This is a genomic window from Eubacterium pyruvativorans, assembly GCF_900102225.1.
Classification (GTDB): Bacteria; Bacillota; Clostridia; order Peptostreptococcales; family Anaerovoracaceae; genus Aminicella; species Aminicella pyruvativorans.
In genome coordinates, this window is sequence record NZ_FNBF01000018.1 from 1 (window position 1) to 42656 (window position 42656).

Sequence of the window (42656 nt, forward strand, 5' to 3'; positions counted from 1 at the left end):
CCCCGTCGAAACCTTTACACCCCCATGATGCCGGCTGTGAGGATCGTCCAGCCGGCGGCGAATCAAATTAATTGTGTATCCGGTCGAAATAACCGGAACCTGCTATTAATACTATTATACGCCGGTTTTGTGATTTCCAAACAGGCAATTATTGTATACATGGAATGAACGCACCCCGTCGGGCGGACGGTTGCCTCATTTATGCTGCCTCCCCAGGCGAACGGCTGTCTCATTTATGCTGCCTCCCCGGGCGAACGGCTGTCTCATTTATGCTGCCTCCCCGGGCGAACGGTTGTCTCATTTATGCTGCCTCCCCGGGCGAACGGGCCTCCTCTCATTTTTGTCTGCGCCGGAGCTAATAGCGCTTCATGGCCTGCTCCATTTTCCGCTTGGCGGAGCGCCGGGCCATGTCATCCCGCTTGTCGTAGTTCTTCTTGCCCCGGCAGGAACCCAGCTGAAGCTTGGCGTAACCCCGGTCGTTGATGTACATTTTCAGCGGCACCAGGGTGTGCCCCGCCTGGGCGGTTTCGCCGATGAGTTTGCGGATTTCTTTTTTGTGCAGCAGGAGTTTCCGGGGCCGGAGGGGATCCACGTTGAATCGGTTGCCCTGTTCGTAGGGACTGATGTTCACGCCGTAGAGGATGACCTCGCCCCGCTCTACCTTCGCATAACCTTCGGTGATGCTGACCTTCCCGGCCCGGACGGACTTGATCTCTGTTCCGGTAAGGGCGAGGCCGCATTCGTATACTTCATCCACGAAGTAGTCGTGCCGCGCTTTCTTGTTGTTGGCGACGACTTTCGATCCGGTATCTTTTTTCGCCATTTCTGATTGATCCTTTCTCTGATTTGCTGCGGCCCCGGGAAAGGGAGAGATTCCGGCGGCCGCCGGCTTCCAGACAGCCCCGGGGGATGCGGCTTCCCGGACGGTTTCCGGATGCGCTCAGTCTATCTGCGCTCCCCGGTATCCAGGGTTCTGCCGATCCGGTTCAAAGGCAGAATGCGGAACACCACCCGCCCCCGGATGCTTTCCCGGCGGACGAAGCCCACGTCTGAGAAACGGCTGTCCACGCTGTGAAGGCGGTTATCCCCCATAACGAAGTAGCTGTCCTTCGGCACCAGCACGGTGATGTCGCCGTTGGTGGTCAGATCCTTGGTGTAATCGCTTTTCTGTTCCTTGCCGTTGACCCGGACACGGCCGTTCCGGATGATCACGGTGTCCCCGGGAACGCCGATGATGCGCTTGATCAGCAGCTCCTTCTTTCCGTTCTGGTCCTTCAGAGCGGAGCGGAAGATTACCACCTGTCCCCGCTTCGGATCCCGGTTGTTGTAGGACTGGGTGCTGAGGAACAGGAGGTCATTCGGCTGGAAGTTCGGCTGCATGGACACGCCGGAAACCCGGGCCGTCTGTACGAACTGCAGTGTGAGGAGGACGGCGCAGACCGCCACCCCGATGTCTCTGATCCACTCTTTCATGATTCACCTCCGGCGGACAAAAAGCGGCCGCCTGCCCGCTCGCTTTTTGTCCTTACTTCCGGTACGGATTCCTGATCGGTCCGAAGTCGCTGAACCGGTACAGCCGGAACACCACCCGGCCCACGATGCGGCTCTCCGGCACGGCGCCCACGCTGGGATCCCGGCTGTCCAGGCTGATGAGCCGGTTGTCCCCCATGCAGAAGACGTGTCCCTTCGGAACGACGTAATCGATGATTTTCCCATTGGTCCTGCCGTCCTTCGTGTAGGACTGGTCATCTTTCTTTCCGTTGATCCAGACATCGCCGTTCTGAATCGTGATGTGATCTCCCGGCAGACCGATCACCCGCTTGATCAGCAGCTTGTCCTTCCCGTTGTCCAGCTTCAGGTCAGAATCAAAGACCACTACGTCCCCCTTCGCCGGCTGCCGGGAATGGTAGGCCTTCCGGTAGATAAACAGGTAGTCATTATTATGGAAATTCGGAAGCATGGATGTTTCCTTCACAATGGTCGGGCGGATGAACTGTACAACCAGCAGTGCAACGGCCACGGCGATGGCAATATCGATGATCCAGCGCAGGAGAATCTTCCCGGTTCCCGGCTGGTTTTTCGTCTGTTGTTCATTCATTTCGATTCGTTCCTTCCTATATCGTAAAAATATCGTCACGGATCTCCCGGAATCCCTTCGGCAGCTCTGCGGTCACTGTTTTCCCGTTCAGGTAGTCGAAAGGCGCCGGGCAATTTTCAAACTGCAGCTGATATGCATGGAGCAGCTGGGTTGTCAGGCGGTACCGGTTCTTCATGTCCCGGTTCACCCGGGGAGAACCGTATTTCCCGTCGCCGATGATCGGAAACCCGGCGTTGGCCAGCTGCACGCGGATCTGATGGGTTCTGCCGGTCTCGATTTCGATGCGGCAAAGGGTGAATCCACCGGCGGCCGCCACCGGCTCCGCAAAGGTCTTCATGAGTTTCCCGTCCGCCCGGTCCGTAACGCGGACCAGGTCCCTGGCCTCATCCTTCTCCATCCGGTCTTCCAGAGCCAGGGGCTCCTTCATTTCTCCGCTGACGATGGTCAGGTAGTACTTCCGGATGCATCCCCGTTCCCGGATCATTTTCGTGAACGCCTGAAGGGCGGGGTAGTTCTTCGCAAACAGCACCAGCCCGGTGGTGTTCCGGTCCAGCCGGTTCACCGGTGCCGGCACAAACGTTTTCTCCAGCCGGGGCACATAATCTCCCTTCTCAATCAGATAGTCGATGACCTGATTGGTGAGGTGGTTCCGCCGCTCGTTCCGGTCCCCGTGGGTGAGCAGATTCTTCGGCTTCACCGCTGCGAGAATATTCTCGTCCTCGTAGGCGATGCCGAAGGTGCGCTTCACCTTCCGGTGTTCCCGGACTTTCCGGAATTTCTCCAGATCCTGGTCGGTCAGATAGAGACTCACCTCATCTCCGGTCTCCAGCATATACTCCCGGGTTTTCCGTTTCCCGTTCACCTTCACGTCCTTCCGGATCGCCTTGTATATGAAACTCAGCGGTGCATTTCCCAGATACTTCCGCAGAAACTTGTCCAGCCGCTGATTTCCTTCGTTTTCGCTGATCTCCAGTTTAACCATGACTAACATTATACAACAGCCCGCACAGAAAAAGCAAAACCAATTGTCACTTTCACCGCTCTATGGTAGAATTAAAAGATGTTTCGAGGGGAACAGGAGGATTTTGGAATGAAAAAGCATAGAACTTTCCGCGATTTTTTGTATGACTGGAATGATGTGGTCATCGCCGTGCTGATCCTGCTGGCGGCCTGCCTGATCATTTTCTGGCGGGTGAATATCATCATGCAGTATCCGAAGCACCTGGTGAAGGATAATTCGAAGACCATCAGCCAGATGGACAAGGACGAGAGCAGCCACAGCAGTTCCTCCTCTGTCATCATCCGGCGATAGCATGCTGTGAAATAGAATGTCATTTCGACGGCCCCGGCCCGGACGAAGGAACAGTGGTTCCGCCGTCCGGGCCGGGGCTGCTTTTTTTGTGCCGGCGGGCGGCAGACGCGGCAAGTCGGTGCGGGATCAGTCGTCAGCGGGGGTGCAGTGCGGGGCCGACGGATGCGGTGGGTTGGCGGATGCGGCGGGTGCGGGGCCGGCGGATGCGGCGGGTTGGTGCGGGGCCGACGGATGCGGCGGGTGCGGATTTACAAAAAATGATATCCGCACATTTCTAAATCAAGATGCGAAATGCCGAAGGTGCGGAATCGAGAATAAGTGGATTATCGCACCAAAAACCGCGTCAGAAGGGTGCGAAATCAAAAGAAAAACCCGATTAATTTATGATCGCCACTCCGGCGGATGCGGAATCAAAGGAAATGTGCAATTCCGCACCCGATGGATTGGTCCCCATGCCGGCGGCCGATGTCCATCTGCTGATATTCCGGCAAAAAATATCCCAGCTACTCGCCCTGTATACAGAATGCAAAGCATCACGTCGTGCAGCCGGAATGTAATTCAGCAGATTGTATACGATCAACGACCGGTCGGAGAAATAACTACGATTAAGAAAGCTGAGTGGCGGATCACTCGGTGCGAAAACTGAAGTTTTTTGGATTCCGCACCCTCCTGTATCGTGTCGCCGGCGTTTTCGGCCGCAACCGGGGCCGCAAGGGTGCGAAATAGAGGATTTGGGCAGAATCGCACCTGCCAACAGCTGCATGCCACAGCACGCGGGCCTGTCGCACCTTCCAACGGCCGTATGCAGTAGTACCCGGGCCTGTCGCACCTGCCGCCGACGGACGGCGGGTGCGAGGCCAAACGGACGGCAGGTGCTGCGGCGGGTGCTGCACGCCGGCAGCCTGCGGCGAAAGGCAGCGAAAGGCGGCCCGCGCAGTCTCATGGACCGGGTCCGCCTTTCGAGAAGTTTCTTCTGATAGTTAGAGTTCGGATTCGTTCCGGTCGCGATGCTCCCGGATCATCTCCTGCTTCAGTTCATACAATTTCTGGGACAGATCGACGTAGTAGCTCTGGGGGTTCTCGAACCGGAGAGTCTCTTCCCACAGGGTTTCCACCTGCTCCCGGCAGTACTGCTTGATGGTTTCGATGTCCGGGGAATCGTAGACTTTTTTGCCGCGGTCGAAGAGGCGGACCTGCAGGTTGCGGGCCGTGAAGTTCTTCAGTTTCTTCTTCTTCCACACGGTCTGCGGATCGAAGAGGACGTACCCGTCGCCGGACGGCGCCGGTTCGTCGCTGACCGTCAGCAGGTCGGCGATGGCCTTTCCGTTTTCGTTGTCGTAGAGCCGGTAAACTTTCTTATAGCCCGGGTTGGTGATCTTTTCGATGTTTTCGGAGATCTTGATTTTCGGGATGAGCTCGCCGTCCTTTTCGATGGCCACCAGCTTGTAGACGCCGCCGAATACCGGCTCGGACTTGGATGTGATGAGACGCTCGCCGACGCCGAAGGAGTCGATCTTCGCACCTTCCATGATCACATCCCTGATCAGGTATTCGTCCAGGGAGTTGGAAACGGTGATGGTGCAGTCTTCGAAACCTGCCTCGTCCAGCATTTTCCGGGCCTGTTTCGTCAGATAGGCGATGTCGCCGCTGTCGATGCGGATGCCCTTGATTTTCGGGTTCAGCTCCCGGAATACCCGGATGGCATTCGGGATGCCGGATTTCAGCACATTATAAGTATCCACCAGCAGGACGCAGTTGTTCGGATAGAGTTCCGCATACTTGCGGAAGGCATCATACTCCGTCGGGAACATCTGAACCCAGCTGTGGGCCATGGTGCCCAGTGCCGGGATGCCGCACTCTCTGTCGGTGATGGTGCAGGCGGTGCCGCAGCACCCGCCGATGTAGGCCGCCCGGGCACCGTAGATGGCTGCGGAGGCGCCGTGGGCTCTGCGGGAGCCGAATTCCATGACCGGTCTGCCCTGGGCCGCCCGGACAATGCGGCTGGCTTTTGTCGCAATCAGACTCTCATGGTTCACGGTGAGCAGGATCATGGTCTCCAGAAGCTGGGCCTGGATGACAGGACCCCGCACTGTCACCAGCGGTTCATGCGGGAAGACCGGTGTGCCTTCCGGGATGGCCCAGACGTCACAGGCGAATTTGAAATTCTTCAGGTAGTCCAGGAAGGCCTCGCTGAAGATGCCCTTGCTCCGGAGATAGGCAATATCCTCATTGGTAAATTCCAGGTGTTCCAGGTAATCGACGACCTGGTCGATGCCGGACAGGATGGCGTAGCCCCCCCGATCCGGGATCTTCCGGAAAAACATATCGAAATAAGCGATCTGGTCCGCCATGCCGGATTCGAAATAGCCATTTCCCATGGTCAGTTCGTAGAAATCGGTCAGCATGGTCAGATTCTCTTTCACTAACATGTCAGAAGCTCCTCTCTGCTCCATTTCAGTGGGGTCCCCCCCGGGGCGAAACATCATATCGTTTCCATTATATCCTACGGGAGCATCTTCTTCAAGAATGCGCCGGTGTAGGATTCCGGGGATGCCGCCACATCCTCCGGGGTGCCCTGAGCCACGATGGTGCCGCCCCGGTCGCCCCCTTCCGGTCCCAGGTCGATGACCCAGTCCGCCTGTTTGATCACATCCAGATTGTGTTCGATGACCACCACGGTGTTTCCGCCGTCGGTGAGCTTCTGCAGCACCTGCAGCAGCTTATCCACGTCGGCGAAATGCAGGCCGGTGGTCGGCTCGTCCAGGATATACAGGGTTCTGCCGGTGGACCGTTTGGACAGTTCCGTGGCCAGCTTGATCCGCTGGGCCTCGCCTCCGGACAGCTCGGTGGACGGCTGTCCCAGTTTGATATAATCCAGACCCACCTGATGGAGGGTGTCCAGTTTCCGGTGGATGGACGGCATATTCTTGAAGAAGTCCAGAGCCTCTGCCACACTCATGTTCAGTACGTCGTAGATGTTTTTTCCATTGTACTTCACTTCCAGAGTTTCCCGGTTGTACCGCTTTCCGTGACAGACCTCGCAGGGAACATAGACATCCGAGAGGAAATGCATTTCAATCTTGATGATGCCGTCGCCCTTACAGGCTTCGCAGCGGCCCCCCTTTACATTGAAGCTGAAGCGTCCCTTTCCGAACCCCCGCATTTTCGCCTCCGGCATGGCGGCGAAAAGATCCCGGATCGCAGTGAACATCCCGGTATAGGTGGCCGGGTTGGACCGGGGGGTGCGGCCGATCGGGGACTGGTCAATGTTGATGACCTTGTCCAGGTTCTCCAGTCCCAGCAGTTCGTCGTACTGCCCCGGTTCTTCCTGGGAACCGTTCAGAACTCGGGAGGCGCCTTTGCAAAGAATCTGGTTGATCAGGGAGGACTTCCCGGAACCGGACACACCGGTCACCGCCACGAATTTCCCCAGCGGAATGTCCACATCGATGTGTTTCAGATTGTTTTCCGCCGCACCCCGGATCCGGATCTTCTGGCCGTTTCCTTCCCGGCGGACCGCCGGCACCGGAATCTTCCTCTTGCCGCTCAGGTACTGGCCGGTGATGGATTCCGGGCAGGCCATGATGTCTTCCACCGTTCCCTGGGCCACCAGATGACCCCCATAAATACCGGCTCCTGGACCGATATCCACCACATGGTCCGCTTCCCGCATGGTATCCTCGTCGTGTTCCACCACAATCAGGGTGTTGCCGATATCCGTCAGATGCCGAAGGGTCTTCAGCAATTTCTCGTTATCTTTCTGATGCAGACCGATGCTGGGCTCATCCAGGATGTACAGAACACCCTGCAGGCCGGAGCCGATCTGGGTGGCCAGACGAATCCGCTGGGCCTCCCCGCCGGACAGTGTGGCGGAGGAACGGGACAGGGTCAGGTAGTCCAGGCCCACATCCGCCAGGAACTGAAGCCGTGCCCGGATTTCCCGGATGATCTGGCTGCCGATGGCCTGTTCCTTTTCCGTCAGCTGTGCCGGCAGTTCCCGGACGAAATCCAGCGCTTTCCGAACCGACAGATCGGAGAGCTCTGCGATATTCAGACCGCCTACCGTGACGGCCAGCACCTCCGGCTTAAGCCTTCTTCCCTGACAGTCCGGACACCTGCGCACGATCATGTACTGGGCCATTCTGTCCCGGAAAGCGTCTCCGGCGTACTCCCGGTAGCGGCGCTCCACACTGTCCAGCAGTCCCTCGAAAGGATGGGAATGATGCTGTACTTTCCCGCTGCCGGTGGTGTAATCATATTTCAGTTCCCGGGTTCCGGTTCCGTGAAGCAGCTCCTGCAGGAAATCCTTCGGCAGATCCCGGTACGGGGTATTCAGGTCCACATGCTTTTCCTCCGCCAGCACTTCCACCATCTTCCGGTAGAAGGAGGAGTATTCCATGGAGCCGAATACCCGGGACAGAGCGCCCTCTGCGATGCTTTTGTCCGTATAGATGAACTTCTCCGGGTCGATCTTCTCCGTGAAGCCCAGACCGCTGCAGGTGGGACAGGCACCGAAAGGACTGTTGAAGGAAAACATTCTCGGCTCCAGCTCCTCGATGCTGACTCCGTGCTCCGGGCAGGCCAGCTTACTGGAGAAAGTCTGCTCCCTCTGGACGCCGTCCTCCCCCCGGAAGGCGACCACGGTGAGGCCGTTTCCTTCCTTCATGGCCAGTTCCACTGCCTCGGCGATCCGTCCCTCCTGACCCGGCTTCACAATAATCCGGTCCACCACGATTTCGATTGTATGTTTCCGGTTCTTCTCCGGCCGGATCTCGTCCTCATCCAGAAGCAGAATCTCGCCGTCCACCCGCACCCGGGTGTATCCGTCCCGGCGGATCCGGTCCAGGAGTTTCACGTGTTCCCCCTTCCGGCCCCGGACCACCGGCGCCAGAATCATGAGTTTTGTCCGCTCCGGAAATCCCATGATGGTATCCACGATCTGATCCACACTCTGGCTGGTGATGGGCCGGCCGCATACCGGGCAGTGAGGCCTGCCGATCCGCGCATAGAGAAGCCGCAGATAGTCGTGAATTTCGGTGACGGTTCCCACAGTGGAGCGGGGGTTCTTGCTGGTGGTTTTCTGATCGATGGAAATGGCCGGGGAAAGTCCCTCAATGGACTCCACATCCGGCTTGTCCATCTGTCCCAGGAACTGCCGGGCATAGGAGGAAAGGCTCTCGATGTACCGGCGCTGTCCCTCTGCGTAGATGGTTTCGAATGCCAGGGAGGACTTTCCGGAACCGGAGAGTCCGGTGAGCACCACCAGCTTATCCCGGGGAATCCGGACGCTGAAATGCTTCAGATTGTTGACATTCGCATTTTTGATAATGATTTCATTCGGCATATTTTCATTACTCCTGTATATTTCGTACCTCTGTCCGGGTCAGGCGGGGATCCGTCCGGGCGCAGCCCGGAGTGAAGTCCGGGGGACAAAGCCCATCCGCCGGCGGTCGGAACCCGGCCTACATCCGGGACCGGTACTCGAAAACCAGATCCCGGAGCTCCGCCGCCCGTTCGAACTGCAGATCCTCCGCCGCCTGGCGCATCTCCTTCTCCAGTTTCTTCACGTATTCTTTCCGTTCCTTGTGGGTCATTTCCTCCGGCTTCCGGATTTCTGTCTCCTTCTCCGCCGGTCTGGTGGCCTCGATCAGATCCCGCACATCCTTCTGAATGGTCTTCGGGGTGATGCCGTGCGCTTCATTGTATTTTTCCTGAATCCCCCGGCGCCGCTGGGTTTCGTCGATGGCGGCCTGCATGGCCGGGCTGACCTTGTCCCCGTACATGATGACCCGGCCGTTCACATTCCGGGCCGCCCGGCCGATGGTCTGAATCAGGGAGGTCTCCGTCCGGAGGAATCCTTCCTTGTCTGCATCCAGAATCGCCACCAGAGTGACCTCCGGAATATCCAGACCCTCCCGCAGAAGGTTGATTCCCACCAGTACGTCGAATTCACCCAATCGGAGGTCCCGGATAATCTGCATCCGCTCTAAGGTATCGATATCCGAATGCAGATACTTCGTACGGATCCCCGCCGCCTTCAGATAATCGGTGAGCTGCTCCGCCATCTTCTTCGTCAGGGTGGTGACAAAGGACCGGCCGCCGGTCTCGATGTTCCGGTTGATTTCGCTGATCAGGTCATCGATCTGCCCCTCTGTCGGCCGGACACTGATCGGCGGATCCAGAAGCCCGGTAGGCCGGATAATCTGTTCGGCAGTGACGCCGCCGGACTTCTCCTGTTCGTACTTCGCCGGGGTGGCGCTGATGAACAGAATCTGGTGAATCATCTTTTCGAATTCCTCGAATTTCAGCGGCCGGTTGTCCAGGGCGGAAGGCAGCCGGAAGCCGTAGTCCACCAGGGACTGCTTCCGGGACAGGTTGCCGTGGTACATGGCGTGAAGCTGGGGCAGCATGACATGGGATTCGTCGGTCATGATGATGAAATCATCCGGGAAATAGTCGATCAGAGTGTACGGCTTCTCCCCCGGCTGAAAGCCCGCAAGGTGACGCGTATAGTTCTCGATGCCCTTGCAGATACCCACTTCCCGGAGCATTTCCATATCATAACGGGTGCGCTGTTCGATGCGCTGGGCCTCCAGCAGTTTCCCCCGGGACTTGAACCACTCGATTCGCTCTTCCAGTTCCTCTTCAATGGTTCCCAGTGCCCGTTCCAGGTTCTCCTTCGAGGTGACGTAATGGGAGGCCGGCCAGACGGCGATGTGGTTCCGCAGCCCCAGAATCTCCCCGGTCAGCGGGTTCATTTCCTTGATGGTGTCGATCTCGTCTCCAAACAGTTCCACCCGCACCGCCGTATCGGACCCCGCCGGGTAGATGTCGATGGTGTCACCCCGAACCCGGAAGGTGCCCCGCTCGAAGGCCAGATCATTCCGGGTGTACTGAATGTCCACCAGTCGGCGCAGCAGCTCCTGGCGGGGAATCTCCATGCCCGGCCGGAGCGAAACCATCTCGTGCTCATAGTCCACCGGGCTGCCCAGTCCGTAGATACAGGAAACACTGGCCACAATGATGACGTCCCGGCGTTCGAACAGAGCCGCCGTGGCGCTGTGCCGCAGTTTCTCGATCTCGTCGTTGATCTGGGAATCCTTCTCAATGTAGGTATCCGTAGACGGAACATACGCCTCCGGCTGATAATAGTCGTAATAGGACACGAAATACTCCACGGCGTTCTCCGGAAAAAATTCCTTCATCTCCCCGTAGAGCTGCGCCGCCAGCGTCTTATTATGAGAAATAATCAGAGTCGGCCGCTGCAGCCGCTGGATGACATTCGCCATGGTGAACGTCTTGCCGGATCCGGTGACCCCCAGCAGCGTCTGATACTTGTGCCCCGCCTGAAAACTCGCTACCAGCTTCTCGATGGCCTGGGGCTGATCACCTGTGGGCTTGAACTTCGAATGCAGTTTGAATTCCATGTTGCACTCCCTCCTGGAACGCGGATGCGCACCGGTTATTTTTTTGTCCTTCCGGACGGACAAAAAGAAACGGACCCCGGCGCTCGGCACGCCCGGCAGGCCCGGAAAGTATTTCATCAGTCAATGTCACGCCGGTGGAAATTCCCCACCAGCTGCTCGGTTTTCCAAATATTAATGAAGGCATTGGGGTCGATCTCCTGGATCCGCGCCAAAAGCCGGCTCACCTCGTCACTGGACACAACGGACAGGATCATGCGCCGTTCCTTCTTCTGATACATGCCGATCCCCTTGAACAGGGTGCCGTCATGATGGGTCAGCAGCCGGATCACCTCGTAGATTTCTTCGCTCTTCTCGGAAATGATCATCAGTGTCTGGCTGTTGTACCGCCGGAAGAAGGTGTGAATGACCTGGGTGGTACAGAACTGATAGACAATCGAATACAGCGGCTTGTCCCAGCCGAACATCAGACCGGCCAGCGTCAGAACTACCACGTTGCCGGCAAAGATGTAGTTCCACGCGTCCACCCCCTTCTGGGCGGAGAAATACATAGAGATAAAATCCGTTCCGCCGGTGCATGCGTTGGCATACAGGCAGATGGAAATGACCGTTCCGTTGACGATGCCGCCGAAAAGGGCGATCAGGAACACATCGTAGGTCACCGTGATCTTCGGCATGAAGTCCGTGAGCAGACTGCTCAGAACGATGACGTAGAGTGAGAACAGAGTGAACCGCTTTCCGATGTATTTCCATCCGATCCAGACCGGAATCAGATTGATCGGGATATAGATGATGGAATAGGAGAGGTGTATCCCCGCATATTTCGCCAGGCCCCGGATGATCAGCAGTGCCACGCCTGCAAAACCGCCGGGGAACAATCCGCCGGTATTGACGAATGTGTTCAGATTGAAGGCGATGATGAAGGCTCCCAGCGTGCACATCAGGATGTGCCGGACGTCTGCCTGCAGCTGGGTTTCCGGTTTTTTTCGTTTCAGCATGGGTATACCGCTCCTTCCGGTCTTCGCGCCGATTCGTTTTCGCATAATCTACAATAATATACCACAAAAGACGGCCCTGTGAATCATCTTTCTCCCCAGCCGGTAAGAATGTACGGTCCGCACAATTCTCTTCCGTTTTAATTGACAACTCCCCACAATATACGTACAATTTATTTATCATAAAATTTTGCCACTTTCCAGTGGCAGAGCGATGAGTGATCGTTGTTTTCTTGCGAGAAGAGGAGTTGCAAACATGAACAATTCGGAGAAACGGGGCGGGTTCGCCAGCAGTTTCGGTTTTCTGATGGCTGCGGTGGGCTCTGCCGTGGGCCTGGGGAACATCTGGGGATTTCCTTACAAAGCCGGGGCCAACGGCGGGTTCGCCTTCATTATCATCTACATTATTCTGGCGGTCTTCCTGGGCTATCCGATGATGATCGGAGAAATTGCACTGGGCCGAAAGACCCGCACCTCTGCGGTCCAGGCCTTTCACAAGGCGGATCGCCGTCTGACCATCGGCGGTATCTTCGATACGCTCTCGCCGTTCTGCCTGATCTGTTTCTATGTAGTGCTGGGCGGCTTCGTCATGAAGTACATGGTGGCGAATTTCGGTGATATGATCCATGCCGGTTTCGGCGTGGGAGATACGAAGAGTGACGATTTCTTCGGCGCCCTGATTTCCACCCCGACTTCCAGCCTTCCGTGGATGCTGCTCTTCCTGGGACTGACCGGCCTGGTCATTGCGAAGGGCGTGGAAAGCGGTATCGAAAAATTCTCGAAAGTGGCGATGCCGGCACTCTACCTGCTGCTGATCATCATGGCCATCCGCTGCTGCACCCTGCCGGGTGCGAAAGGCGGCCTGGAATTCATGTTCAAGCCGAATTTCGAAGTATTCAAGGGGACGGGCTGGTTCAAGGTCTTCGCGGCAGCGGGCAGCCAGCTGTTCTTCTCCCTGTCCCTGGCATCCGGATGCCTGATCTCCTTCGGATCCTACCTGGACAAGGATGCCAACATCGAAAAGCAGGCCGTTCTGGTTCCGGTTCTGGACACCATTGCAGCCCTGCTGGCAGGCTGCTGCGTTCTGCCTGCGGTCTTCGCCATGGGCATCGAGCCGAGCGGCGGCCCGGGACTGCTGTTCGTATCCCTGCAGACCGTGTTCGACGGCATGGGATCCTTCGGTCCGCTCTTCGGATTCATCTTCTACCTGCTGGTCTTCCTGGCAGCTCTTTCCTCCTCTATCGGCATGATGGAAGGAGCCGTTTCGGCACTGATCGACCACAGACTGCAGCAGGGCAAGTCCGGCTCCCGGGCACGGATGACCGGCATCGCCGTACTGTTGGCTCTGCTGGGGGGCATCCTGGTGACGGTGGACCAGCTGGGCGGCAACACCGCCATGTGGAAACCGTTCGGCCAGCCGAGCTGGCTGGACGCCTTCGACCTGCTGGGAGAGGGCATCTTCATGCCGCTGGGCGGACTGACAATGACCATCCTGCTGGGCTGGACCCGCAGACACTACCTGGACGATGAAATCGAACACGGTTCCCCGTATCGGACCAAGGGCTTCGTCAATTTCTCCATGCGCTACATTGCGCCGATTCTGATGGCCTTCATCGTCTTCATCCAGATCAGTACGTTCTTCTTCTCGAAGACCGCCTGGTTCCAGGCTCTGATGGGCTAAATCATTTGAAACAAAGTACCGCCCGCAGCGCTTGCGCCTGCGGGCGGTACTTCGTTTTTCATCTCACTGGCGATGTCGGCCATGCGGCGCAGAAGATTGTATCCAATGACAGCCGTTCCCATTCTAAAGCGCAGTGCGGCCCTCCATGGCCTTCAGAAGCGTAACCTCGTCGGCGTACTCCAGATCACCGCCCACCGGCAGGCCGTGGGCAATCCGGGTGACTTTGATACCGGACGGCTTGAGCAGCCGGGCGATATACATGGCCGTCGCTTCTCCCTCGATGTTCGGATTCGTGGCCAGAATCACTTCCGTCACTTCCGGGTGCTGCTGCAGCCGGAGAATCAGCTGCCGGAGATTGATGTCCTCCGGACCGATTCCCTCCATGGGCGAGATGACACCGTTGAGGACGTGATACAGCCCCTTATATTCCCGCACCCGCTCCATGGCCATAACATCCTGGGGCGTCTCCACCACACAGATTGTCGTCCGGTCCCTGGTCTGATCGGAGCAGACGGCACAGGGATCCTGATCCGTCAGATTGCCGCAGACGGAGCAGTACCGCATGGTATGCTTCGCCTCCTGAATGGCGTCAGCCAGATTCTCCGCTTCCCGGTCGGTCAGAGAAAGAATATGAAAAGCCAGCCGCTGGGCTGTTTTCGTTCCAATTCCCGGCAGTTTCGACAATTCGCCGATCAGTCTGCCGAGAGGTCTCGGATACTGCATTCTATCACGCTCCGCTGCCTAAAGTCCCGGGATGCCCAGTCCGCCGGTGATTTTGCTGTACTCGCTGTTGGACAGCTCATCAATCTGGCGCATCCCCTCGTTGACCGCCGCAATCACCAGATCCTGCAGTGTCTCCACATCCTCCGGATCCACCACATCCCGATCGATGGTCAGGCTGACCAGTTCTTTCTTCCCGTTGACCTTGGCCGTAACCACACCGCCCCCCGCAGACGCCTCGATTTCCTTCTCTTCCAGCTCCGCCTGCATCTGCTCCATCTGAGCCTGCACCGCCTGAAGCTGCTGCATCTGCTGCATCTGGGCCTTCCGGCCGCCGCCTGCACCGCCTGTACGCGGCTTACGTCCTGCTCTCATTCCTCTTCCCATGATTCATTCCTCCTGTTCCGGCCCGTCCGCCGGCTGATTCTTCTCTATTTCGATTGACAAAAAAACACGATATCCCGGTCGTCAGCGCACATCCACATCCACACCCAGGATCTCGGACGCACCCTTCGCCAGATCCCGGAGCTTTTCGTCCCGGTTTCCGCCTTCCGGCTCCGCAGAATCCGCCGGATCCCGGAGCACCATGCTCCTTCTCCGGCCGGTCTCCTTCTCCATCAGATCCATGATGTACTCCCGGTTCTGCTTCAGCAGATGTCCCGCCATGCCGTTAGTCACCTGCAGGCGGAACTGATCATCGGAAATGCCGGTCAGAACGACGCCGTTCGTGGCGGCGCTGAGGGCCGGCCGATCGCCGCTGATCCGATCCGCCACGTTATTCCAGATATCCTCCAGATCCTGCATGGAGTATCCGCCTTCCCGGGCGCTGCTCTCCGGAGCGCCGGCAGATTCCTCCGCCTGACCCGTTGCAGCGCCTTCTTCATCGCCAAACTGCGATACACGATTCATCCTTTCTCCCGCCGCAGATTTCCGGGCGGAAGCCGATGTTCTCGCTACGGATTTCTGAACGGAAGCCGATGTTCCCGCCGCCGGTTTCCGGGCGGCAGCCGGTGCGGCAGCACCCACCCCTGCAGGAGGGACCGGAGCCGGTTCCGCCCCGTAGGCCATACCGGAAGCGATGGTGACGATGGCCACCTCCATCAGTGTCCTCGCCTGGGTGGAATAGCGAGCGTCATTATTTGCCTTCGCCAATGTGACAATGCCCCGGTTCAGAGTCTCAGCACTCAGGTTTCTGCTCTGTTCCTTCAGCCGTTGAATGCTGTCCTCCGCCATGTTCAGCATCTCTTCCGGATTCCCGACGTATTTCGCAATCATCAGGCTGCGGAAGTAGCCCATCCAGTCTTTCATGAGCTGTTTCACATCGCCGCCGTCCCGAAGGGCCCGGTCCAGCAGAAGGAATGCTGCGGAGATATCTCCCCGCATCACGTCCTCCGTCAGTTCTCCGAAGAACTCGTCTCCAGCGGTTCCCAGGTAATCCAGTATGATCTCCCGGTTCAGATGCGCTTCCCCGGAAGCCAGGCACTGTTCCAGGATACTCAGAGAATCCCGGACCGACCCCTCCGCATTCGTGGCCAGAAGCCGGAGCGCATCCGGTGTGATTTCGACGCCCCGCTTCTCACAGATCTCCCCCATGTGGGCGGCCAGAACTTCTGTGGACACCCGCCGGAAATCCAGCCGCATGCACCGGGAAAGGACCGTCTGAGGCACCTTCTCCGGGTTCGTGGTGGCCAGAATGAACACCACATCTTCCGGCGGCTCCTCCAGCGTCTTCAGCAGGGCATTGAACGCCCCTGTGGTCAGCATGTGAACCTCGTCGATGATGTAGACCTTCTTCCGGCCTACCGACGGCGGATATTTCACACTTTCCCGAAGCTCCCGGATGTTGTCCACCTTGTTATTGGATGCAGCATCGATTTCGATGACATCCATGAAACTGCCTTCCGCAATCGCACGGCAGTTCGGGCAGACCCCGCAGGGCACCGGCCCGTCCTCCGCCGTACAGTTCAGCGCCTTCGCCAGAATTCTGGCGGTGGTGGTTTTCCCTGTTCCCCGGGTTCCGCAGAACAGGTATGCGTGACTGACTGTGTTCGTGGCAATCTGATGCTGCAGAATGCGCACGATGTGGTCCTGCCCCAGCAGTTCCGAGAAAACTTCCGGTCTCGTTTCTCTGTATAACGCCTTATATCCCGCCATACGCATATTTCCTTCCCGTTCCTCCGGCCGTTTGAATAGAACGAAAGACCGTGTGTCCCACAGCCTTCCGGAACGTGTTCAAGATAAAAAATCTGCCCCCGGGCAGCTCCGCGTGACGTAGGAAAAGGCTGATCTGCGGCACATAGAAACTTCCGCTTATTGCTGCTTCCTTCCGGACCTGACAAGGTTCACGGCATCCTATTGCGCAGGACCCAGACCATGCCATACGGAGCTGCCCGAGGGCAAATTGCTCAATTATTATACATTTTTTCGGCGGCAACGTCAACTAATTCCGTCTCCGCACCGGTCTAATGCACCGCCTTGTACAGCTCATCCGCCCCCGGCGGATCAATGGTGAACGTCCGTCCGCCGGAAGTGCCGGTAACCGCCGTCCCCGGCGCCAGAACTTCACCGACATCCGTGATCAGGATGCCCGCCGCTGTAACCCGGCGGGTAATCTCCGCTGCCTTGTCCGCCGGCGCCGCCATCAGCATGCAGCCGCTGGAAATCAGCCGCATGCAGTCGATCCCGAAGGCATCGCAGATCTTCCGGGTCACCGGCAGCACCGGAATCCGGTCCACATCCAGCCGGGCGCCCAGCCGGGAAATGTGACACATCTCCCACACCGCCCCGAAGATTCCCCCTTCGGTCACGTCATGCATCCCGGCGGTGCCGATTTCGCCGGCGATCACGCCTTCCTTCACCACACTGACCTGATCCAGCAGGGCCCGGGCTTCTTCCCGTTCGGCTTCGGTCAGAACGCCCCCCAGCTGCCGTCCGAGATCCGCCGCAATAATCCCGGTGCCTTCCAGGCCGGCGTATTTCGTCATCAGAATCCGGTCCCCGGGCCGCATATCCCGGGCGGAGGCCGAAGTGCCGGATACCGCCCGGCCGAAGGCTGTGGAGACAATCACCGGCTGCCGGACGCTCCGGGTCACCTCTGTGTGACCGCCGACGATTTCCACCCCCGCCCGTTCGGCGGCCTCTCCCGCCTGGGTCATGATCTGTTCCACATCCTCCGTCGTCGTTCCCTCCGGAAGCATGACCGCCAGCGTGATGGCCAGCGGCTGAATCCCGTTACTGGCAATGTCATTACAGGAAATATGAATGGACAGCCGGCCGATATCCTTCACATCCGCCGTAATCGGGTCTGTGGAAATCACACAGTCATAATCTCCGAAGTTCACCACAGCGCAGTCCTCGCCGATACCGGCCCGGGTCCTGACCTCCGGCCGGCGGTAGCGGATGCGGTCGATGACAATTCTCTGCAGAACATCGCTGTCCAGTTTTCCGATACCCAGCACACCCATTTTCTACTCCTTCTCCGGTTCCCCGGACGCTTCTCCTGCGCCGGACCCTTCCGGTGCCGTTTCCTCCACGGCACCGGCCGCCAGCCATCTCCGGATCTCCTCTTCATCAATAATCGGAATGCCCAGTTCCCGGGCCTTCCGGTTCTTTCCGGAAGTGGAGGCCAGATCATTGTTGATCAGATACGATGTCTTCCGGCTGACCGAACCGGCCACCTTGCCGCCGGCACCCTCAATCTCCGCCTTCAGCGCCTCCCGGTTCTCATAATGATTCAGAGAACCGGTGATCACGAAAGTCATGCCGCTGAGGAATTCCTCCCGCTCTTCTTCCGTCTCGTCCAGATCCAGCACCGAAAGCAGATCCGCCAGTTTTTCCTGCACCGAAGGATCACGGAAATACTTCACATAGGCCTCCGCCATCACGTCGCCGACACCGTCGATGCGGGTCAGTTCCTCCTTCGTGGCATGCTGGATGTCGTTCCACTTCATGTGGAAAGCCCGGGCGATGACTCTTGCATTGGCTGCGCCGATGCCCGGAACCCCCAGCCCCAGAAGCAGACGGTCCGGTGTGGTATGGGATGCCCTCTCCAGCGACTTCTGCAGATTCTGGAAGGATTTCTCCCCGAATCCCTCCATCTCCGTAATCGCATCCCGGTACCGGTCAATCCGGAACAGATCGGCAAAATCCCGGATCAGCCCCCTGCCGATGAGTTTCTCGATGGTGGCCTCGCTGAGCCCCTCGATATTCAGCGCATTGCGGGAGACGAAGAGCCCGAAGCTCTTGATCTGCTTCGCCGGGCAGTCCGGGTTCGGGCAGTACAGGGTCCGGACGCCGTTATCCTCATGGATCTTCGTTCCGCTTTCGCACACCGGACACCGGTCCGGCGGAATGCAGGTGCCGCTTTCGGTGAGATTTTCCGCAATCTGAGGAATGATCATGTTGGACTTGTACACCGTGATCCGGTCGCCGATGCCCAGCTTCAGCTCTTCCATAATGCTGACATTGTGTACGGAAGCCCGGGAAACCGTCGTGCCTTCCAGCTCCACCGGATCGAATACGGCCACCGGATTGATCAGACCGGTGCGGGAAGCGCTCCACTCCACCTCCCGCAGCGTGGTTTCTTCCTTCTGGTCCGCCCACTTGAAGGCCATGGAGTCCCGGGGATACTTCGCCGTCGTCCCCAGAGAACGGCCGTACGCCATATCATCGTAGGTCAGCACCAGCCCGTCCGACGGAAAATCGTTATCCACAATCGCTTCGGAGAACCACTGGATCGTCTCCAGAATGGTGTCTTTGTCCACATAGCGGTAAGGCACCACGTCGAACCCCTGCTCCTTCAGCCAGTCCAGCTGATTATGCCGGCGCTCTCCGAAATCCACCCCTTCCGCCTCCACCAGCGTGAAGGCGATGAAGTTCACATGCCGCTCCTTCGTGATCCGGGGATCCAGCTGGCGGACGGAGCCGCTGCAGAGGTTCCGGGGATTCTTGTACTTCGCATCCGCATCCCCCAGGCTGTCGTTGATCCGGCGGAAATCGCTGTACTTGATCACCGCTTCCCCCCGCAGCACCAGATGCCCCCGGAATCCGACGGACACCGGCACATTGTCGAAGACCTTCGCATTATTTGTCACGACTTCGCCCACGTCCCCGTTTCCCCGGGTGACCGCCTTCGTCAGCTTTCCGCCGTCGTAGGTCAGCACGATTGTGAGGCCGTCCAGCTTCCAGCTCAGCAGACCTTTCTGCTCTCCCAGCCAGGACCGGAGCGCCTCCCGGTCCTTCGTCTTGTCCAGGGACAGCATGCGGCTCGGATGCCGCTCCTTCGGCAGGTCGGACATGATTTCATATCCCACGTTCTGCGTCGGGCTGTTGGACAAAACGATGCCGGTGCGGCGTTCCAATTCCAGAAGTTCGTCGTACATCGCATCATATTCGATGTTCGGCATGATTTCTTCCGCATCCATGTAATAGGCTTTCGAGGCCTGATTCAGTTTCTCCACCAGTTCTCTGATCCGCTGTTTCTCGTCCATATTCCCTTCTCCCGTATTCTGTGTCCGCCTGCCGGCGTCCTGATCCTACAGTTTCTTCAGCGGGGCAATGCCCTTCGCCAGCTTCTTGATCCCCGCCGTATCGAACGCCACTGTGACAATGCTGTCGGTAACGCTGATCACGAGTCCCTCACCGAACTTTCCGTGTTTCACCCGGTCACCCTGGTTCAGGTCCGTATCGCCGCCGGCAGCGGCCTTCCTGGTCTGCTGCTTCGCATATTTCAGCGCATCGAACGGCTTATACGCCGGTTCTTTTGCGAAACCGTCCCGGCTTCCGGAGGAAACCCCCAGACTGGAACGCTGTCCTCTGCGCTGGTAGACGGCCGATCCGGTCAGTAATTTTTTGTCCACTTCCCGGAGGAACTGGGACTCCCGGGTGTAATCCGTTCTGCCGTAACGGGTGCGCACCTCCGCAGAGGTCAGGAAGAGCAGCTCCTTCGCCCGGGTCATGCCCACATAACAGAGCCGGCGTTCCTCCTCCATCTGGTCATCGTCGTCGAAGGCCCGGCTCCCCGGAAACAGGCCGTCCTCCAGCCCCGGAATGAAAACCACCGGGAATTCCAGGCCCTTGGCGCTGTGCATGGTCATCATGGTCACCTGGGTCTGGGAATCATCCATGTTGTCCACCTCCGCCGCCAGGGTCAGCTGGGCCATGAACTCCTCCACAGTCGGGTCTTCGGCGGACTTCTCATACTCGGCGATGACGGTTTTGAATTCCATCAGGTTCTCGATGCGGCTTTCGGCCTCCACGGACTTTTCGTCCTCCAGAGACTTCAGATAACCGGTTCTCACCAGCAGGGCGTCATAAATGTCGGAGACACTCATATCACTGCGCTGCTCCCGGCATTCTTTCATGACAGTAACCATTTCCTTCACCTTGTCATAGGAACGGCCCGGCAGGGTATCCAGCATCTCCCCGTCCGGATCGATGAGCGCCTCGAAGATACTCTGACCTCGGACCCGGGCGAAGGCGGCCAGCTTGTCCAGGGATTTCGGTCCCACCCCCCGTTTCGGCTCATTGATCACCCGGGTCAGGGACAGATCGTCCGCCGGGTTCACAATCAGGCGCATGTACGCCATGATGTCCTTGATTTCTTTCCGGTCGTAGTAGCGCATGCCGGAGAGAACCTGGTACGGAATGCCATGGCGGCTCAGTGCCTCTTCAAACAGCCGGGACTGGGCATTGGTCCGGTACAGAATGGCGAAATCGTTCAGACTCCGGCCGCTGCGGTTCATGTACCCGATCTGACGAGCTACATAGTCCGCCTCTTCCCGGTCGTTGTCCGCCCGGTAGTAGTTGATTTTCTCTCCGTCCTCCCGGGTGGTCCACAATTCCTTCTGCTTCCGGGAGGTATTGTGCCGGATCACGGAGTGGGCCGCCGCCAGAATGTTTCCCACGGAGCGGTAATTCTGCTCCAGCTTGATGACCTTCGCATCCGGGAAATCTTTCTCAAAATCCAGGATATTGCTGATGTCCGCCCCCCGCCACTGGTAGATGCACTGGTCGTCGTCTCCCACCACACAGAGATTGTGGTGTTTCGCCGCCAGCAGGCTGATCAGCCGGTACTGGATGTGGTTCGTGTCCTGATACTCGTCCACCATGATGAAGCGGAACCGGTTCTGGTATTTCTCCAGTACATCCGTCTCGCTCTCCAGAAGACGCAGGCAGTTCAGCAGCAGGTCGTCGAAGTCCATGGCGTTGTTCTCCCGGAGCCGGCTCTCGTATTCCTTGTAGACTGCATAGACGGCCTTCTCCCGGGGGCCTTCCAGTGCCGACCGGCGGTATTCCTCCGGCCCCATTTCCTTCTCCTTGCACCGGCTGATGACGGACAGAATGTACTGGGGCTTGAACTCCCGGTCGCTGATGCCCTGCTCCTTCTCGATGTTCTTCACCAGCGTCTTCTGGTCCGAGGTGTCGTAGATGACAAAGTTAGAATCGTAGCCGATCCGATCCGCATAGATATGGAGCATCCGGAGGCACATGGCGTGGAATGTGAGGATCCACATGTCCTGTGTGTCCCCGATCAGGCTCTCCACCCGTTCCCGCATTTCCGCCGCAGCCTTGTTGGTGAATGTCACCGCCAAAATGTTCCATGCCGGGATCCCCTCTTCGATCATGTGGGCAATCCGGTGGGTCATGGTGCTGGTCTTGCCGGATCCGGCTCCCGCCAGAATCAGCAGCGGACCGTCCAGCTGACGCACCGCTTCCTGCTGCTTGTCATTCAGATTATCGAAACTCATTCCAATCCTTTCTCATCTCTCCATGTTCGTAACGATTCGGGGATGTGCCCCGTTCCCGGGCTATTTCCCCGGGCTCTCGGTGAGGGGAGTGTCCAGCAGATCCCGGACGGCCCGGTCCAGGTCTTCCCGGCACCGGATCTCCTCATGCACCGGAAGATTCTTCTCCCCATCCTGCCATACCAGGATGTGGGGCCGCCCCTCCTGCAGCCAGGTGAAGGAAGCAGACAAAAACTGCGCAACCCGGCGGCTCTTTTCTTCAGCGGACAGGCTCCGGTCCATGGTTCCCAGGGTGAGAACAGCGGAAGGACATCCCCTTCCTTCCGGGCCTGCTTCTCTCGTTCTTCCCCCCTCCGGATCCCTGCTTCCCGGATCATAATTTCCCGGGTCCGCCGTAAACCCATCGTCCATTTGCAATGCACGTTCAGACAGCAGTTCCAAGTGCGGAAGCAGATACAGGAAAGTCTCATAGGAGGTTCCGGAGTCCCGCTTCACCCGGTCCAGAAGATCGGTGAAGGAAACCGGATCCGCAGTGATCCGGATCCGTCCGCAGTGGGTATCAGAAATCGTGACCGGGCGGCAGCGGCCGGTTCCCGGCGGGAGGAGGAAGAAGGAAGGATTCACTTCCATGGTCTCCCCTGTGAGCTCGTTTTGGATGGTGATGTGTGAAGAAAGATTGGCCAGATACCAGGGCCGGGCACCCCGGACGGCAAGGGTCAGATCCACACTCCTGCCCTGCTCCGTTTCCCCGGGCACGTCCATGGTCACAGTAACCCCCTGCTCTCCCATGTACAGTGTGGAAAGCATGGAAAGGGCATAGAGCAGGAACATGATCACCAGAATCACTGCAGCAATGATGTTCGCCGAGATGGCTGTAAGCACCAGAAGGGCGATCATGATGACCGCATAGATATTTCTTCTTTTCTTTTCTCTCAATCCATCGAACATTGTTTCATCCCCGTCACACGACGGAGCCCGGCTGACCCGGGCTCCGCTTCCGAATAGTTGCATGAATAACTGCGCATTCAGTTCATCCGCTCCACCGGCCCCAGGCGGCGGAGCTCCTCCATATGCTGCCACACCCCCACGGGATTCGCCACGTAGAAATAGTCGAAGTTCATGGAGGAGGCTCTGGCCGTCAGGCTGTAGATGCAGCCGGGATCCGCCTCCGGGAACCCGGTGTCGAAAATCTGATCCCGCACGTTTCTCCGGTCTTCCTTAGTTCTGCCGCTCTGCACACAGAAACTGCCCTCTCTCCGGTCGAACCATGCCAGATATACGTCAGCACCACCGGCTTCCAGGGCGCCGGCCACAGCCAGGAACTGTTCCGCCAGCCGGGCCTTCCCCCGGGGCACGAAGGAAAGATGGTCTGCCGACACATTGTCCAGCACCACCAGCACTTTCTTTCCGGCCATGCCCTCAACGGACCGGGGCATCTCCCGGAGCACCGGATCCGGAGCCACGGTCATCTCCGCCGAAGCCGCCGCACTCACATCCCGTTCCGACCGGAACAGCAGACCTTTCAGAGTGCATCCGTCGATGCCGACCTGTACTTTCCCGCAGTTTTCTTCAGACAGTTTCAGCCTGTACTTCGTGGTCCCCGGCCCCTTCACCCGGAAGTTCACCGGTATCCGCATATTCTCATCTGTCAGGGTATTCCGGAGGGAAACCTCCGTGCGCAGATTCACCACCGCCGGCCGGCAGGTATAGCGGGCATTGATCGTCAGGGTGACTGTCTGATTTTTCTCTGCATGGGACGCCAGATCCAGGGACAGTTCCAGTCCGTATTTCGGACTCATAACCGCCCGGGCATTTAGCCACAGAAGGGCCAGGGGCACACAGACCAGAAGGCCGATCACCGGTGTGGCGAAGGTGGATACAATATAAAATACAAAAAGAAGAATCGCAAAGTTGCGCTTTCGTTTCTGATCACCCATAAAACTCCTTCTCCTGTATGCCGCAAGCGGCCGGAGGCAGAGCCGGCTGCGCCGCCTCCCCCGGCCGGAAATAACATTCTGTTTCGTTCCGGACCAAGCCGCACGGATTTCACAACGGCAGACTCCTTCCGGGAAGTGGTCCGGTCTGTGGTGCTATTATACCAACTCTCGCGGTATATCTCAAATCCGGGGACCCTTCCGGCCGAAAAAAAAGCCGCCGCAGATGCAGCGCATCTGCAGCGGCAGTTCATTCCTGATGTACGACTATACGAGCTCCAGGAAGACAACCTCAGCGTTGTCTCCTCTGCGAGGACCCAGCTTCAGGATACGCGTGTAACCGCCGTTGCGGTCAGCGTACTTCGGCGCGATCTCATCGAAGAGCTTCGTCACTACGTCTTCATCGAAAACATAGCTCAGAACCTGTCTTCTTGCGTGGAGATCGCCGCGCTTCGCCAGAGTGATCATCTTCTCAGCCTGTCTTCCGGCTTCTTTCGCTCTGTCGTCAGTGGTGGAGATTCTTCCCTCTCTGAGGAGATCTGTTACCAGATTTCTCAGCATGGACTTTCTATGGGAAGTTTCTCTGCCTAACTTCTTATATCCCGGCATGTCTATTCTCCTTCCTTAGATTGGTACGGTGTCCGGAGAGCGCCCGCGCTGTCCGGATCCGCATGCTGTATCGCTACTCGTCGCTCGGCTTCAGGCTGAGGCCGAGTTCTGCGAGCTTGTTCTTAACTTCTTCCAGAGACTTCTTTCCGAGGTTTCTGAACTTCATCATGTCCTCTTCTGTCTTCTCCGTGAGTTCCTCCACGGTGTTGATGGACGCACGCTTCAGACAGTTATAAGATCTGACGGAGAGTTCCAGTTCCTCAATCGTCATCTCCAGAGCCTTTTCCTTCTGATCTTCTTCCTTCTCGACCATGATTTCCATGTTATCTGTGTTGTCATCCAGTTCGATGAACAGATTCAGGTGTTCCTGCATGATCTTGGCTCCGATGGAAACGCCTTCCTCCGGCGTAACGGAACCGTCCGTCCAGATCTCAAGGACCAGTCTGTCGTAGTCAGTCACCTGACCGACTCTGGTATTCTCAACCGTGTAGTTGACTCTGCTGACCGGAGTGTAGATAGAATCCACAGGGATCACAGAGATCGGCGTGCTATCTGTCTTGTTCTGTTCAGCAGGGACATAACCGCGGCCTCTTGCCAGATTGATTTCCATCACAAGGGCAGCGTTCTCTTCCAGTGTGGCAATGTGGAGATCCGGATTAAAGATCTCGATATCGCTGTCTCCCACAATATCTGCAGCTGTGACCTCCTTCGGTCCCACTGCATTGATGATCGCTCTCTTGGTATCCACGTTGTGCAGCTTTACTGCCAGCTTCTTCAGGTTCAGGATGATCTCCGTCACGTCTTCCTTGACGCCAGGGATCGTGGAGAACTCATGCAGGATACCATCAATCTTCACGGAAGTTACCGCTGCACCCGGAAGGGAGCTGAGAAGAATTCTTCTCATCGCATTTCCGAGAGTGGTGCCGTAACCTCTTTCCAGCGGCTCAACAGTGAACTTTCCATATTTGCCGTCATCGCTGATTTCCTTGCTGATCGTCGGCTTTTCGATCTCTATCACTATAAACCCTCCCTTAAATCCAGGTGTAATGTCATAAACTTACGCAGCACTTGCATTACTTGGAGTACAGCTCGACGATGAGGTGCTCTGCGATCGGTGTATCGATCTCAGCTCTCGTAGGCAGGCTGACGATCTTTCCTTCCAGCTTGTCCACATCCACAGTCATCCATGCCGGAACTGTGATCTGCATTTCCTTGATTTCCTTGAACTTCGGAGAGCTCTGGCTCTTCTGCTTGACAGCAACAACGTCGCCGGACTTGATCTGGATTGCCGGGGAGTTCACCTTCTTGCCATTCAGTGTGAAATGGCCGTGAACAACCAGCTGTCTCGCTTCCTTACGGGAAGCGGCGAATCCCAGTCTGTAAACAACGTTGTCCAGTCTGCGCTCCAGTGCGATGAGCAGGTTTTCACCTGTGATGCCCTTCGCTCTGGCAGCTTCTTCGTACATATTTCTGAACTGTGTTTCCTGAATTCCGTAGAATCTCTTCGCCTTCTGCTTTTCTCTCAGCTGCAGACCGTACTCAGAGTTCTTCTTTCTCATCTGACCGTGCTGGCCCGGAGCGTAGTTCTTTCTCTCCAGAGCGCACTTCGCACTGTAGCATCTGTCACCCTTCAGGAAAAGTTTCTGACCTTCTCTTCTGCAGAGTCTGCAGTTAGCGCATGTGTATCTTGCCATATTAACTCCTCCTTTCGATTAGACTCTTCTTCTCTTCGGCGGCCGGCATCCGTTGTGCGGAATCGGCGTGATGTCCTTGATCATAGTGATCTCCAGACCCGCAGCCTGCAGCGCTCTGATCGCCGCTTCTCTTCCGGAACCCGGTCCCTTGACATAAACTTCAACTGTCTTCAGTCCGTGTACCAGAGCAGCCTTCGTTGCTGTCTCTGCTGCCATCTGCGCAGCAAACGGCGTGGACTTCTTGGATCCTCTGAAACCGAGGGAACCTGCACTGGACCAGGAAATGGCGTTGCCGTCCATATCGGTCAGTGTGACGAGTGTATTATTAAAGGTGGACTGAATATGTGCCTGACCCTTAGTAATGTTCTTACGCTGAATTTTCTTCTTTCTTACAGCTTTCTTCTGGTTCTTTGCCATACTATTGTCCTCCTTTCTACTTCTTCTTTCTTCCTACCGTCTTCTTCGGGCCCTTACGTGTTCTCGCATTGGTCTTCGTCTTCTGACCTCTGACCGGCAGACCACGTCTGTGGCGGATACCCCTGTAGCTTCCGATCTCCATGAGACGCTTGATGTTCATGGAAACCTCTCTTCTCAGGTCACCTTCAACCATGTAGTCGTTGTCGATGATCTTACGAATCTTACCAGCTTCATCCTCTGTCAGGTCCTTCACTCTCGTATCCGGATTGATACCTGCCTGCTCGAGGATCGCTCTGGCGGATGTTCTGCCGATACCGTAGATGTAGGTCAGACCGATTTCTACGCGCTTGTCATTCGGCAGGTCGACACCAGCAATACGTGCCATATGTTCCTCCTTTCCCATCTTCCGTCACCACTCCGGGGGTGATATAGACGGGGGTTACGTGATTTTCTATTAGTCAGCAGCCCCGGCGCTGCGACCAGACAAAAATATATTGGATCTGCGCCCGGCTGACCGGCAGTCTGAACGCCGGAACGCCAAAAAAGAGCGCAAATATCCCATGTGAAGCTGCTTGGCGCAACTACGCTATGATAGCATAAAAAAAAGAGGAACGCCAGTGTTTTTTAAAGATTTTTTTCAAACACATGGACGTTCCTTTATTTCGTTTCGTTTAACCCTGTCTCTGCTTGTGCTTCGGGTTCTCGCAGATTACCATGACTTTGCCATGTCTCTTGATGACCTTGCATTTTTCGCAGATCGGCTTAACGGAAGCTCTTACTTTCATTCTTATCCTCCTTTACAAAGGTTGAACTATTTCCCGGTCGTTCCGGTACTAACCTCTGTCTCTCCAGACGATTCTTCCCTTTGTGAGGTCATAAGGGGAAAGTTCGACTTTCACCTTATCACCAGGAAGGATCCTGATGTAATTCATTCTGATTTTGCCTGAAATATGAGCGAGTACTTCGAATCCGTTTTCCAGCTGCACTTTGAATACTGCGTTTGGCTGTGCATCTACAACGGTTCCCATCGCTTCTATGACATCTTTCTTAGCCATTTCGCACCTCTGATATAGAATTGGTTCTCACAGTTCACCGTCCATGATGACAACGGCCCGATCCTGCATTCCGATATTGCTTACAAAGCGGTATCATCCAGTGCTTTCGAAACACTGGCAAAGGATTCTTCCAGCGGCTTCGATCCGTCGATGTTCGCGATGATGCCTGCCTTCTCGTAGTAGTCGATCAGCGGTTTTGTCTGATCGTTGTAAACAGCGATTCTGTTCGCGGCAGTTTCTTCGTTATCGTCCGGTCTCTGAATCAGTTCACCGCCGCATACATCGCAGATGCCTTCCTGCTTCGGCGGCATATTGACTACATGGAAGCTCGCCCCGCACTTTTTGCAGACTCTGCGTCCGGTCAGACGCTTCATCAGGACATCTTCGCCAACCTCCAGGTTGATCACAACGCTCAGTTTCTCTCCCCGGGCAGTCAGGAACTTGTCCAGCTCCTCCGCCTGATGTACGGTTCTCGGGAAACCGTCCAGAATGAAACCCGCCTTGCAGTCATCTCTGGTCAGCCGGTCCGTTGCGATCTCGATGACCAGGTCATCCGGTACGAGTTCGCCCCGGTTAATGTATTCGGAAGCTTTCTTCCCCAGTTCGGTCCCCTGCTTGATATTCTCGCGGAAGATATCGCCGGTTGAAATATGAGGGATCTGATACTTCTCAACAATTTTCGCAGCCTGGGTTCCCTTTCCGGCTCCCGGAGGCCCGAGCAAAATTGTTCTGATCATGATTTCATCTCCTGTTATTTAAGAAATCCTTTGTAATTTCTCATTACCATCTGGTTTTCCATCTGCTTCACAGTGTCCATGGCCACACCTACTGCGATGAGCAGTGATGTACCGCCGAATGTGATCTGGAAACCGGAGTACTGAGAAAGAACTGTCGGGATCGTTGCGACGATTGCCAGGAAGATCGCACCGACAACCGAGATACGGTTCATGGTATTCGTCAGATAATCCACAGTGGCCTTGCCCGGTCTGATGCCCGGAATGAAGCCGCCCTGCTGCTTCATGTTCTTCGCAATTTCATCCGGCTTGAATGTGATGGCCGTGTAGAAATAGTTGAAGAACAGAATCAGTACGATATTCAGTACCGAGTAGATCCAGACACCTGGATTGCCGCTCGGCGAAAGGTACTTATTGCAGAAATCGTAGAAAGCCGAATCCGGGAAGAAGTACATCAGTGTCAGCGGGAACTGGAGGATGGACAGTGCGAAAATGATCGGGATCACTCCGCCTGCATTGACCTTCAGTGGAATATGCGTCGACTGACCGCCGTACGTCTTTCTTCCGACGACTCTCTTCGCGTACTGAACAGGAATTCTTCTCGTCGCCTGCTGAACCGCAATGATCGCCACGATAATCACGATAGCGAATGCGATGAACAGGAGCAGGGAAACGAAGGAAGTGGTTCCTGCCTGATAGGAAGTACGGATATTGTTGATCTCACTCGGGATTCTGGCGATGATGCCGCCGAAAATCAGAAGGGAGATACCATTTCCGATTCCATATTCATTGATCTGCTCACCCAGCCACATCAGGAATGTGGTACCTGCAACCAGGATCAGGGTGATCACAATGAAGTTAAAAGCGTTCTGGTTGGCCACGGCTCTGCGGAAGAGACCCAGTGTCAGACCCAGTGCCTGAATGACCGCCAGCACGACAGTCATATAACGAGTGATGGATGTAAGTTTCTTTCGGCCTTCCAGTCCCTCCTCGGTGAGCCTCTCGAAGTACGGGAATGCGACTCCGAGAAGTTCAACGATGATGGATGCCGTGATATACGGCGTTACACTCAGTGCGAAGACTGTAAACTGGCTGAAGGAACCTCCGGAGAACAGGTTGAACAACTCGAAGAGTCCCATGTTGTCTCCGGTAAAAAGCTGCGCCAGAGTCGCTCTGTTGATTCCCGGTACAGGAATGTTGGAACCGATTCTGTATACCACCAGCATCAGCAGCGTGAAGATCATCTTGCTTCTCAGCTCCTTGATCTTCCACGCGCGTGAAATGGTGTTCAGCCACTCCATTTACATCACCTCAGCCTTTCCTCCTGCTGCCTCGATTTTCTCTGCTGCGGACTTGCTGAATTTAGCTGCCTTGACGGTCAGAGCCTTTTCCAGCTCGCCGTTGCCCAGGACCTTAACGCCGTCCAGTGTCTTCTTGATCACACCTGCCTCAACCAGCAGTTCCGGTGTGACTTCCGTATTCGCATCGAACCGGTTCAGGTCCGCTACGTTTACGATTGCGTATTCCGTTGCGAAGATGTTCTTGAATCCTCTCTTCGGAAGACGTCTGTACAGAGGCATCTGGCCTCCTTCGAATCCAAGTCTGACGCCGCCGCCGCTTCTGGATTTCTGACCGTTCATACCTCTGCCGCCGGTCTTACCCTGACCGGTTGCAGTACCGCGGCCCTTTCTCTTGCGGGACCGGTTGGAACCTGCCGGTGCGTTCAGTTCATGAAGTTTCATTATGTGCACCCCCTGTTCTAAAGTTCTTCTACAGTGAGAAGATGCGAAACCTTATTGATTGCTCCGCGTGTTGCCGGAGAATCTTCCAGTTCTACAGAATGGTGCATCTTCTTCAGTCCAAGTGCTTCGACTACTTTTCTCTGCTTAGGGGAAGCACCGATCGGGCTCTTTGTTAAAGTAATTTTAAGCTTAGCCATTGTCTTCCTCCTGTTAACCCAAGATTTCTTCCGGAGTCTTGCCTCTCAGTCTCGCAACTTCCTCGACTGTCTTCAGACCCTTCAGACCTTCCAGTGTAGCATATGCGATGTTGCCCGCATTGCTGGATCCCACGGACTTCGCTCTTACATCTGCGATACCCGCGGACTCCAGTACGGTACGAGCGGAAGAACCGGCGATCACTCCGGTACCTTTCGCAGCCGGCATCAGGATAACACGTCCTGCACCGAACACACCGACATTTCTATGTGGGATCGTTGTTCCTACTGTTGGAACGTAGATCAGTTTCTTCTTTGCATCTTCCGTTGCTTTTCTGACGGCTTCTGGGATTTCAGCTGCTTTTCCGAGACCGACACCTACGTGACCCGCATGGTCGCCGACGACGATAGTAACACTGAATCTCATGTTCTTGCCGCCCTTGACTGTTTTCGCGACACGTCTGATGTTGACGATCGTTTCAGTCAGATCGAGCTTGGAAGCATCAATTGTATTACGCATTCTCTTTCCTCCCGTTAGAATTTCAATCCGCCTTCACGAGCACCTTCTGCGAGTTCCTTGACTCTTCCGTGATAAATGAAACCTCCTCTGTCGAAAGCGACGGTTTCAATACCCTTGGCGAGAGCCTTCTTCGCAATGGCCTCTCCGACTTTCTTCGCAGCTTCCTTGTTTCCGCCGTACGCAACTTCAGCCTTGATGTCGGCATCCAGCGTGGATGCGGCAGTCAGTGTCACGTGATTAACATCATCGATGATCTGGCAGGAGATGTTCGCATTGGATCTGAAGACAGAAAGTCTTGGCTTTTCAGGAGTTCCGAACAAGTTCTTTCTTACTCTTGCGTGTCTCTTAAGACGCTGTTCTTTTCTTGTTGCTTTAGCCATCCTAATTCACTCCTTCCTATTATGCCTTAGCTCCGGTCTTACCTTCTTTTCTGCGGATATGCTCACCATCATAACGGATACCCTTGCCCTTGTACGGCTCCGGCTTTCTCCACTTTCTGATGACTGCGGCGTAGTTGCCCACTTCCGCCTTGTCGATACCCTTCACTAAGACCGTGTTTGCGTCAGGAGTTTCTGTAGTGATGCCTTCCGGATCCTCCATCTCAACCGGATGGGAGAATCCCAGCTGCATAACCAGCTTGGATCCCTTCTTCTCCACACGATAGCCGACGCCTTCAACGATGAGCTTCTTCTCGTAGCCCTTCGTAACGCCTTCCACCATGTTTGCGATCAGAGATCTGTACAGACCGTGGTCTGCTCTGTCCTGTCTGTTATCTGTCGCTCTCGTTACGATCAGTTCGCTGCCTTCCTGGCTGACGGAGATGCCGGATGCAATGTCCTGCTTCAGCTCGCCCAGAGGACCCTTGACAGTAACGATGCTGTCTTCACACTTTACTTCTACGCCGGCAGGGATGACAACCGGCTTCTTGCCTATTCTTGACATGGTTGTTTACCTCCTGTATTACCAAACGTAGCAGATTACTTCGCCGCCGACGTTCTGCTTCCGGGCTTCCTTGTCGCTGATAATTCCCTTGGATGTGGAAATGATCGCGATGCCGAGACCGCCGATGACCTTAGGAACTTCGCCAGCCTTGACATAAACTCTCATGCCCGGCTTGGAGATTTTCTTGATTCCAGTAATAACCTTTTCTCTATTTGCACCATACTTCATCTGAACTCTGATGACATCCTGGTGCTCGCCTTCTACGACGTCGTAGCCTGCGATATATCCTTCATCCAGCAGAATCTGGGCGATCGCCTTCTTCACTCTGGTTGCAGGGATATCTACAGTCGCATGACTCATTGTGTTGGCATTTCTGATTCTTGTCAGCATATCCGCAATCGGATCTGTCATTGTCATTACGATTAACTCCCTTCTGTAATACTATTTAAGAAGTACCGGAGTCAGGTCGGTTCCGACCTGTCCGATCTTACCAGCTTGCCTTTTTAACGCCAGGAATCTCACCCTTGTAAGCGAGCTCTCTGAAACATACACGGCAGATGCCGTACTTCTTCAGTACAGAATGCGGGCGTCCGCAGATCCTGCATCTCGTGTATGCACGTGTAGCGTACTTAGGTTTTCTCTGCTGTTTAATCTTCATAGATTTCTTAGCCATTGTAAACCTCCTACTACTTCTCGAACGGCATACCGAGCAACTTCAGAAGCTCCATGGCTTCTTCATCCGTTTTCGCCGTTGTAGTGAATACGATATTCATGCCCTTGATCGAATCAACCTTATCATACTCGATTTCCGGGAAGATCAGCTGTTCCTTCAGACCCATGGAATAGTTTCCTCTTCCGTCGAAGGAGTTCTTGCTGACACCTCTGAAGTCTCTCACTCTCGGAAGAGAGATGTTGAAAAGCTTGTCAACGAAGACATACATGTTTTCGCCGCGCAGAGTAACCTTGGCGCCTACCGGCTGGCCTTCTCTGACCTTGAAGTTCGCGATGGACTTCTTCGCCTTCGTAACGACAGGCTTCTGTCCGGTGATCAGTCCGATTTCCTCAACTGCGGATTCCAGGACCTTGACGTTTTCCTTCGCTTCGCCCAGTCCCATGTTCAGAGTAACCTTCGTCAGTTTTGGAACTTCCATCGGGTTCTTGTACTGGAACTTTTCCTGAAGCTGCTGGAATACTTCGTTCTTATAAGTATCTCTTAATCTAGCTGTCAAAACCTTCTCCTCCTTTCTTAGTCAATTACGTTGCCGTTCTTCTTGTTGACTCTGACCTTCTTGCCATCCACAACCTTGTAGCCGATCTTCACCGGTTCCTTGGCCTTCTCGTCATAGAACATAACGTTGGATGCATCGATCGGTCCCTCAACATGCTTGATCGCGGCCGGTTCGGAAGCTGTCTGCTTCTGGTGCTTCGTCTGAACGTTCACACCTTCCACAACAACCTTGTTCTCTTTCGGGATTGCCTTCAGGACCTTGCCTGTGGTTCCCTTATCTTTACCGGTAATAACGATTACCATATCATCTTTTTTAATACGCATTCGTTATACCTCCTACAGTACTTCCGGTGCCAGGGAAACGATCTTCATGAAACCTGCGTCTCTGAGTTCTCTCGCCACAGGTCCGAAAATACGTGTACCGACCGGAGTCTTATCGTCCTTGCTCTTGATGATTACCGCTGCATTCTGATCGAATTTTACGTAGCTTCCGTCAGCACGTCTCGTGCCCTTCTTAGATCTCACTACGACAGCTCTGACTACGTCGCCCTTCTTCACGGCGCCGCCCGGTGTTGCGTCCTTAACTGCGCAAACGATGATATCGCCAATGTTCGCATACTGACGGGAAGTACCGCCCAGGATACGAATGCAAAGGAGTTCCTTCGCGCCTGAGTTATCGGCAACCCTCAATCTTGTTTCTGTCTGAATCATGATTCGGTGCCTCCTTACTTAGCCTTCTCAACGATCTCAACGAGTCTCCATCTCTTATCCTTGGACAGAGGTCTCGTCTCCATAATTCTGATCTTGTCGCCGACTCTGCATTCGTTGTTCTCGTCGTGAACCTTGATCTTCTTCGTTCTCTTTACCGCCTTACCGTAAAGAGAATGTCTGACGAAGTCCTCGATGGCAACAACTACCGTCTTGTCCATTTTGTCACTGATGACGGTGCCGACTTTTACTTTTCTGCTGTTTCTTTCGTCTGCCATTTTACATCCTCCTTCCGATTAAGCGTTCTCCAGCTCTTTCTCTCTGATGATTGTCTTCACTCTTGCGATGTTTCTCTTAACTTCTCTCATCTGAACAGGATTCTCGAGCTGGCCTGTTACATGCTGGAATCTGAGGTTGAACAGCTGCTGCTTCATCTTGTCGAGCTCAGCGTTAAGTTCTACATCTGTCATTTCTCTAAACTTATTCAAATCCATTACGCTTCACCGCCTTTAGTCTTCTCCTGACCTTTCTTGACGAATTCGCACTTGATCGGAAGCTTGTGAGAAGCAAGTCTGATGGCTTCTCTTGCAACAGCTTCGGAAACACCGCCGATTTCGAACATAACTCTGCCAGGCTTAACAACAGCTACCCAGTACTCCGGGGAACCTTTTCCGGAACCCATTCGTACTTCTGCAGGCTTCTTCGTGACTGACTTATGCGGGAAAATCTTGATGTAGACCTTTCCGCCTCTCTTTGTATATCTTGTCATTGCGATACGAGCAGCCTCGATCTGGTTGGAAGTGATCCATCCGCACTCGTCCGCTACGAGACCGTATTCTCCGTAAGTAACAGTGTTACCCTTGGTAGCCTTACCGGTCATTCTGCCTCTATGAACTCTTCTATGCTTAACGCGCTTTGGCATCAACATGGCTTAGTTCCTCCTTTCACTGATCGATTATTCGTTTGTCTCAGAAGTCTCAGCCGGTGCTTCTGCCGGTGCTTCCGCAGCCGGAGCAGCCTTCGGAGTCATTCTCTTTCTCGGGTTAACAGCCTTCGCAGTTCTTCTGTCGTTGTTGTTGAAACGATCATTTCTGCGGCGGCCTCTCCGCTCTCCGTCTCTTCTGTTTCTTCTGTTTCTTCTGCCGTTGGCATCGCGCTTCTCTTCGCGGATCACCGGCTGCAGTCCCTTATCCAGAACTTCGCCGTTGTTGATCCAGACCTTAACGCCGATACGGCCGTATGTCGTATCCGCTTCCGCGAATCCGTAATCGATGTCAGCTCTCAGTGTGTGCAGAGGAACATTTCCTTCACTGTACTGCTCGCTTCTGGCGATTTCAGCACCGCCCAGTCTGCCGGAGCACTTGATCTTGATTCCCTTGGCACCAGCCTTGGTTGTTCTGCCGATTGCCTGCTTCATCGCTCTGCGGAAGGAAATTCTGTGTTCCAGGGACTCCGCAACGCTCTCTGCTGTCAGCTGAGCGTCCAGCTCACTTCTTCTGACTTCTTCGATGGAAATCGCAACTTCCTTACCGGTCAGTTTCTCCAGGTTCTTCTTCAGCTCATCGATTCCTGCACCGGATCTTCCGATCACCATGCCCGGTCTGGCTGTAGCAACCACAATGCGCAGCTTGTTCTCTGCCGGTCTTTCCACAACAACCTTCGCCACACCGGCGCTGTAGAGGCTCTTCTTGATGTAGTTTCTAACAGTATGGTCCTCCGCCAGGTAATCAGCGAAGTTTCCCTTGCCGGCGTACCACTTGGAATTCCAGTCCTTGATAACGCCTACTCTTAATCCATGCGGATTTACTTTCTGACCCATCTAATGAACCTCCTGACTAATCTCTTTCCTTCAGAGTCACAGCAACGTGGCTGGATCTCTTCAGGATCATGGATGCTCTGCCCTGAGCGCCTGCTCTGAATCTCTTCATTGTAGGACCCTGATTGGCAGAGATTTCTGCAACGTACAAATTATCCGGGTTCATGTCGAAATTGTTCTCAGCGTTTGCTGCTGCTGACTGAACGACTTTTTCTACGATTTCTGAACCTTTTCCAGGTGTGAACTTCAGAATGTTCAGTGCCTCATTCAAGTCTTTTCCTCTCACCAGGTCGGCAATCGGCTTCAGCTTAATAGGAGACATTCTGACATATTTCGCAACTGCTTTTGCTTCCATTTCAAATCTCCCTTTCTGTTACTTAACTTTAGAGGCCTTGTCTGCTGCATGTCCTCTGAATGTTCTCGTAGGAGCGAACTCTCCGAGCTTATGTCCAACCATGTCCTCTGTGATGTAGACAGGAACATGCTTTCTGCCGTCATGAACAGCGATCGTGTGACCGACGAACTGCGGGAAAATTGTGGACGAACGCGACCAGGTCTTGATCACTTTCTTTTCGTTAGCATCATTCAGCGCTTCAACGCTCTTCAGGAGCTTGGCATCTACGAAAGGGCCCTTTTTAATTGATCTGCTCATTTATCTGTTGCTCCTTCCTTACTTATCGTTTCTTCTCTTTACGATATATTTATCGGAAGCCTTGTTTTTCTTCCGTGTCTTGTAACCCAGTGCCGGCTTACCCCAAGGAGTAACAGGGCTCTTACGGCCGACTGGCGCACGACCTTCACCACCACCATGCGGATGGTCGTTCGGGTTCATGACGGAACCTCTGACGGTCGGTCTCCAGCCCATATGTCTCTTGCGGCCTGCCTTACCGATGGAGATGTTGGAATGCTCACCATTACCAACCTCACCGATGGTCGCTCTGCATACCGCCAGAACATTTCTCTGCTCACCGGAAGGGAGTCTCAGAAGAGCGTACTTGCCTTCCTTCGCCATCAGCTGCGCACCGTTGCCGGCAGATCTGACCAGCTGTGCACCCTTGCCCGGTTTCAGCTCGATGTTATGAACGATTGTACCAACCGGGATATTCGCCAGCGGCAGTGTGTTGCCGACCTGAATATCGCAGTCTGTGCCGGAGTAGATCACAGCGCCGACCTTCAGGCCTTCCGGAGCCAGGATGTAGCTCTTCTTGCCGTCTGCGTAGCAGATCAGTGCGATGTTCGCTGTTCTGTTCGGGTCATACTCGATGGCCTTGACTGTAGCAGGAACGTTATCCTTCGTTCTCTTGAAATCGATGATTCTGTACTTCGGTCTGATGCCGCCGCCTCTGTGTCTGACGGTGATCTTACCTCTGGCATTTCTGCCGGCGTGCTTCTTCAGAGTTACTGTCAGAGATTTTTCCGGCTTAGTCTTAGTGATTTCGTCGAAAGTCGAAACACTCATTCCTCTGAGGCCCGGAGTGGTCGGATTATATTTTTTGATTCCCATTATTCAAGCCTCCTATATTTACAGACTCTCGAAGAACTCGATCGTCTTGCTGTTTTCCGTCAGTGTGACGATTGCCTTCTTGTAAGCAGCCGTTCTGCCGGCAGTTCTTCCCAGTCTCTTAGCTTTACCGTTTACGTTGACGATGTTGACCTTGGCAACCTCAACTTCGAATGCCTGCTCAACAGCGTTCTTCACCTGTGTTCTGGTCGCATCCTTCGCAACCTTGAACGTGTACTTCTTCGCCTGGGCCAGATCCATGGTGTTTTCCGTGATGATCGGCTTCAGGACAATATCGTATGCAGATGCCATTATAAGTACACCTCCTCGATCTTCTTCACAGCTTCCTTCGTAACGATGAAGCTTGTGTGGTTAACGATTTCATAAACATTCATCGTTCCGACGATTGCTGTTCTGACGCCCGGGATGTTCGCCGCAGTTCTGACGACATTCTCATCCTTCTCTGCAGTGACGATCAGCGCCTTCTTCGCTGCATTCAGATTCTTCAGCGCCGCAGCCATTTCCTTCGTCTTCGGTTCAGCGAAATCGAAGGAATCAACCACGATGATCTCGTTGTCCTGAACCTTAGCGGAAAGTGCGGACTTCAGAGCGAGTCTCTTCACTTTCTTAGGAACCTTGTAGCTGTAATCTCTCGGCTTCGGTGCGAAGACGACTCCGCCGCCGATCTGTGACGGGTCTGTGCTGCTGCCCTGTCTGTGACGGCCTGTACCCTTCTGTCTGAACGGCTTGCGTCCGCCCCCTCTGACTTCGCCTCTGGTCTTGGCAGACTGAGTACCCTGTCTCTGATTCGCCAGGTAGTTGACAACCACCTCGTGAACAGCGTTCTGGTTCGGCTCGATGCCGAAGATAGCATCGTTCAGTTCTATTGTTCCGGTTTCATTACCGGCAATGTTCAGTACCTTAACTGTTGCCATTTGCGTTTCCTCCTTTCCTCAGTCTACTGGCCCTTGACCGCATATCTGATCTTCAGCAGGCTGCCTCTTCCTCCCGGAACAGCACCCTTGACCAGCATGAGGTTTCTGTCAGCATCAATCTTCACGAGCTGTACGTTCTGAACCGTGACAGTGTCACGACCCATACGTCCCGGACCCTCGTTTCCAGGGAATACTCTGGAAGGATAGGTCGCAGCCGCCAGACCGCCGGCCAGTCTCTTGTGCTTGGAGCCGTGGCCCATCGGTCCTCTGTGGTGTCCGTGTCTCTTGATGTTGCCCTGGGTTCCCTTACCTTTGGAAACGCCTGTGATATCAAGTTTCTTTCCTTCTTCGAAATCTGCCACTGTGATGACCTGACCGAGTTCGTATGTCTCACCCTCGTCATTTCTGAACTCTGCGAGATACTTCTTCGGCGCAGTCTCGCTCTTCGCGAAATGGCCTGTCATCGGCTTATTCACACGATGCGGCTTCTGATCTTCGAAGCCGACCTGGACGCCGTTGTATCCGTCTGTCTCAACCGTCTTGATCTGCGTAACAGTCTCAGGACCCGCTTCGATGACAGTTACCGGAATCACTTCGCCAGATTCAGCAAAAATCTGGGTCATGCCGATTTTCTTTCCAAGAATTGCCTTCATATAGTTTTTCCTCCAATCCTTATGCGCCGGAGGCTTCCGGCACTTAAGTGTGCTCACAGCGGATCGCAAGCCACGATCATGTAGAGCCTTCTTACAGCGGATCACATTCCTTCGCCCCAGTTCTGCCGGTTCGGGAAGCGATCATTCTAAGGGAGAATCCCTTACAGCTTGATTTCGATGTCAACACCTGCCGGCAGATCGAGCTTCGTCAGCGCATCGGTTGTCTGCAGTGTGGCATTCGTTATGTCAATAAGTCTCTTGTGGGTTCTCTGTTCGAACTGCTCTCTGCTGTCCTTATACTTGTGAACCGCACGAAGGATCGTTACGACCTCTTTCTCTGTCGGCAGCGGAATCGGGCCGGAAACATCCGCACCTGTCTTCTTCGCCGTTTCTACGATCTTGGCTGCGCTCTGATCAAGCAGTGCGTGATCATAAGCCTTCAGTCTGATTCTGATCTTCTGTAATTCGCTCATTTCTTCCTCCTGTTTTCGTACTGTTTTCGCTATTCTCGTACAAGGGGTCACAACCCGGTCCCCTGCCGCATGCTTATTCAGCCTGCCTCGCACACGGCTCCGTGCGTTTCCATCATTTCGGACACACAGAAAAAAACCGGCGAACTCCTCCGCCCCCGTCCGGCGGGGACCATTCTCCGTGGAAATTACCTGATAGCTCAGCAACTTCCCACTTCTTCGCCTTATGCAAGCCTACTCAGTATACAAGATTCATTTTCCGAATGCAAGCGTTTTCTACTCTTTTTTTCAACTAATTTTTCGCTGTTTCACTTAATGAAAGCATTGAATTTACTGACATACAGGATGCGACCCATTCACACGCTGCCTGGCGTACACATTTCTGCGGCACTCCGGGGGTCATCCCTGACAAAACAAACCCGGTACCCGTTCCAATGACCGGCTTCCCCGGCTTTTCATCCTTCCGTATACACGCCCCAAGGGAGAGGCGGAACTGTCAGAACGTTTGCACAGATACCCTTTGTCATTCCCTCAGGAGTAGTGTACAATGTCGGTATCGGTTAAAATACGACAACGAAATGGAGGTTTCATTATGCTGAAGATCTACAGATGTGACAAGTGCGGCAACGTTGTAGCAGAACTGCATCACGGCGGCGGTGTTCTCGCATGCTGCGGCCAGCCGATGACGCTGCTGGAAGCGAACACAACCGATGCCGCCCAGGAGAAGCATGTCCCTGCCGTTACTGTTGACGGCGCCGTCGTCACCGTGAAGGTCGGCAGTGTTGAACACCCGATGACACCGGAACACTTCATCACAACGATTGCGCTGGAGACAGACGGATCCGTTCTGCTGAAGGAACTCACACCGGACGATAAGCCGGAAGCCGTCTTCACAGTGCCGGCAGGCGAGAAGGCAGTGGCCGCTTATGAGTACTGCACGCTCCACGGCCTCTGGAAGGCAGAGCTGTAGTTGAACTAAAACACCGAAGCCGGGATAACCGGGTCCTCAGGATCCGGCTATCCCGGTTTTCATACAGATGCACGGGTGCGCCCGGCTGCCGATGCGCCGCACGGCCAGAAACATTCGATCACCGAAAACTAATCCAGGAATACACTGCCGCCGATGAATTCCCGCATAATCGAATTATTCACAATGCAGCTGTCATCTCCCGCCATCCGGAAACTGTCCATCACGGCAAGGAGCTGCCGGGCCATGGCGTACTCCGGCTCCTCCGGTCCTACGGCCTCCAGCAGAGGCACCGCATATTTCTTCAACACTGCGATCTCATAAATATGATAGGAATTATACACCACATCCGCCGCACCGCTGTACGGGAAAATATTCCGGTCCTCCCCGGCTCTCACCTTCGGCCATTCCCGGATCGTGGTCGCCGCATCGTGGCCCCGGAACTGATAATCCCGGACCAGACGGCGAAGCAGACGCTCGTCCGTGGTCGGAACCCGATTATGACAGTCCAGATTCAGCTGGGTCAGCGGGCTGATGTAAATGCGGAACTGCTCTTCCTTCGCAATCCCGCCGGTCAGTTCCTCATTCAGGCCGTGTATTCCCTCGATGATGATCGGCTGGTTCTCCCGGATCGCAGTGATCCGATGCCCGAATTCCTTCCGCCCGGTCAGGAAATTGAAACGAGGAAGGTCGACTGCTTTCCCCGCCATGAGGTCATTCATATTCCGGCAGAACAGCTCCGTGTCGATGGCAGCCAGCCCTTCGTAATCCGGTTCTCCGTTCTCGTCCAGAGGCGTCTCCCCCCGTTCGACGAAATAATCATCCGTTCCCAGATACAGTGCATCCAGACCGTTTACCCGGAGCTGAATCTGCAGACGCTTGGCGAAGGTGGTCTTTCCGGAGGAAGACGGGCCCGCAATCAGGATGATACGTTTCTTCTCAGCCTTGATCCGGTCTGCGATTTCCGCCACTTTCTTCTCATGCAGCGCCTCGGAAATCTGCACCAGCTCCCGGAAACTGTCCCCCACCACCTTCTCATTCAAATCCGCCACATAGGAAACTTTCATCAGACGCTCCCACCGGGTCTGCTCGCCGAAGGCCTGATAAAGCTTCTCCTGGTCCCGGTACGGCGGCAGACAGTCCGGATTTTCCATGTTCGGAAAACGAAGCAGTACACCCCGGCGATAGGACCGCAGCTCGAACATCTTAACCCAGCCGCAGGAGGGCAGGGTACCGTAGCAGGTCAGCATATGGTGGCCGTTCAGTTCCGAAAGACAGACCTTCCGGTCGGGATTCATCTGCTCCATCAGCCTGAAACCGGGATGGTTGCATTCCCGTTCCAGAATCGCTCCGGCTTCCTGCGGGCTCACATAAATCCTGCGGATCGGCAGATCCTCTTCCGCCATCCGCCGCATTCTGGCTTCCACCGCCTTAGCCGTCTCCTTCGGTACCGGCGTCAGCCCCCGGATTTCACAATAAAATCCCTGATTCAAAGAATTCGCAATCTCCACCCGGGCGCCCTCCAGTTCTTCGGCGCAGGCCGTCAGAAACATCAGAGACAGCGCATCCTGATAGGAATACAGCGCCGCCGCAGACCGCAGGTCCATCAGTTCCACCTGCATGCCCTCCTGCAGAACCGTATCCATGGGCACAAACCGGTGATTCGCCACCGCCCCAAAAACCGGGTACGGCATCCGGTCCCGTTCTATTTCCCTGAGATCCATGATCCGGGTTCCTACGCCGACTTCCACCGCTTCGAATGACCCGTCCCGTGTTCTCTTCAGCATGATTTTCATAATTGCCTCCCGCCCGATCGTGACTCCGAATTTTCCAAACATTATAGCATACCGGGCCGGGATTGACAAAACGGACGGGCAAGCCACCGGTTCATCCCGGGACCGTTCTCGGCAGCGGTGGCGTTCGTTCGGCGGGGAGCGGCCGGCCGGCGGATTGCATTCGGTCCGGCGTGTATACTATATGGAAAATGTGCGGAATCGCCCAATACCCCCTGATCCGCACCCTAATACCGGCGGGCGGGGTGCGAAAACAAAAGAAAATCCCGGTTAATCTATTCCTGCTGCTCTCGAAGGTGCGATTTCGGGCGAAATGTGGGTTTCCGCACCCAGTCTGGCAGACAGATTGTATATAATTCAGATGTCTTAGACAAAAAATGACTTAGCTTACGACCGGACACTCTGGATGTAAGGATCCTACAGTAGACGAACGGGCGAAAAATCAGTCAAGTCCTGATTTGTGTGTAAATTGCCTTTAGGCATCTTTGGATGCAGGGGATGCCCTGCATCCACTACCTGACCGCCGGCGCACCGGAGCGGGTCTGTCAAGGATGCAGAATGCACCTCGAAGAGGTTTCCTTGACAGAACTGCGACGATGTGCCAGCCAAAAGTCATGCCGCCAGAAGCGCGATCTGTTCTTCTGCTATTCTGACGAGCTTCTCCTTCGTGCCCGCCTCCTGCATCTTCCGGTAGTACTTCTGGCTGAAGATCGATTTTCGGGACTGCCTGATGCTGTTCTGCTCGATCAGTACCGCACCCATCAGGCGG

Annotated in this window: 50 protein-coding genes and 1 other RNA gene; 3 read left to right on the plus strand and 48 right to left on the minus strand. The window is 55.2% G+C overall.

Annotation, left to right across the window (positions count from 1 at the left end; translation table 11 throughout):
- Window positions 1-355: 355 nt before the first annotated feature.
- The 4 genes from smpB to BLQ24_RS06855 form a co-directional block, all read right to left on the minus strand.
- A complete protein-coding gene (gene smpB / locus BLQ24_RS06840) occupies window positions 356-823 on the minus strand; it encodes an SsrA-binding protein SmpB (RefSeq protein ID WP_090164016.1) in 468 nt (155 codons plus the stop codon).
- 122 nt (window positions 824-945) lie between these two features.
- On the minus strand, window positions 946-1473 hold the full coding sequence (gene lepB, locus BLQ24_RS06845) for a signal peptidase I (RefSeq protein ID WP_090164018.1): 528 nt from the start codon (window positions 1471-1473) through the stop codon (window positions 946-948).
- Window positions 1474-1525: 52 nt separating this feature from the next.
- Complete coding sequence (gene lepB / locus BLQ24_RS06850) at window positions 1526-2098, minus strand: signal peptidase I (protein WP_090164020.1); 573 nt, start codon at window positions 2096-2098, stop codon at window positions 1526-1528.
- Window positions 2099-2114: 16 nt separating this feature from the next.
- Window positions 2115-3080, minus strand: coding sequence for an RluA family pseudouridine synthase (locus tag BLQ24_RS06855; RefSeq protein WP_173558916.1), 966 nt, complete (start codon window positions 3078-3080; stop codon window positions 2115-2117).
- A gap of 108 nt (window positions 3081-3188) precedes the next feature.
- Between BLQ24_RS06855 and BLQ24_RS06860 the strand changes: the two genes are divergently transcribed.
- Window positions 3189-3410, plus strand: a complete 222-nt coding sequence (locus BLQ24_RS06860) for a hypothetical protein (RefSeq protein WP_090164024.1) — start codon at window positions 3189-3191, stop codon at window positions 3408-3410.
- 980 nt (window positions 3411-4390) lie between these two features.
- Here BLQ24_RS06860 and BLQ24_RS06865 read toward each other — a convergent pair.
- The 4 genes from BLQ24_RS06865 to BLQ24_RS06880 all read right to left on the minus strand — a co-directional run bounded on the left by BLQ24_RS06865 (window position 4391) and on the right by BLQ24_RS06880 (window position 11832).
- Complete coding sequence (locus BLQ24_RS06865) at window positions 4391-5863, minus strand: nicotinate phosphoribosyltransferase (RefSeq protein ID WP_419185495.1); 1473 nt, start codon at window positions 5861-5863, stop codon at window positions 4391-4393.
- A gap of 50 nt (window positions 5864-5913) precedes the next feature.
- Entirely contained in the window at window positions 5914-8754 is a 2841-nt protein-coding gene (gene uvrA, locus BLQ24_RS06870) for an excinuclease ABC subunit UvrA (protein WP_090164028.1), read from the minus strand.
- Window positions 8755-8872: 118 nt separating this feature from the next.
- The gene (gene uvrB / locus BLQ24_RS06875; RefSeq protein ID WP_090164029.1) at window positions 8873-10837 is read right to left on the minus strand and encodes an excinuclease ABC subunit UvrB; all 1965 of its coding nucleotides are present in this window, start codon (window positions 10835-10837) and stop codon (window positions 8873-8875) included.
- Between the two features lie 116 nt (window positions 10838-10953).
- Window positions 10954-11832: a YitT family protein gene (locus BLQ24_RS06880; protein WP_242869610.1), complete on the minus strand. Its 879-nt coding sequence runs from the start codon at window positions 11830-11832 to the stop codon at window positions 10954-10956.
- A 253-nt stretch (window positions 11833-12085) separates the two neighbouring features.
- Here BLQ24_RS06880 and BLQ24_RS06885 point away from each other — a divergent pair, with 253 nt between their 5' ends.
- Window positions 12086-13510, plus strand: coding sequence for a sodium-dependent transporter (locus BLQ24_RS06885; protein ID WP_090164031.1), 1425 nt, complete (start codon window positions 12086-12088; stop codon window positions 13508-13510).
- A 123-nt stretch (window positions 13511-13633) separates the two neighbouring features.
- On the opposite strand, the gene recR is transcribed toward BLQ24_RS06885, so the two are convergent.
- From recR to rpsJ, 39 genes are all read right to left on the minus strand, one after another.
- On the minus strand, window positions 13634-14233 hold the full coding sequence (gene recR, locus BLQ24_RS06890) for a recombination mediator RecR (RefSeq protein ID WP_090164033.1): 600 nt from the start codon (window positions 14231-14233) through the stop codon (window positions 13634-13636).
- 18 nt (window positions 14234-14251) lie between these two features.
- On the minus strand, window positions 14252-14617 hold the full coding sequence (locus tag BLQ24_RS06895) for a YbaB/EbfC family nucleoid-associated protein (RefSeq protein ID WP_090164035.1): 366 nt from the start codon (window positions 14615-14617) through the stop codon (window positions 14252-14254).
- An 81-nt stretch (window positions 14618-14698) separates the two neighbouring features.
- Window positions 14699-16384 carry a DNA polymerase III subunit gamma/tau gene (gene dnaX / locus BLQ24_RS06900; protein ID WP_176755882.1) on the minus strand — a complete coding sequence of 562 codons (1686 nt, stop codon included), beginning with the start codon at window positions 16382-16384 and terminating at the stop codon, window positions 14699-14701.
- A gap of 118 nt (window positions 16385-16502) precedes the next feature.
- Window positions 16503-16602: signal recognition particle sRNA small type (ffs, locus tag BLQ24_RS10565), an RNA gene on the minus strand.
- Between the two features lie 90 nt (window positions 16603-16692).
- Complete coding sequence (locus BLQ24_RS06910) at window positions 16693-17694, minus strand: AIR synthase family protein (protein ID WP_242869611.1); 1002 nt, start codon at window positions 17692-17694, stop codon at window positions 16693-16695.
- A gap of 3 nt (window positions 17695-17697) precedes the next feature.
- Window positions 17698-19719: an NAD-dependent DNA ligase LigA gene (gene ligA / locus BLQ24_RS06915; protein WP_090164040.1), complete on the minus strand. Its 2022-nt coding sequence runs from the start codon at window positions 19717-19719 to the stop codon at window positions 17698-17700.
- A 45-nt stretch (window positions 19720-19764) separates the two neighbouring features.
- Window positions 19765-21978, minus strand: coding sequence for an ATP-dependent helicase (locus tag BLQ24_RS06920; RefSeq protein ID WP_090164043.1), 2214 nt, complete (start codon window positions 21976-21978; stop codon window positions 19765-19767).
- A gap of 60 nt (window positions 21979-22038) precedes the next feature.
- Complete coding sequence (locus BLQ24_RS06925; protein ID WP_090164045.1) at window positions 22039-22923, minus strand: hypothetical protein; 885 nt, start codon at window positions 22921-22923, stop codon at window positions 22039-22041.
- Between the two features lie 77 nt (window positions 22924-23000).
- Window positions 23001-23912, minus strand: coding sequence for a hypothetical protein (locus tag BLQ24_RS06930; protein ID WP_090164046.1), 912 nt, complete (start codon window positions 23910-23912; stop codon window positions 23001-23003).
- A gap of 264 nt (window positions 23913-24176) precedes the next feature.
- Window positions 24177-24518 carry a 50S ribosomal protein L17 gene (gene rplQ / locus BLQ24_RS06935; RefSeq protein ID WP_090164048.1) on the minus strand — a complete coding sequence of 114 codons (342 nt, stop codon included), beginning with the start codon at window positions 24516-24518 and terminating at the stop codon, window positions 24177-24179.
- A gap of 73 nt (window positions 24519-24591) precedes the next feature.
- On the minus strand, window positions 24592-25536 hold the full coding sequence (locus BLQ24_RS06940; protein WP_090164050.1) for a DNA-directed RNA polymerase subunit alpha: 945 nt from the start codon (window positions 25534-25536) through the stop codon (window positions 24592-24594).
- A 55-nt stretch (window positions 25537-25591) separates the two neighbouring features.
- Window positions 25592-26212, minus strand: a complete 621-nt coding sequence (gene rpsD, locus BLQ24_RS06945) for a 30S ribosomal protein S4 (protein WP_090164052.1) — start codon at window positions 26210-26212, stop codon at window positions 25592-25594.
- An 18-nt stretch (window positions 26213-26230) separates the two neighbouring features.
- Window positions 26231-26629 carry a 30S ribosomal protein S11 gene (gene rpsK / locus BLQ24_RS06950; protein ID WP_090164054.1) on the minus strand — a complete coding sequence of 133 codons (399 nt, stop codon included), beginning with the start codon at window positions 26627-26629 and terminating at the stop codon, window positions 26231-26233.
- Between the two features lie 16 nt (window positions 26630-26645).
- Complete coding sequence (gene rpsM, locus BLQ24_RS06955; RefSeq protein ID WP_090164110.1) at window positions 26646-27014, minus strand: 30S ribosomal protein S13; 369 nt, start codon at window positions 27012-27014, stop codon at window positions 26646-26648.
- 286 nt (window positions 27015-27300) lie between these two features.
- Window positions 27301-27414, minus strand: a complete 114-nt coding sequence (gene rpmJ / locus BLQ24_RS06960) for a 50S ribosomal protein L36 (protein WP_009644389.1) — start codon at window positions 27412-27414, stop codon at window positions 27301-27303.
- Between the two features lie 48 nt (window positions 27415-27462).
- The gene (gene infA, locus BLQ24_RS06965; RefSeq protein WP_090164056.1) at window positions 27463-27684 is read right to left on the minus strand and encodes a translation initiation factor IF-1; all 222 of its coding nucleotides are present in this window, start codon (window positions 27682-27684) and stop codon (window positions 27463-27465) included.
- An 80-nt stretch (window positions 27685-27764) separates the two neighbouring features.
- A complete protein-coding gene (locus BLQ24_RS06970) occupies window positions 27765-28418 on the minus strand; it encodes an adenylate kinase (RefSeq protein ID WP_163427083.1) in 654 nt (217 codons plus the stop codon).
- Window positions 28419-28435: 17 nt separating this feature from the next.
- The gene (gene secY, locus BLQ24_RS06975) at window positions 28436-29719 is read right to left on the minus strand and encodes a preprotein translocase subunit SecY (RefSeq protein ID WP_090164060.1); all 1284 of its coding nucleotides are present in this window, start codon (window positions 29717-29719) and stop codon (window positions 28436-28438) included.
- Entirely contained in the window at window positions 29720-30160 is a 441-nt protein-coding gene (gene rplO, locus BLQ24_RS06980) for a 50S ribosomal protein L15 (protein ID WP_090164062.1), read from the minus strand.
- A 17-nt stretch (window positions 30161-30177) separates the two neighbouring features.
- Window positions 30178-30357 (minus strand): 50S ribosomal protein L30, encoded by a 180-nt coding sequence (gene rpmD / locus BLQ24_RS06985; protein ID WP_090164064.1) that lies wholly within the window; start codon window positions 30355-30357, stop codon window positions 30178-30180.
- 13 nt (window positions 30358-30370) lie between these two features.
- Window positions 30371-30874 carry a 30S ribosomal protein S5 gene (rpsE, locus tag BLQ24_RS06990; protein WP_090164066.1) on the minus strand — a complete coding sequence of 168 codons (504 nt, stop codon included), beginning with the start codon at window positions 30872-30874 and terminating at the stop codon, window positions 30371-30373.
- A gap of 14 nt (window positions 30875-30888) precedes the next feature.
- Window positions 30889-31254, minus strand: coding sequence for a 50S ribosomal protein L18 (rplR, locus tag BLQ24_RS06995; protein WP_090164068.1), 366 nt, complete (start codon window positions 31252-31254; stop codon window positions 30889-30891).
- A gap of 19 nt (window positions 31255-31273) precedes the next feature.
- The gene (rplF, locus tag BLQ24_RS07000; RefSeq protein WP_090164070.1) at window positions 31274-31816 is read right to left on the minus strand and encodes a 50S ribosomal protein L6; all 543 of its coding nucleotides are present in this window, start codon (window positions 31814-31816) and stop codon (window positions 31274-31276) included.
- 18 nt (window positions 31817-31834) lie between these two features.
- Window positions 31835-32233: a 30S ribosomal protein S8 gene (gene rpsH, locus BLQ24_RS07005; protein ID WP_090164072.1), complete on the minus strand. Its 399-nt coding sequence runs from the start codon at window positions 32231-32233 to the stop codon at window positions 31835-31837.
- Window positions 32234-32303: 70 nt separating this feature from the next.
- The gene (locus tag BLQ24_RS07010) at window positions 32304-32489 is read right to left on the minus strand and encodes a type Z 30S ribosomal protein S14 (protein ID WP_090164074.1); all 186 of its coding nucleotides are present in this window, start codon (window positions 32487-32489) and stop codon (window positions 32304-32306) included.
- Window positions 32490-32502: 13 nt separating this feature from the next.
- Window positions 32503-33045 carry a 50S ribosomal protein L5 gene (gene rplE / locus BLQ24_RS07015; protein WP_090164076.1) on the minus strand — a complete coding sequence of 181 codons (543 nt, stop codon included), beginning with the start codon at window positions 33043-33045 and terminating at the stop codon, window positions 32503-32505.
- Window positions 33046-33062: 17 nt separating this feature from the next.
- Window positions 33063-33368: a 50S ribosomal protein L24 gene (gene rplX / locus BLQ24_RS07020; RefSeq protein WP_090164078.1), complete on the minus strand. Its 306-nt coding sequence runs from the start codon at window positions 33366-33368 to the stop codon at window positions 33063-33065.
- Window positions 33369-33380: 12 nt separating this feature from the next.
- Complete coding sequence (gene rplN / locus BLQ24_RS07025; protein WP_090164080.1) at window positions 33381-33755, minus strand: 50S ribosomal protein L14; 375 nt, start codon at window positions 33753-33755, stop codon at window positions 33381-33383.
- A gap of 14 nt (window positions 33756-33769) precedes the next feature.
- Window positions 33770-34030, minus strand: coding sequence for a 30S ribosomal protein S17 (gene rpsQ / locus BLQ24_RS07030; RefSeq protein WP_090164082.1), 261 nt, complete (start codon window positions 34028-34030; stop codon window positions 33770-33772).
- A gap of 18 nt (window positions 34031-34048) precedes the next feature.
- Window positions 34049-34246 (minus strand): 50S ribosomal protein L29, encoded by a 198-nt coding sequence (gene rpmC / locus BLQ24_RS07035; protein ID WP_090164084.1) that lies wholly within the window; start codon window positions 34244-34246, stop codon window positions 34049-34051.
- Entirely contained in the window at window positions 34246-34680 is a 435-nt protein-coding gene (gene rplP, locus BLQ24_RS07040) for a 50S ribosomal protein L16 (RefSeq protein WP_090164086.1), read from the minus strand. The genes rpmC and rplP overlap by 1 nt, the downstream gene beginning before the upstream one ends.
- Before the next feature lie 27 nt (window positions 34681-34707).
- Window positions 34708-35571 carry a 30S ribosomal protein S3 gene (gene rpsC / locus BLQ24_RS07045; RefSeq protein WP_090164088.1) on the minus strand — a complete coding sequence of 288 codons (864 nt, stop codon included), beginning with the start codon at window positions 35569-35571 and terminating at the stop codon, window positions 34708-34710.
- 16 nt (window positions 35572-35587) lie between these two features.
- Window positions 35588-35923, minus strand: coding sequence for a 50S ribosomal protein L22 (gene rplV, locus BLQ24_RS07050; protein ID WP_090164090.1), 336 nt, complete (start codon window positions 35921-35923; stop codon window positions 35588-35590).
- Window positions 35924-35941: 18 nt separating this feature from the next.
- Window positions 35942-36220, minus strand: a complete 279-nt coding sequence (gene rpsS / locus BLQ24_RS07055; protein WP_090164093.1) for a 30S ribosomal protein S19 — start codon at window positions 36218-36220, stop codon at window positions 35942-35944.
- A gap of 18 nt (window positions 36221-36238) precedes the next feature.
- Window positions 36239-37072 carry a 50S ribosomal protein L2 gene (rplB, locus tag BLQ24_RS07060; RefSeq protein ID WP_090164095.1) on the minus strand — a complete coding sequence of 278 codons (834 nt, stop codon included), beginning with the start codon at window positions 37070-37072 and terminating at the stop codon, window positions 36239-36241.
- An 18-nt stretch (window positions 37073-37090) separates the two neighbouring features.
- Complete coding sequence (rplW, locus tag BLQ24_RS07065) at window positions 37091-37381, minus strand: 50S ribosomal protein L23 (protein ID WP_090164097.1); 291 nt, start codon at window positions 37379-37381, stop codon at window positions 37091-37093.
- On the minus strand, window positions 37381-38004 hold the full coding sequence (gene rplD / locus BLQ24_RS07070; RefSeq protein WP_090164099.1) for a 50S ribosomal protein L4: 624 nt from the start codon (window positions 38002-38004) through the stop codon (window positions 37381-37383). The genes rplW and rplD overlap by 1 nt, the downstream gene beginning before the upstream one ends.
- A 23-nt stretch (window positions 38005-38027) precedes the next feature.
- The gene (gene rplC, locus BLQ24_RS07075; protein ID WP_090164101.1) at window positions 38028-38657 is read right to left on the minus strand and encodes a 50S ribosomal protein L3; all 630 of its coding nucleotides are present in this window, start codon (window positions 38655-38657) and stop codon (window positions 38028-38030) included.
- Window positions 38658-38818: 161 nt separating this feature from the next.
- A complete protein-coding gene (gene rpsJ, locus BLQ24_RS07080) occupies window positions 38819-39130 on the minus strand; it encodes a 30S ribosomal protein S10 (RefSeq protein ID WP_034821532.1) in 312 nt (103 codons plus the stop codon).
- 589 nt (window positions 39131-39719) lie between these two features.
- On the opposite strand from rpsJ, the gene BLQ24_RS07085 reads away from it, so the two are divergent.
- Window positions 39720-40097, plus strand: coding sequence for a desulfoferrodoxin family protein (locus BLQ24_RS07085; protein ID WP_173327868.1), 378 nt, complete (start codon window positions 39720-39722; stop codon window positions 40095-40097).
- A gap of 128 nt (window positions 40098-40225) precedes the next feature.
- Here the strand turns inward: BLQ24_RS07085 and BLQ24_RS07090 are convergent, their stop codons facing one another.
- Complete coding sequence (locus BLQ24_RS07090) at window positions 40226-41881, minus strand: nucleoside kinase (RefSeq protein ID WP_143004273.1); 1656 nt, start codon at window positions 41879-41881, stop codon at window positions 40226-40228.
- Between the last annotated feature and the right edge of the window lie 775 nt (window positions 41882-42656).

Coding starts and splice junctions, on each gene's coding strand:
- smpB (WP_090164016.1), bottom strand. CDS start 823: ATGGCGAAAAAAGATACCGGATCGAAAGTCGTCGCCAACAACAAGAAA.
- lepB (WP_090164018.1), bottom strand. CDS start 1,473: ATGAAAGAGTGGATCAGAGACATCGGGGTGGCGGTCTGCGCCGTCCTC.
- lepB (WP_090164020.1), bottom strand. CDS start 2,098: ATGAATGAACAACAGACGAAAAACCAGCCGGGAACCGGGAAGATTCTC.
- BLQ24_RS06855 (WP_173558916.1), bottom strand. CDS start 3,080: ATGGTTAAACTGGAGATCAGCGAAAACGAAGGAAATCAGCGGCTGGAC.
- BLQ24_RS06860 (WP_090164024.1), top strand. CDS start 3,189: ATGAAAAAGCATAGAACTTTCCGCGATTTTTTGTATGACTGGAATGAT.
- BLQ24_RS06865 (WP_419185495.1), bottom strand. CDS start 5,863: ATGGAGCAGAGAGGAGCTTCTGACATGTTAGTGAAAGAGAATCTGACC.
- uvrA (WP_090164028.1), bottom strand. CDS start 8,754: ATGCCGAATGAAATCATTATCAAAAATGCGAATGTCAACAATCTGAAG.
- uvrB (WP_090164029.1), bottom strand. CDS start 10,837: ATGGAATTCAAACTGCATTCGAAGTTCAAGCCCACAGGTGATCAGCCC.
- BLQ24_RS06880 (WP_242869610.1), bottom strand. CDS start 11,832: ATGCTGAAACGAAAAAAACCGGAAACCCAGCTGCAGGCAGACGTCCGG.
- BLQ24_RS06885 (WP_090164031.1), top strand. CDS start 12,086: ATGAACAATTCGGAGAAACGGGGCGGGTTCGCCAGCAGTTTCGGTTTT.
- recR (WP_090164033.1), bottom strand. CDS start 14,233: ATGCAGTATCCGAGACCTCTCGGCAGACTGATCGGCGAATTGTCGAAA.
- BLQ24_RS06895 (WP_090164035.1), bottom strand. CDS start 14,617: ATGGGAAGAGGAATGAGAGCAGGACGTAAGCCGCGTACAGGCGGTGCA.
- dnaX (WP_176755882.1), bottom strand. CDS start 16,384: ATGGCGGGATATAAGGCGTTATACAGAGAAACGAGACCGGAAGTTTTC.
- BLQ24_RS06910 (WP_242869611.1), bottom strand. CDS start 17,694: ATGGGTGTGCTGGGTATCGGAAAACTGGACAGCGATGTTCTGCAGAGA.
- ligA (WP_090164040.1), bottom strand. CDS start 19,719: ATGGACGAGAAACAGCGGATCAGAGAACTGGTGGAGAAACTGAATCAG.
- BLQ24_RS06920 (WP_090164043.1), bottom strand. CDS start 21,978: ATGAGTTTCGATAATCTGAATGACAAGCAGCAGGAAGCGGTGCGTCAG.
- BLQ24_RS06925 (WP_090164045.1), bottom strand. CDS start 22,923: ATGTTCGATGGATTGAGAGAAAAGAAAAGAAGAAATATCTATGCGGTC.
- BLQ24_RS06930 (WP_090164046.1), bottom strand. CDS start 23,912: ATGGGTGATCAGAAACGAAAGCGCAACTTTGCGATTCTTCTTTTTGTA.
- rplQ (WP_090164048.1), bottom strand. CDS start 24,518: ATGCCGGGATATAAGAAGTTAGGCAGAGAAACTTCCCATAGAAAGTCC.
- rpsD (WP_090164052.1), bottom strand. CDS start 26,212: ATGGCAAGATACACATGCGCTAACTGCAGACTCTGCAGAAGAGAAGGT.
- rpsK (WP_090164054.1), bottom strand. CDS start 26,629: ATGGCAAAGAACCAGAAGAAAGCTGTAAGAAAGAAGAAAATTCAGCGT.
- rpsM (WP_090164110.1), bottom strand. CDS start 27,014: ATGGCACGTATTGCTGGTGTCGACCTGCCGAATGACAAGCGCGTAGAA.
- rpmJ (WP_009644389.1), bottom strand. CDS start 27,414: ATGAAAGTAAGAGCTTCCGTTAAGCCGATCTGCGAAAAATGCAAGGTC.
- infA (WP_090164056.1), bottom strand. CDS start 27,684: ATGGCTAAGAAAGATGTCATAGAAGCGATGGGAACCGTTGTAGATGCA.
- secY (WP_090164060.1), bottom strand. CDS start 29,719: ATGGAGTGGCTGAACACCATTTCACGCGCGTGGAAGATCAAGGAGCTG.
- rplO (WP_090164062.1), bottom strand. CDS start 30,160: ATGAAACTTCATGAACTGAACGCACCGGCAGGTTCCAACCGGTCCCGC.
- rpmD (WP_090164064.1), bottom strand. CDS start 30,357: ATGGCTAAGCTTAAAATTACTTTAACAAAGAGCCCGATCGGTGCTTCC.
- rpsE (WP_090164066.1), bottom strand. CDS start 30,874: ATGCGTAATACAATTGATGCTTCCAAGCTCGATCTGACTGAAACGATC.
- rplR (WP_090164068.1), bottom strand. CDS start 31,254: ATGGCTAAAGCAACAAGAAAAGAACAGCGTCTTAAGAGACACGCAAGA.
- rplF (WP_090164070.1), bottom strand. CDS start 31,816: ATGTCAAGAATAGGCAAGAAGCCGGTTGTCATCCCTGCCGGCGTAGAA.
- rpsH (WP_090164072.1), bottom strand. CDS start 32,233: ATGACAATGACAGATCCGATTGCGGATATGCTGACAAGAATCAGAAAT.
- BLQ24_RS07010 (WP_090164074.1), bottom strand. CDS start 32,489: ATGGCTAAGAAATCTATGAAGATTAAACAGCAGAGAAAACCTAAGTAC.
- rplX (WP_090164078.1), bottom strand. CDS start 33,368: ATGCGTATTAAAAAAGATGATATGGTAATCGTTATTACCGGTAAAGAT.
- rplN (WP_090164080.1), bottom strand. CDS start 33,755: ATGATTCAGACAGAAACAAGATTGAGGGTTGCCGATAACTCAGGCGCG.
- rpsQ (WP_090164082.1), bottom strand. CDS start 34,030: ATGGCAGACGAAAGAAACAGCAGAAAAGTAAAAGTCGGCACCGTCATC.
- rpmC (WP_090164084.1), bottom strand. CDS start 34,246: ATGGATTTGAATAAGTTTAGAGAAATGACAGATGTAGAACTTAACGCT.
- rplP (WP_090164086.1), bottom strand. CDS start 34,680: ATGTTGATGCCAAAGCGCGTTAAGCATAGAAGAGTTCATAGAGGCAGA.
- rpsC (WP_090164088.1), bottom strand. CDS start 35,571: ATGGGTCAGAAAGTAAATCCGCATGGATTAAGAGTAGGCGTTATCAAG.
- rplV (WP_090164090.1), bottom strand. CDS start 35,923: ATGGAAGCAAAAGCAGTTGCGAAATATGTCAGAATGTCTCCTATTAAG.
- rpsS (WP_090164093.1), bottom strand. CDS start 36,220: ATGAGCAGATCAATTAAAAAGGGCCCTTTCGTAGATGCCAAGCTCCTG.
- rplB (WP_090164095.1), bottom strand. CDS start 37,072: ATGGGAATCAAAAAATATAATCCGACCACTCCGGGCCTCAGAGGAATG.
- rplW (WP_090164097.1), bottom strand. CDS start 37,381: ATGGCATCTGCATACGATATTGTCCTGAAGCCGATCATCACGGAAAAC.
- rplD (WP_090164099.1), bottom strand. CDS start 38,004: ATGGCAACAGTTAAGGTACTGAACATTGCCGGTAATGAAACCGGAACA.
- rplC (WP_090164101.1), bottom strand. CDS start 38,657: ATGAAGGCAATTCTTGGAAAGAAAATCGGCATGACCCAGATTTTTGCT.
- rpsJ (WP_034821532.1), bottom strand. CDS start 39,130: ATGAGCGAATTACAGAAGATCAGAATCAGACTGAAGGCTTATGATCAC.
- BLQ24_RS07085 (WP_173327868.1), top strand. CDS start 39,720: ATGCTGAAGATCTACAGATGTGACAAGTGCGGCAACGTTGTAGCAGAA.
- BLQ24_RS07090 (WP_143004273.1), bottom strand. CDS start 41,881: ATGCTGAAGAGAACACGGGACGGGTCATTCGAAGCGGTGGAAGTCGGC.